This is a genomic window from Acidomonas methanolica (assembly GCF_004346035.1).
Taxonomy (GTDB): Bacteria; Pseudomonadota; Alphaproteobacteria; order Acetobacterales; family Acetobacteraceae; genus Acidomonas; species Acidomonas methanolica.
Genome location: NZ_SLZN01000007.1, coordinates 1 through 55,377, shown reverse-complemented (window position 1 = coordinate 55,377; position 55,377 = coordinate 1). Strand labels below are relative to the sequence as shown.

Here is a 55,377-nt window from a genome sequence, read left to right as displayed (position 1 = left end):
TCGAGATAGGCGGCGCCCGGTTTCTCGTCGATGCCGACGGTGCGGTCGCCCTGCACGTTCGAATGTCCGCGGATCGGCGCGATGCCCGCGCCCGGCTTGCCGAAATTGCCGCGCAGCATGAGCAGGGCCGCGAGTTGCTGGATCATCCGCGCGCCGTTCTGGTGCTGGGTGATGCCCATGCCGAAGCAGAGCACCGTCGCATTCGAGCGGACATAGATGTCGGCGGCGCGGCGGATCTGCTCCTCGCCGACGCCGGAGACGCGGGTGATGTCCTCCCAGTCCAGGGCGAGGATCTCGTCGCGCCATGCCTCCATGCCGTGCGTGTGCTCCGCGAGGAAGGCGCGGTCCAGCACGTCCTCTCCGGCGGCGGCGCGCTCGAAGATGGCCTTTACCATGCCCTTGACGAAGGCGAGGTCGCCGCCGATGCGGACATGGACGAATTCGCTGGCGATGGCCGTGGAGCCGAACGTCGCCATCTGGACCGGGTCCTGCGGCTCGGCGAAGCGGATCAGCGCGCGCTCGGGCATCGGATTGACGATGACGACCGGCACGCCGCGTTTGCGGGCGTCGACGAGATTCGTCATCATGCGCGGCGAGTTGGTGCCGGTGTTCTGGCCGAAGATGAAGATCGCCTCGGCATGGTCGAAATCCGCCATGACGATCGTGCCCTTGCCGACCCCGATCGCATGCGGCAGGCCGCGCGAGGTGGGTTCGTGGCACATGTTCGAGCAGTCGGGGAAGTTGTTCGTCCCGTACTGCCGCACGAAGATGGAATAGAGGAAGGCGGCCTCGTTCGACGTGCGGCCGGAGGTGTAGAACTCCGCCTCGTCGGGGTGGTCCAGCGCGCGGAGATGGGCGCCGATCATGGCGTAGGCGTCGTCCCAGGAGATGGGGACGTATCTGTCCGTCTCCGGCTCGTAGCGCATCGGCTCGGTCAGACGGCCCTGTTCCTCCAGCCAGTAATCGCTTTGCGCCATGAGCGCGGTGACGGTGTGCTGCGCGAAAAAGGCGCGGGTGACGCGCTTCTTCGTCGCCTCGACGGCCAGGGCCTTGGCGCCGTTCTCGCAGAATTCGAGCGTCTTTTCACGGTCCGGGTCCGGGAAGGCGCAGCTGGGGCATTTGAAGCCGCCCGGCTTGTTCATGGCCAGCAGGGCGCGCGACCCCTTGCCGACGACGCTTTGCTCCAGCAGAACCTTGGCGGTCGCCTTGGCCGCCCCCCAGCCGCCCGCGGGGTAGGCATAGGGCTTGTAGCGGGGTTCGGCGCGCGGTTCGGTGTCGGGTGTGGTGTCCTTGGTCTCGCTCATGATCGGGCCTCCCTGGGGCGCGTCCTGAGGGCGCGTCGCCGCGCGCTCAGACGGGTCGCGACGCCGGGTCCTGATTGGAGATGGGCGCGCTGCGATAGGTGGCATAGAGTGCCGCGCCCGTAAAAACGAATCCGCCGACGAGATTGCCCAGCGTGACGGGGATTTCATTCCAGATCCACCAGTCGGCGAGGGAGACGTTCGCGCCCAGCATCATCCCGGCGGGAATGGCGAACATGTTCACGACGCTATGCTCGTAGCCCTGCGCCACGAAGATCATGATGGGCAGCCAGCATCCCACGATCTTGCCGATGGTGGAGGTCGAGGCGAGGCCGACGACGGAGCCGAGGCTGACCATCCAGTTACAGAGGATGGCCTTGGTGAAGACGGTGACCATTCCGGCCGCGCCGAGGGCTGCGTAGGCGGTGGTCTTGCTCACGGCGAGGGCGCGCAGCTTGTCGCCCAGCGGGCCGCCGGAGACGTGGCCGCAATCGGTGATGGCGATCCAGAACAGCCCGGCATAGATCAGGCTGCCGAGCAGGTTGCCGATGAACACCAGCACCCAGTTCCGGAACACGTCGCGCGGGCCGATGAGCCCGGCGAAGGCGGCGAGCGGCATCATGCCGAAATTGCCGGTCAGCAGTTCCATCCCGAGCAGCACGATCAGCGCGAACCCGGCGGGGAAGAGGAGCGCGCCGACGATGAACTGTCCGGTCTGGGCGGCGACGAGGAAGGCCAGCGTGGTGACGAAGGCGAGGTAGGCCCCCGCGAGCATGGCGCGGATCAGCACGTCCCGGGTGGGGAGGGCTGCCTTGAGCGTCGCGGCTTCGACCATGTTGCTGACGATGAGGGCGGGTTTGACGTAATCGGCCAAGGCTGTCACGGCTCCGACGGGTGGATTGCGGTCGGCGGTCGTATGGCCGGTCGCGCTTTTGGCGACTATAGGGGCGGAGTCGGAGAAATGGCGAGATATGTGGTGGGCATCTCACGACATTGCGTTCATGGCGGGATGTGCGGCAACACGGGCGGCAGATGGCGTGTTAGTGCGGGCTGACAGGCAGAGTATAACGGAGTCGGAATGAGCGCGGCCGGGACGAGTGTGGACAGGACGAGTGGGGGCAAGGGCGGCGGAAAATCCGTTTTCGGAGGGGCGCTGGGGGCGCTGGGGATCGTGTTCGGCGATATCGGCACGAGCCCGCTCTACACCTATCAGACGCTGATCGCCGATTCCGGCGTCGGCCATGCCGGCGGGACGGACGCCGAGACGCTGCTGGGCGGATTCTCGCTGCTGGTCTGGACCATGATGCTGGTCGTGGCGGTGAAATACGCCATCGTCGTCATGCGGGCGGACAACAGGGGCGAGGGCGGGATTCTCGCCCTGCTGTCGCTGGTGGGGGCGCGCTTCGGGCGGAGCTGGTACGGGAGCCGGACGCTGCTCTGCGCGGCGGGGCTGTTCGGCGCGGCGCTGCTCTATGGCGACGGGGCGATCACGCCCGCGATCTCGGTGCTCAGCGCCGTCGAGGGGATGCAGGTCGTCACCAGTTCCTTCCAGCCTTATGTCCTGCCCATCGCGGCGGCGATCCTGCTGGGAATCTTTCTGATCCAGCCGCTCGGCACGGCGCATATCGGCAAGGTGTTCGGGCCGGTCATGCTGCTGTGGTTCCTGACGATCGGCGGAATCGGGCTGGCGGCGCTGCTGCGCGATCCGGCGGCGCTGGCGGGGCTCAACCCTCTGCTGGGGCTGGAGTTCCTGCGCGCGCATCTCTCGCGCAGCCTCGTGATTCTCGGCGCGGTATTCCTGTCCGTGACGGGGGCCGAGGCGCTTTACGCCGATATGAGCCATGTCGGGCGCGACAGCGTGCGGCTCGCCCTGGCGGTCGTGGTGCTGCCCTGTCTCATCCTGTCCTATGGCGGGCAGACGGCGTTCCTGCTGGCGCATCAGGGGGCGAAGGGCAATCCGTTCTTCGCGACGCTGCCGCATGGCATGGTGCTGCCGATGGTGCTGCTGGCCACGCTTGCGACGATCATCGCCAGCCAGGCGACGATCACCGGCGTCTTCACCCTGACGCGTCAGGCGATCCAGCTCGGCTGGTTTCCCGGTCTCGCGATCCGGCAGACCTCGGATACGGAATACGGCCAGATCTATGTGCCGGTGGTGAACTGGACGGTCATGATGGTCACGCTCTCCATCGCGCTGGCCTTCGGCTCGTCGAATGCGCTGTCCGGCGCGTACGGGACGGCGGTGTCCACGACGATGTTCATGACGACGCTGCTGATCTTCGATGTGATGCGGCGGCGCTGGCACTGGGCGCTCTGGCAGGCCGTGCCCGTGGCGCTGTTCTTCGCGCTGGTGGATGGCGTGTTCTTCGCCGCCAACCTGCTGAAGATCAAGGCGGGCGGCTATGTGCCGCTGCTCATCGGGATCTCGATCTATGCCATCATGACGACCTGGCGGCGGGGCGTGCAGCTTCTGCATGCCGGGCTGACGGGCAAGGGGGAGCGGGGGGCGAAGGTGCTCGGCGATCTGCGCGAGGGGAAGGTGCCGCGCACCGGCGGGACGATGGTGTTCCTGTCACCCTCCGACCTGCCGGTGCCGCCGATCGTGGCCCGTCATGTCGCGGCCTTCCGGTCCCTGCCGGCCGAAACCGTGGTGCTGACGGTGATTTTCGAGGAAACGCCGCGCGTGGACGAGGCGGAGCGCGTGCGGAGCGAGCGCGTGGCGGACGGCGTGTGGCATGTGCGGGTGCGGTTCGGCTTCATCGAGATTCCCAATCTTTTCGCGGTGCTGGGACGGGCGCAGATGGCGGGATGCGAGATCGACCTGGACAAGGTGATCTTCATGGCGGGGGATGACGACATCGTGGGCGCGCGCTCCAGGCCGCGCATGGCCCCGCTCCGGCGGCTGCTCTTCGCCTTTCTCTACCGCAACGCCGTGCGGGCGTCGGACCGCTTCACCCTGCCCCGCGAGCGGCTGATCGAGATCGGCCATAACGTGCCGATGTGAGGGGCGCGGGCGCGTCGTCGGGGTTTTGTGACGGTGCCGGGGTCATCCCCGCGGCGAGAGCTTTTCCGCCTTCGTCGCGAACAGGGCGGGCATGTATTTCGACCGTCCCTGCGCGCGACCTTCTCGTCCTGCGCCAGTTGGCTGGTTGATGCATCCAGCACCCTCACCCGCGCTCCGGCGGCGGCGAAAATCGGCCCCTGTTGTCCGCCACCCCCGGCGAGGCAGAGGATATCCTTCCCGGCGACATCCCCGAGCCACTCGCGCGGGACAGGGCGATTCGGGGTCAGGAGGACGGACCAGTCGCCCTGACGGGCGGTCATTGCCGCTCGACACGAACATATGGCGATGACGTTGCCTGTTAACGATCCTGCGGTCTCGAACGGCGGGCATTTTCCGGAAATCGGGCGACCGGCTGGTCCCCGTTGCACCCTGACTCCCGATCCCGTAAATGGCTGCCGATGAGAGTTACGCCTGCGCGGGGTGGGGCGCGCGGCGCGACATGAGCAGGGCGATGCCGAGGCTGAGACCGTAACCCCAGAGCAGCCACGCCGCGCCGAAATGGAGAACGCGTTCGTCCGTCGCATAGAGATGGGGCATCCAGCGCAGGACGGCGCCGTCCAGCATCATGGCGGCGGTGCCGACGAGACAGACGCCCGGAAGGAGCTGGGCGGGAGTCAGTTGCGCCGCCATGCGGATGATGACGATGCTCAGCCAGGCGACGGGGATGGTCGTGACATAGGCGAGGGCGCCGGAGAGCGGGTTGACGATCCGGCTCGGAAGGAAATGGAGATAGGCTGTGGCGACAACCCAGAGAAGAAGCGTCACGGCAAGGAGTCTGGCGGTTTGAGACGGGGTCGGCATGGGCGGTTCTCCGTGATGTAGCGACCGTTACATGGAAGCATGGAGACCGATGGGGCGCAAGGGAAATGTTATGGCCGTTACATCATGACGGAGTCGAAGGCGGCCGGGGCCGAAACGACGGAGTTCCTTGCCCGCCGCGAGGCGCTTGCGGGCAGGCTGGCCGAAGTCGTGCAACGCGAAGGCGTCTCGGTGCTGAGCTTCCGGCGCGCGGCGGAACTGCTGGGCACCAGCGGGCGGATGGTGGTCTATTATTTCCGCACGAGGGACGATCTGGTCCGGCTGGTTCTGGCGCGTGTCGGGGCCGAGGCGGACGGGGTGTTCGCGGGGGCGTTTCGCAAGGGGATGGACGAGGCCGAGATCCTGCGTGTCTGGGTCCGCCTCGCGCAGGACGAGCGGCATGGCGGGATCATGCGGCTCTGGACGGAGATCCTGTCTCTCGGCGCCAGGGGGGAGGCGCCGTATGACGAGATCGCGGGCGCCATCGTCGCGAAATGGACGGCATGGCTGAGCCACATTCTGGACGATCCGGACCCGGCTGCCGGCCGCGCGGAGGCGTTGCTGGCCATGGCCGAGGGGCTGAGTCTGCTGGACCTCGTCCGGCCGGGCCTGTTGGGGCGGGCCGGGGAGATGTTGGCGAAACGGTTTTCGCAGGGACCGGGATGCGGTCGCGGCCCGGAGTCGTGACGGCGATGTAAAGGGAAGGCACCATGGTGGAGCTGAGGGGAATCGAACCCCTGACCTCCTCATTGCGAACGAGGCGCTCTCCCATCTGAGCTACAGCCCCACGGTGCGGGGCGATACATATACGGCTGGACGGCGGTGTCAATGGGGATTTGCGGGGTGCCGGGGATTATGCGGGCCCGGAAACGGATCTGGTTGTGAGGGGGGCGGCGGGGCGGTAGAGTCGCTGTCTCGTTCGTGTTGCCGAGGGGCTGGAGCTTGCTGATTTTCACCGTTTATCGTGTGCTGATGCTGGTCATCAACCTGTTCACCTGGGCGTTGATCCTCGCCTGCCTGATGAGCATGCTGCTGGCGTTCGGCGTGCTCGATCCGCGCAACCGTGTGGTTTATGCCGTCGCGGATTTCCTCAACCGGGTGACGGAGCCGGTGCTGGCGCCGGTGCGCAACCTGCTGCCGCAGATGGGGGCCATGGATTTCAGCCCGCTGGTCGTGCTGCTGGCCTTGCAGTTCATCGTCGTTCCGGCGCTGCGGACCCTCTTCGTCAGCCTCGCGATGCATGGCGTCTAGCATTCCCGATGCGGATCGCGGTACTGATTCCATGCTACAACGAGGCGATGGCCATCGGCGAGGTGGTGCGCGCGTTCCGCTCGGCGCTGCCCGAGGCGCTGATCCATGTCTATGACAATAATTCCACGGACGGGACGGCGGAAATCGCCGCGGCGGCGGGCGCGATCGTCCGCCGGGAACCCCTGCAGGGCAAGGGGTATGTGGTGCGGCGCATGTTCGCCGACATCGAGGCGGATTTCTACGTTCTGACGGATGGCGACGCCACTTATGACGCGGCGGCGGCCCCGGCGCTGCTGGCGCGCGCGGTGGCCGACCAGCTGGACATGGTCAACGCCGCGCGGGTGACGGAGGAGCGCGGGGCGTATCGTCCGGGCCATCGCCTCGGCAACAGGGTGCTGACGGGGATGGTGACGTTGCTCTTCGGGCGGCGTCTGACGGACATGCTCTCCGGCTACCGGGTCTTTTCCCGCCGGTTCGTCAAGTCCTTTCCGGCCATGTCGGCGGGATTCGAGATCGAGACCGAGCTGACGGTCCACGCGCTGCAACTCGATCTGCCGATCGCGGAGATGCGGACGGTCTATCGCCAGCGCCTGCCCGGCTCCTTCTCCGCCTTGCGGACCTATCGCGACGGCGTGCGGATTCTGGGATGCATCCTGCGCCTGATCAAGCACGAGCGTCCGCACCTCTTCTTCGGGATGCTGGCGCTGTGCCTTTGCGTCGCGGGGCTCGGCTTCGGCCTGCCGGTGATCGGCGATTACTGGCGCACGGGGCTGGTGCCGCGCCTGCCCACGGCGGTTCTGGCGACGGGGCTGATGATTCTCGCCGCGCTGTCCTTCTTCAGCGGGCTGATCCTGGACACGGTCGCGGCAGCGCGGCTGGAGGCGCGCCGTCTCGCCTATCTGCGGTTCGGCGCGCCGGAGGGCGACGGCCTCGGCGTGGAGACGGGCGCTCAGGCCGCCGTGACGGGATCGTAGCCGAGGGCGCGACCGACCTCCGCGGCGGTTTGCAGCAGGAGCGGGGCGAGCGCCTCGACGCGGCTGAGGGAGAGGAAAGCCGGCGCGCTCGACAGGGCGATGGCGCCCGCGATGGCGCCTGTTGCGTCCCGCACCGGCAGGGCGATGGCGCGGGTGTCATGCCCGTTCGCGTCGCGTTCGAGCACGTAGCCGCGCGCGCGGGACAGTGTCATGTCCTGGAGCCAGAGGGCGAGGGTGGCGTCCGACCCGCCGGCATCGTAATGAAAATGCGCAAGCGTCGATTCCTCCTCATGCAGGAGGAGCGCCTGGCCGAGCCCGTTGGCCGCCAGGGGAGACATCTCGCCGACCGCCGGGTGCATCGGCAGGCCGCGCCGGCTTTCGATGCCGTCGAGACACAGGACGCGGTCCTCGGAGCGGACGCCTGTCACTACCGCGTCCCGCGTCCGCTCGGCCAGCGTTTCGAGAATGGGACGGCTGAGGACGGCGATGTTCAGCCCCGGGCGGGCCTGAGCCGCAAGCCGCGTCAGTTGCGGCCCGAGCCCGAAGCGCCCCGAGGGCATGATCTGGAGCCAGCCGCGGCGCAGCAGGGCGGAGGTGAGCCGCTGGGTCGTGCTGCGCGAGCAGCCGATGGCGGGGGCGAGTTCGGACAACGTGCGCGCGCCGTTGCTGACGGCGTGGACGATAGACAGGCCGCGCCCCAGAGTCTGGGTGCCCGGGGGCCAGGCATCGCTGGCTCTCTCATGGCTCCAATGCGGCGCGTGTGAAGTGGCGAGGCTGTTCATGACGGGACTGCTCTGGACGGGACTGCTCTGGGTTGCGGAACTGTCTGCCATCGACATACGGAGCGTGATGTCTCCGGCGATCGGTTCACCCATCCTATCACGCGTGACGGGTGAGTTATCGCAATATGAACGTTATGTCACGAAGTTGTTATATAGCCCTACGGATGCGTGTTCGTCCCGCCTTTGCGGCGGTGCGCGGGAGCGGCGATCGCCGCCAGGCAGTCGTCGCGCTGATACATGTCCGTCAGCCCATGTTCGGCGGCGAGGGGCGCGCGGAGCGCGGCCTTCCAGGCGGGGGAGCCGCCCGCGCAGACATTCATGCCGCTGAATCGCGCGACCCGCACCGGATCGAGCAGGGCGAGCCCGTCATGGGGATTGGCGGCGAGGCGGACGCGCAACGCCGCCTGCAGGCGCGCGGTCTGCGAGGCGGGGACGGCGTGCAGCAATGCCGCGATCTTCTCCGGAGACAGGGAGCGGTCGCCCCGGGCGATGGCGTGCGCGGTCCGGGACCAGTCCGTCGACGAGGCGGGCGCCTCCGTCGGAGTCGTATAGGTCTCGAGCTGGTAGCCGTCAGATTTGACGGTGTGCTCGAACATGCCTTCGAGATAGGTCCAGAAAGGCACAACCAGCGCCAGCATCGGCGTTTTCCCCTCCACAGGTTCTCGATGGCGTCAAGATGGCAGGCGATCACGGCAAGAACGAGGCAAATCGGCGGTGGGAAAGCGGTTTGCCCCGGCGTTCCGATGGTCTACACAACTCCGCCGCATTCCCTCGGTTGCGTGCGGAGGGCGGTTCCCTTCTTCCGTCCGGGGGCGCCGCGTGTTTCTCCCTCTCTCAAGGAAAGCCTGTCTTCATGGCCTCGATCTCGTCCTCGGAAATCGCCCGACTCCAGACAACGCTGCGACGCCTGCTGGGATCGCCGAATCTCAAGGTCAACGCGCCGCCGCGCGCCGGTCTCTCGGTCGAACTCGCGGTGAATGACGAGGTGATCGGCACGATCCATCGCGACGAGGAAGAGGGCGAAATCTCCTACGCCGTCAACATCATCGTGCTGGAGGAAGATCTTCCCGCGAAGTAAGGCGCTACGGCGCGGGAAGATCTTCAGGCGACGCCCGGCAGGTCGACCCGCGTCACCTGCCAGTGCCAGTGCTCGAATTTGAGATGGACGATCGCCTGCGTCCTGCCGTCCGGCGCGTCCACCTCCGCCTTGAAGCGGGTGACGCCCTCGAAACGGGCGGAGAACCGCGTGAACAGCGTGGCCCAGCCGATGGGCTCGCCGTCTTTCGGCATGAGTTGGGTCGCCATGCCGAGGAGCGCGCTGGGCGTCAGCCGCGTGTCGATGGCATGAGAAATGGCGGTGGTGGCGAAGGCTGAGCCGAAATCGGGCAGGTCGTCCGCCTCGGGGGGCGGGCCGAGAATCGCATCGATCGTCTGCTGCTTGAGATTCGTGTTCAGGGCGCTCCAGTCGATATGGGTCGAGAGGAGGTGGGCGTCGTGCGTGCGGACCGCGCCGTTGATCGTCCACAGCGCCAGGAAGGGGGACAGCAGGTAGGTCGCCAGAACGGCGACGGCCCCGGCCAGCATCAGATGGCTCGAGCGCGGCGTGTAGGATCCGGGCATGGCCCGGCCCGCCAGGCCGAGGCCGGCGGCGGGAAGAAGACGAAGGCGGGCGAGGCGTCTCATATGTCCAAATCCCTGCACATTGGGCAAACCGCGCCTGACTCCTCCGGCGAGACGAGGAAGGCGGCGCGAACGGCTCGACTCGATTGCCACGACTATGACACCGCCGGAGCGCGGAATTCAACGTAAACCTTAGGGGCAGTTCATTTTCGTGCAAGATTTCGACGCGCCGGCACGGGCGGGTTTTGGACGCGAGGGGGATTCGCGTCCTATCATGTGGGCATGACGACAGACGGACCTGATCTGAGCTTTTCCCGCGCCGAGATCGAACGCTACTCGCGCAACATCCTGCTGCCGGAGATCGGGGCGATCGGGCAGGCGCGGCTGCGGGCCGCGTCCGTCCTGGTGATCGGCGTCGGAGGGCTGGGCGCGCCGGTGGCGCTCTATCTCGCGGCGGCGGGGATCGGGCGCATCGGGCTCGTGGATGACGACACGGTCGATCTGTCCAATCTCCAGCGTCAGATCCTGTTCGACACGGCCGCCGTCGGTCGGCCGAAGGTAGAGGCGGCGGCGGCCCGGCTGCGCGCGCTGAATCCGGAGATCGTCGTCGAGACCCACCGGATACGGGCGGAGGCGGCGATGCTGGACGCGCTGGTCGGCGCGTATGATCTCGTCTGCGACGGTTCCGACAATTTCGCGACGCGGCAGGCGGTGTCGGATGCCACGGTGCGGCGGGGGCGGACGCTGGTCTCCGGCGCGGTGCAGCGGTTTGAGGGGCAGATCTCCACCTTTCGCCCGCAGAAGGGCGGGCCGTGCTATCGTTGCCTTTATCCCGATGCGACGGAGGACGACGCGCCGCGCTGTGGCGATGCGGGGATTCTGGGGTCCGTGACGGGGGTGATCGGCGCGATGATGGCGACGGAGGCGGTGAAGGAGCAGTTGGACATCGGGGAGAGCCTTCAGGGGCGGCTGCTCTGCTGGGACGCGCTGGCGGCGCAATTCCGCTCCTTCGCGCTGGCGCGCGATCCGCATTGTCCCGGTTGCGGGCCAGGTTGCGGTTCCGATTGCGACGACAGATCGTGAGGCGGCTGGCGATCATGATCTGCGGGCCGGACTGGTGTCGCGCGCATCAGGCGATGGTGACGGCGGCGGGCGCGCTCTCGCTCGGGCGGGAGGTGCTGGTGTTCGCGGGCGGGTCCGGCGTGCTGGCGCTGGCGCGGGACTGGGAGCGTCTCGACGGGGCGGAGGCGGATTCGGGCGCGCGGGCGCGCGGCGTGGCGGGATATGCGGTCTTGCGCGAGGCGGTGAGCGGCCTCGGCGCGCGCCTGCTCGCCTGCGAGAGCGGGCTGCGCATGGCCGGGCTCGCGCCGGAGGATCTCGCGCCCGGCGTGGAGGTCGCAGGCGTCGTGCGCTTTCTCGAAGAGGCCGCCGACGGCCCTTTCATGACATTCTGAACATTCTGAAGCCGCCCCCTGAGGCCGCCCCTTGCCCTCCGCCGCACAACTTGGCACCCATGCAGCCATGACGACCCATCATGACGGTTCCGTATCGGGGCCGCGCTTCGCGCTGATCGCCTGTTCCGTCGCCTTGTTCGGGGCGCTCGCGGGGGGCTCGTGCCCCGCGCGCGGAGAGACGACGCCCGCGCATCACAAGCATCATCATGGCAGTGCCGCCGCCTCAAAGGGCACTTCGGGGGCGGCTTCGGGCGGCGCGGGAAAGAAGACGCATCACGCCCATGCGGCGAAGAGCGGCGGCGCGGCGCATCATCATGCCCACAAGGCGCACAAGGGGGCAGGGACGACGGCGCACGGGAAGACGCATGCCGCCGCCCGGCATGCGGCGCCCGCCGCGGCCGCCGCGGTGGCTCCGGCTCCGGCCGTCCCGGCCGCGCCCCCGCCGCCGGCTCCGGAGGACAAGGGCACGAATACCGGCCTGCCCCTGCCGCGTTTCGCCGCGATGCGGGCGGACAAGGTGTATGTCCGGCGCGGGCCGGGCCAGCGCTATCCGATCGACTGGGTCTATCATCGGCGCGGCATGCCGGTGAAGATCGAGCGGGAATTCGACATCTGGCGGCTCGTCGAGATGGCGGACGGCACCAAGGGATGGGTTCATCAGGCGACGCTGGTCGGCCAGCGGACCTTCGTGATTCCGGGCGAGGCCGAGCCCGAGTCCGGACCCGACCCCAAGACGGACCCCAAGCCCGACGCGGAGTCGCCGGGCGGCGCGGGCGCCGGGGCCGCCCGGCACGGCGGCGACCAGCCGGGGCGGGCGGATGCGCGGGTCATCGGCCATGTCGGCACCGGGCAGGAGGCGCGGGCGATGCGGGGCGTGGTGCTGCTGCATGCGCAGCCGGATGACGGCAGCGCGATCACGGCGGTACTCGAACCCGGTACTGTCGGTAACATTAAGGAATGTCCAGCCGGTTCGGGGTGGTGTCGCGTGTTCGTGAAGGGCTATAGCGGATGGCTCGAGAAGCGTCTGTTCTGGGGGCTCTTACCGGGTGAGGTCATTCAGCCGACCTGACCCGGGTATCGACCGGGGCAGGCGGGAACAGGAATGGAGCGAGAAATGTCCATGGCTGAGCGCCCGATGACGGGCGAGGCGACCCGCAGAACCAAGATTGTGGCGACGCTCGGACCGGCGTCGTCGAGCGCGGAGATGATTCGCGCCCTGGCGGTGAACGGGGCCGATGTGTTCCGGTTCAATTTTTCGCATGGCAGCCATGAGGATCATGCGGCGCGCTATGCCGTCGTGCGCGATATCGAGGCCGAGCTGGGCCGTCCCCTGGCGATTCTCGCGGATCTCCAGGGGCCGAAGCTGCGTGTGGGGCGATTCGCCGAGGGGCGGGTGACTCTGATGCCCGGCGCCGCCTTCCGCCTCGATCTCGACCCGGCGCCGGGCACGGTCGAGCGTGTCATGCTGCCGCATCCGGAGATCATCGAGGCCGTGGAGGCGGGAAGCGTCCTTCTGCTCGATGACGGCAAGCTGCGTCTGAAGGTGACGGCCTGCGGCGCCGACTATCTGGACACGGAAGTCGTCGTCGGGGGTGTCCTGTCCGACCGCAAGGGCGTCAACGTGCCGGACGTGGTGCTGCCCATTCCGGCCCTGACGGAAAAGGACCGGGTGGATTTCGCCTTCGCGTTGCAGCTCGGCGTGGATTACGTCGCGCTGTCCTTCGTGCAGCGTCCGGACGACGTGCGGGAAGCGCGGCGCATCGCGAACGGCGCGGCGGCGATTCTCGTCAAGATCGAGAAGCCGCAGGCGATGCAGGATCTCGAGGAGATCGTGGCGCTGTCGGACGCGGTGATGGTGGCGCGCGGCGATCTGGGCGTCGAGCTGCCGAGCGAGGAGGTGCCGATCGCGCAGAAGCGCGTGATCCGCGAGGCGCGGCGGCAGGGCAGGCCGGTGGTCGTGGCCACGCAGATGCTGGAGAGCATGATCACCTTGCCGACGCCGACGCGCGCCGAGGTGTCGGACGTCTCGACCGCGATCTTCGACGGGGCGGATGCGGTAATGCTCTCGGCCGAGAGCGCGGCGGGCGCGTATCCGCGCGAGGCGGTCGAGATGCTGGCGCGTGTGGCGCGGCGGATCGAGAGTGACGCCGAGTGGCGCGCGGGTCTGCATCAGGTCGCGCTGGAGCATGACGGTTCGACGGGTGCGGCGATCGCCGAGGCGGCCTGGACCGTCGCGCAGGCGGTCTCGGCCTCGGCCGTCGTGACCTATACCCAGACTGGGCAGGGGGCGTTGCGCCTGTCCCGCGAGCGTCCGTACAGCCCGATTCTCGCCCTCACGCCGGATGATTTCGTGGCGCGGCGGCTGTGTCTCGCCTGGGGCGTGCGCGCGCAGTCGGTCGGGCAGGAGATGCCGGTCTTCGGGGTGGAGGGATTGGTGGATCAGGCCAGCGAGATCGCCCAGGCCGAGGGGTTCGCCTACAAGGGCGGGCGCATCGTGCTCATGGCGGGGCTGCCGTTCGGCCAGCGCGGATCGACCAACACGCTGCGGGTCGTGTCGATTCCCTGAGAGGCTGTTTCAGACGTCGCGACCCACGCCGATGCAGGGCTCTGCCCTGCACCCGGAAGGGGCAAAAGCCCCGTCAACCCTTGAATTTAATTAAGGGGTTTCCAAAGGGCGACCGCCCTTTGGCGGGGTTCGGGGCGGAGCCCCGGGAGCGTCGCCCCCATGACACGACGACTTTCGAGACAGCCTCCAAGGGCGCGGGTCTCCGGAGGACTCTCAGGCCTGGCGATTTTCGATCAGGCTGCGGCGGATGCGGCGGCCGCGCTCGATGCTGGCGACGATGGTCGCCTCATCGCCTTCGCTGATGGCCTGGGCGAGGGTTTCCGCGTCGCTGCGGAAGCGGTCGAGCATTTCCAGCACTGCCTCGCGGTTATGCAGGAAGATGTCCCGCCACATGGTGGGGTCCGATGCGGCGATGCGCGTGAAGTCGCGGAAGCCGGAGGCGGCGAAATCCAGCACTTCCGAGCGCAGGTCGGTGGCGAGGGAGTCGGCCGTCTGGCAGATCGAGAAGGCGAGGAGATGCGGCACATGGCTCACGATCGCGCAGATCTTGTCGTGATGGTCCACGTCCATGATCCGGGTGCGCGCGCCCATGGCGTGCCAGAGGGCTTCGATCGTCGCGACGGCCTCGGGGGTCGATGCGTCTTCGGGCGGGGTCAGGAGGCACCAGCGATCCTCGAAGAGCGTGGCGAATCCGGCGTCGGGGCCCGAATGCTCCGTGCCCGCCATGGGGTGGGCGGGCACGTAGGGGACATCCGGGCGCAGGAAGGGGCGCACGCCGTCGACCACGCTGCGGCGCGTGGAGCCGACATCGGTCAGGATCGCGCCCGGCTTCATCGCGGGAATGACCGCCGCCGCGACGGCGGGAATCGCGCCGACAGGGACGCAGATCATCACGATATCGGCCTCCGACGCCGCGCGGACGGCGTCTGTCGTCACCTCGTCGGCGAGGCCGAGTTCCCGCACGCGGGCGCAGACCGCCTCGTCACGGTCGGCGGCGATGAGGCGTGTGGCGAGGCCGGGTCTCTGCCGCGCGCGGCGCAGGACGGAGGAGCCGATCAGCCCGGGGCCGATGACGCAGAGGGTATGGCAGAGCGGTCCGGTCATGACGAGGCGCGGCTGGGAGGGGCGACGGAGCGGTCCTGCGCCGCCGGGTGCTGGAGGCGGCGCATTTCGAGCGCCTGCCAGACGAGCAGGACCGGGATGCCGATGGCCAGGTCGCGTCCCCGGCGCAGGAGGGAGATGCCCAGCGCCACGTCCGGCGCGATGCCGAAGATCACGCCGAGCGCGACATAGGCGCCTTCCTGCACGCCGAGGGAGGCGGGCACGAGGAATCCCGCGGACATGACGCCGCAGACGACGCCCTCGATGGCCACGGCGTCGAGATAGCTCAGCGACGCGCCGAGAAAGCGGAAGGCCATCAGCGTGAGGGCCGCGCTGGCCAGCCAGCCGAGCAGATGGACGAGGGTGCCGCGCGCCACCCGGCCGGGGCGGCTCCAGATCCTGTCCAGCTCGCTCTGGAACGCGTCGATGTTGTCCACCAGCGAATCGCGCCAGCTTTCGGCGATATGCTTGCCGAAGAACTGCGCCAGCCAGCGGATGGCGGCGCCGCCGCGATGCTGGGTGTAGACGAAGCCCGCGATGCCGAGGGACAGCAGCCCCATGCCGCCCAGGAGCGGCCAGGTGAAGCGGGCGCCGTCCTGATGGCCGATCAGGCAGAGCAGGGCGATGAGGATGAAGGCGATCTGGCCGATGACCTCGGCGGTGATGTCCGCGAGATTGGTGGCCACGGCCTCGGGCCATTCGATGACGCGGCGGCGGTGGCTGGTGAAGTCGAAGCAGGTCGCGCGAATGCCCGCGATCATGCCCCCGAGCTGCGAGAAGGGCAGGCAGTTCCCGGCGGCGTCGCGGATGAAGCGGGCGGCGATGGTGCGCCCCGCTCCGAGGAAGGGGCATGTCGCCCACCATGCGAGGCCGAGCAGGCAGTTCACCAGGGCCTGGCCGAGCACCAGCAGCGCGAATCCGTCATAGCCGATGCGGCGCATGGCGTTGAGGACATGTCCGACGCCGAGCCACGCCGTGATGGCGGTCAGGGCGGCGATGCCCAGAAGCGCGAAGAGAATGGTTATTTTTTTCAAGACGATAACAGCGATCTGCCTGGGACGGTCGGGCCATGGGAAGCAGGCGGCCGAACTGCCGGGCCGGATGCGTCTTGCAGGGCGCTTACACCAGCACGGCGGTTTCCGCTACTCCAGGCGGCGTCTGATGGCCGTTTTGTGACGGAACGTGACATTCATGTCAGAACGGATATGTCACCACCGGCATGTTTTCTTGCACGCGGCGTTTGCGCCCCGCGCGCGGGGCAGTATGGTGCGCGCCGATGACGGCTTGCGGAGGGAACGGCGCGATGGGCGGGATGACGCTCGTGACGGGGGCGACGGGGTTCGTCGGCTCGGCGGTGGCCCGGGTGTTGCAGGAGCGCGGGCACCGGCTGCGTCTCATGGTGCGGAAGGGGACGGACCGCGCCAATCTCGCCGGGCTGGACGCCGAGATCGTCGAGGGCGATCTCCTGTCGCCGGAGAGCTTCGCGCCCGCGCTGGCGGGATGCCGCCATCTCTTTCACGTCGCGGCCGACTACCGCCTCTGGGTGCCCGATCCGCCGCGCATGATGCGGGCGAATGTCGACGGCACGCGGCTGCTGATGCAGGCGGCGCTGGAGGCGGGATGCGAGCGGATCGTCTATTGCTCCTCCGTCGCCGCGCTGGGGCTGCGCAAGGACGGCGGCTCGGCGGATGAGGAGACGCCCGTCACCGAGCGGGAGGTCATCGGGGTCTACAAGCTCTCCAAATACCGCGCGGAGCAGGTCGTCCTGCGGATGATCGCGGAGCAAAACCTGCCCGCCGTGATCGTCAATCCCTCCACGCCCATCGGGCCGCGCGACATCAAGCCGACGCCGACGGGGCAGATGATCGTCGATTGCGCCTCGGGGCGGATGCCGGCCTATGTCGAGACCGGGCTGAACATCGTCCATGTCGATGACGTGGCGGAAGGTCATGTCCTGGCGCTGGAGCGCGGGCGGATCGGCCAGAAATACATTCTCGGCGGCGAGAATCACAGCCTCGGCGCGCTGTTCCGCATGGTGGCGGAGGTCGCGGGGGTACGGCCGCCGCGTGTCAAGCTGAGTCAGGACGTGCTCTATCCCGTGGCGGTCGTCTCGGAATGGCTGGCGCGCGGCTTCGGCATCGAGCCGCGCGTGACGCGGGAGACGCTCGCGATGTCGCGCAAGCTCATGTATTTCAGCTCGGCGAAGGCGGAGCGGGAGCTGGGCTATGCCCCGCGTCCGGCGCGGGCGGCGGTGACGGATGCCGTCGAGTGGTTCCGCGCCCATGGGCGGATTCCGCGCTGATGTGGCGTGATCTGCTCGGGCTGGCCGCGCTCGGGGCGTGGCTGAAGCTCGTTTTCGCCCATGGGCGGTTCTGGCGGTACGGGCCGGTGCTGACGCCGGCGGGGGCGCTGGCGCGCTCTCCGGAGGTGGCGATCGTCGTGCCCGCGCGGGACGAGGCGGAGACGATCGCGGCCTGCGTGGAGTCCCTGCTCGGGCAGGATTATGACGGGCCGGTCTCGGTCTTCGTCGTGGATGACCGGAGCGGCGACGGGACGGGCGCGATCGCGCGCGCGGTGCCGGACCCGCGGGCGCGGCTGACGGTCATCGAGGGGCGGGACCGCCCCGCGGGGTGGAGCGGCAAGCTCTGGGCCGTGCATCAGGGCGTTCAGGCGGCGCTGGAGCGGCTCGGGGCCGATGCGTTCATCCTGCTGACCGATGCCGACATCATCCACGATCCCGCGCATCTGCGCACGCTCGTCGGCAAGGCGCAGGCGGAGCGGCTCGATCTCGTCTCCGAGATGGTGCGGCTGAAATGCGAGAGCGCGGCGGAGCGGGCGCTGGTGCCGGCCTTCGTGTATTTCTTCGCCATGCTCTATCCCTTCGCGCGGATCAACGACCCGGCCTCGCCCGTGGCGGGAGCGGCGGGCGGCACGATGCTGGTCCGGCGGATGGCGCTGGAGCGGATCGGCGGGATCGAGGCGCTGCGCGGGGCGCTGATCGACGATTGCACGCTGGCGGCGCATGTGAAGCGGACGGGCGGCGCGCTCTATCTCGGCCATTCGGAACTTGCCTGGTCGAAGCGGCCCTATGAGGGGGCGGGGGATATCTGGCGGATGATCGCGCGCACGGCCTATGTGCAGTTGCGGTATTCGCCGCTGCTGCTGCTGGGGACCGTCCTCGGCCTGGCGCTGGTGTGGTTCGCGCCGATGGGGCTCGCGCTGTTCGGGCGCGGGCGGGCGCGGCTGTTCGGGGCGCTGGCCTGGGGGCTGAGCATGGCCTCCTTCGCGCCCACGCTCCGGCGCTTCGGGCAGCCGTTCTGGCGGGCGCTGCCCTTGCCGCTGGTGGCCGGATTCTACATGGCGGCGACGATCGGCTCGGCGGTCGATCATCATCGCGGCAAGGGCGTGCGGTGGAAGGACAGGGCCTATACCGAGCCGGTCCATGGTGGAGGGATGCAGGCATGAATGTCGTGACGGAATCGCCCGGAACGGAGAAGTCGGTCTGGGGCCGGGACGACGTCACCTCCGCCAAGGGGGCGGGGGACGAGAATTTCCCGGTCGGCTCCCTGCTGATTTCCCGCCGGAAGCGCCCCGCCGTGCGAATCTATTACAATTTCGCGCGCGTCGTCGATGACATGGTGGATACGACCCGCCTGACGCCGGCGCAGAAGATCGCGCGGCTGCGGGCCATGGCGGAGGTGGTGCGCGGGGAGCGGGAGGCGCCGGTCCGGGCGGATGCGCAGACGGCCGTCGCGGTGCGGCGGATGCTGCTGGCGACGGGCGTGCCGCTGGAGACGGCGACGGATCTGGTCGAGGCATTCTGCCGCGATGCGGTGAAGAACCGCTACGACTCGTGGGAGGAACTGCTCGATTATTGCCGCTATTCGGCCAATCCGGTCGGGCATTTCCTGCTGAAGCTGCATGGCGAGGACGCGGATTCGCTCGCGCCCTCCGACGCGCTGTGCTCGGCGTTGCAGGTGCTGAACCATATTCAGGACGCGGCGGACGATCTGCGGAGTCTCGACCGTTGCTATCTGCCCCTGCCGTGGCTGGCGGAGGAGGGCGTGGGGATCGAGGCGCTGCGTCTGGCGCGGAGCAAGCCGGGGCTGCGGCGCGTGTTCGACCGGCTGCTGGATCATGTGGACGAGCTGAACCGGGAGGCGCGGCGTCTGCCCGATCTGGTGCGCGACCGGCGGATGCGGCTGGAATCGGCGGTGATCGTGGAGATCGCGCACCGGCTCGCCGCCCGGCTGCGGCGGGCCGATCCGGTGGCGGAGCGTGTCGAACCGGGCAGGATCGACGGTCTGGTAGCGTTGGGCGCGAGTCTGCGGCATCTGATCTGAGAGACTGTTTCAGACGTCGTGATTCACGCCGATGCGGGGCCCTGCCCCGCACCCGGAAGGGGCAAAAGCCCCGGGAGCGTCGCCTCCATGACACGACGCCTTTCGAGACAGCCTCCGAGTCCCGGCATGGACAAGGATCGGGCGCGCGGTCGCGGAATGCGGCGATCGCGATTGCGTCCGCTCCGCCGAGTCCTGTAGTCTTGAGCAATCATGTCCAGCGCCGTCGAAACCGTGGCTCCCGCGCGGGGGTCCGTCCCATTGTTGCATCCTGTCGATCTCGGGGGCGTGGTCATCGAGACGCCGGTGATTCTCGCGCCGATGTCGGGCGTGACGGATCTGCCGTTCCGGCAGTTGTCGCGCGAGCTGGGGGCGGGGCTGGTGGTCTCGGAGATGATCGCGTCCTGGGCCATGGTGCGCGAGAACGAGACCACGCTGCGCATGGCCCGCAATGCCGAGAACGGGCCGAACGCGGTGCAGCTCGCCGGGTGCGAGCCGGAGGCCATGGCGCGGGCGGCGCAAATCGCCGTCGATCGTGGCGCGGACATCATCGACATCAATTTCGGCTGTCCGGTGAAGAAGGTGGCGGTCGGGCAGTCGGCGGGCTCGGCGCTGATGCGCGACGAGCGGCAGGCGGCGGCGATTCTCGAAGCCACGGTGAAGGCCGTGCCGGTCCCGGTGACGCTGAAGATGCGCATGGGGTGGGACCACACCACGCTCAATGCGCCGCGACTCGCGCGGATCGCGGAGGAGAGCGGCATCCGCATGGTCACGGTGCATGGGCGGACGCGGCAGATGTTCTATAACGGCCGGGCGGACTGGGCGTTCGTGCGGCAGGTCAAGGAGAGCGTGTCGCTGCCGGTGATCGTCAACGGCGACATCGTCTCCGTCGCCGATGCGCGGCGGGCGCTGGCCGCCTCGGGCGCGGACGGGGTGATGATCGGGCGCGGCTGCTACGGGCGGCCGTGGTTCCCGGCGCAGGTGGCGCAGGCGCTCGTCTCGGGGCGGGAGGTGCCGGACCCCGATCTGGCGACCGAGAAGGCGATCGTGCTGAAGCACTATCACATGATGCAGGCGCATTTCGGCGAGCGGCCGGGGCTGCGTCTCGCGCGCAAGCATGTGTCCTGGTATTCGGCGGGGCTTCCGGGTTCGGCGGCGTTCCGGGCGGAGGTGAACCGGCTGGACGACGCGGCGGCGGTGATCGCGCTCATCACGTCATTCTATGACGAGCGGATCGCCGCCGGGGTGGTGCGCGAGCGCGAGGGTGCGTGTCCGGCGGATTATTCCGATGCGGCGTGAGGGAGCGAGCCGGCTGAAGGCGTGACGGGCCGAGGGGCGAGTGGATCGGATCATGAGCATCAACGCAGGCATCGGCACGTCGTCCTCTCCCGAAACCGATGCGCTGCGGTCGTGGTTGCCGGGGGAATCGGCGGCGATGCGGGGGTTTCGCGCGCAGTTCGCCCTCTGCCTGGCCGAGAACGGGCCGGTCCTGCTGCTGGGCGAGGTGGGAGTCGGCAAGGCGCGCGCCGGATGGCTGCTGCATCGGCTGGGATCGCGCGCGGACGGGCCGTTTCTCGTTCTCGATCCCGCGGGCGATCTCGGCGCGCAGATCGCGGCGGCGCGGCGCGGGACGGTGCTGGCCAGCGGCTGGGGGCTGGAAGGCGGGGTGGTGGATGTGCTGCTGGGACGGACCGGCGCGGACGGGCCGCGCGTCCTGCTGACGGCGGAGGGCGAGGCGAAGGAGGAATATTGCGCGCGCTTCGGCCTCTACCGTCTGAAGCTGCCCTGTCTGGCGGAGCGGGCGGAGGATCTGCCCGTCCTGTGCGCCCATCTTCTGGCCGATCTCTCTGCCGAGCCGCCTGTCCTGACCGCCGGGGCGCTGGACTGGATCGCGTCGCGCGCCTGGCCGGGGAATGTGCGGCAACTGCGCGATTGCGTGCAGCGTGCGGCGCTTCTCGGCGGCGGGCGCGCGATCGATGTGGCGCTGCTGGCCGATGCAGGTGGTCCCGCCACCATGCCCGTCCCGCCGCAGGGGATGGCGGCGGAGGCCGGGGAGAACTTCGCGGAGGCGCTGGCGCGGTGGCTGGATGTGATGCTGGCGGGCGGGGCGGCGTGCGTGCCCGAGCTTCACGCCAGGGTGATCGCGGCGGTGGAGCGGCCGCTGATCGAGCGGGTTCTGGCGCTGACCGACGGGAATCAGTCGCGGGCGGCGGGGCTGCTCGGGCTCAACCGCAACACGCTGCGCAAGCGGATGAGCGAACTCGGCATCGACTCCGGCCGGAAGGGGGCGCGTCGTTGAGGCTGCGTCTGCCCCGGCGGGACAGTGTGATGCGGATCGCGACCATGAACACCGCGGTGGTTCTGGCCATCGCGGCGCTCGCGCTCTGCTTCGTGACCTTCGTGATCCTTGCGGGGGGCATGTCGTTCGCGCATCGCCCGCAATTCGAGGCCGCGATCTTCCTGCTGGATTTCGTCGTGCTGTCGCTGCTGGCGACGGTCGTCATCTCGCGGGTCGGGCGGATGCTGGCGGAGCGGCGCTCCGGCCTCGCGGGGGCGCGGCTGCATGTGCGGCTGGTGACGCTCTTCGCCGTGATCGCCGTCGCGCCGACCGTCGTGGTCGGCGCGCTGGCCGCGCTGTTCTTCCATTACGGCATCCAGATCTGGTTTTCCAACCGGGTGCATACGGCGCTGACCGAGGCGCGCGAGGTGGCTGCGGGGTATCTGCGCGAACATAACGACAATATCCGCACCGAGGCCTACGCCATCGCCAATCAGCTCATCATGGCGGCGAATGACGAGATGTATCAGGCGCAGGGGACCGGGGATCTCCTGCACGATCCCGAGCGGCTGGCGGTCATCCTCGACGCGGAGGCGACGGAGCGCGGGCTGAACGAGGCTGTCGTGCTCGACGCGGCGACGGAGAAGGTGGTCGCCGTGGGCGGGCTGACGGCGCGGCGCGTGGGGCTGGAAGGGATCATCCTGCCCAGCCGGGCGACGCTGGACCTGGCGCGCAGCAGCGACATGGCGATCGTGGACAGCCCGGATCGGGGAACGGTGCGGGCGGTGGTGAGTCTGGGGCAGAATTCCGGGCAGATCCTGGTCATCACCCGGCCGGTCGATCCCAAGATCGTCGAGCATATGCGGGTGACGGATGCGGTGGTGGCGGAATATGAGCGGCTGAACGCCCGGCGATCGACCATCCAGTACACGCTGGTGCTGATTTTCGGCCTGCTGGCCTTGCTGGTGCTGGCCGTGGGGATGCTGACGGGGCTGATTCTGGCCAATCAGATCGCCCGTCCGCTCGGCTTGCTGATCCTCGCGGCGCGGCGGGTGAGCGAGGGGGATCTGAGCGTGCGCGTGCCCGTCCCCGCTTCCGCCTCCGGCGACGGGGGGAGGGACGAGGTCTCGGCGCTCTCGCGCGCGTTCAACCGCATGACGGACCAGCTGGACGGGCAGCGTTCGGAGCTGATGCGGGCCTATGGGCAGATCGACGAGCGGCGGCGCTTCACGGAGACGGTGCTGTCCGGCGTTTCGGCCGGGGTCATCGGGCTGGACGCCGAGGCGGGGATCGAATTGCCGAACCGCGCGGCCTCGCGGCTGCTGAACCGCGATCTGGCGGCGGCGGTCGGGCAGGGGCTGGATGTCGCCATTCCGGAATTCGCGCCGCTGCTGGACGCCGCGCGTCAGGCGCCGAACCACGTCCGCACGGCGGAGATCCAGATCGACGCCGGACAGCCCGGCGCGGTGCTGGGCGACGGGCCGTCCGTCGGGGCGAGCGGGCGCACGCTGCTGGTGCGAATCGCCGCCGAGCAGCAGGGCGACGTGGTGGCGGGTTATGTCGTGACGTTCGACGACATCACGGCGCTGCTCTCCGCCCAGCGCAAGGCGGCCTGGGCGGATGTGGCGCGGCGCATCGCCCATGAGATCAAGAATCCGCTCACGCCGATCCAGCTTGCCGCCGAGCGGCTGAAGCGGCGCTTCCAGCGCGAGATCGGCACCGATCCGGAGACGTTCGGGCTCTGCGTGGATACGATCGTGCGGCATGTGGGCGATATCCGCCGCATGGTGGACGAGTTCTCCGCCTTCGCGCGGATGCCCCAGCCGGTCCTGCGGGACGAGGATTTCGCGCGTATCGTGCGGGAGGCGCTGGTGTTGCAGCGCAGCGCCCATCACGACATCCTCTTCGACACGCGGGGCGTGCCGGCCTCGGGGCCGGTGGTGCGGTGCGACCGGCGGCTGGTGGGGCAGGCGATCACGAATCTGCTCCAGAACGCGGCGGACGCCATCGCCATGGCCCCGCGCGAGGAGGGGGAGACCGTGGAGGCGGGGGGTGACGTCGCGCTCGCGGGAGGCCATATCGTGCGGGGGCACATCGTGGTGTCTCTGACGGTCGAGGGGACGAACGCGGTGTTGAGCGTGGAGGATGACGGCGTGGGGCTGCCGGCCTCGGACAGGCATCGTCTCACCGAGCCCTATGTCACGCACAAGGCCAAGGGCACCGGGTTGGGTCTTGCCATTGTCAAGAAGATCATGGAGGACCATGGAGGAAGTGTGCGGCTGGGAGACCGGGCCGCCGGGAGAGGGGCCGTGTCGGAGCTGACGCTGCCGCTGGCTTCGGCCGCCGGGCCGGCGGCGTCCGAGGGGGTTCCTTCGGGGGCGCCCGAGGGGATGGCTGACAGGAATGGGAGTGGCGCGGCCGTTGGGACAGGCGATGCAGCATGAAATTCTGATCGTCGATGATGAGCCGGACATCCGGCTCCTCGTCGAAGGGATTCTGGCCGATGAGGGGTATGAGACCCGCGCGGCGGCGACGTCGGATCAGGCTCTGGCCGCGTTCCGGGAGCGGCGTCCCTCGCTGGTGATCCTCGATATCTGGCTCCAGGGCTCGCGGTTGGACGGGATCGAACTGCTCAAGGCGATGAAGGCGGAGGACGCCGACGTGCCGGTGGTGATGATTTCCGGCCATGGCACGATCGAGACGGCCGTGGCGAGCCTTCAGCACGGCGCGTACGACTTCATCGAGAAGCCGTTCCAGGCCGACCGGCTGGTCGTGGTGACGCAGCGGGCGCTGGAGGCGGCGCGGCTGGCGCGCGAGAACGCGGAGCTGCGTCTGCGGTCGGGCATGGAGACGACGCTCTTCGGCAAGAGCGCGGTCATCGCCGCCCTGCGCGCGCAGATCGAGCGCGTGGCGCCGACGGGCTCGCGCGTGCTGATCACCGGCGCGGCGGGGGTGGGCAAGGAGGTCGCGGCGCGGATGCTGCATGCGCGGTCCCGCCGGGCGGCCGGGCCGTTCGTGGCGCTGAACTGCGCGACGCTGGCGCCGGGGCGCTTCGAGGAGGAGCTGTTCGGCGTCGAGGGGCAGGCGGACGGCGTGCTGCGCCGTGTCGGCGTGCTGGAGCGCGCGCATCGCGGCACGCTGCTGCTCGACGAGGTGGCGGACATGCCGCTGGAGACGCAGGGCAAGATCGTGCGGGTGTTGCAGGATCAGACCTTCGAGCGGCTCGGCGGCAATACGCGCGTCAAGGTGGACATGCGTGTCCTGGCCTCCACCAATCGCGACTTGCAGGCGGAGATCGCCCATGGGCGGTTCCGCGAGGATCTCTATTACCGTCTGGCGGTGGTGCCGCTGCGGATTCCGGGATTGCGGGAGCGGCGGGAGGATATTCCGGGCCTCGCCCAGCATTTCCTCGAACGCTATGCCGAGCATACCGGAATGGCGGCGCGGGAACTGTCCGTCGATGCGCTGGCCGCATTACAGGCATATGAATGGCCGGGTAATGCGCGCGAGCTGCGCAACCTCATGGAGCGGCTGCTGATCCTGATGCCCGGCAGCGGCGGCGAGCCGATCCGCGCCGACATGCTGCCGCCCGATCTCAGCCAGGGCGCGCCCTCCATGACGCGGCTGGATGCGAGCGCGGATGTGATGAGCCTGCCGCTGCGCGAGGCGCGGGACCTGTTCGAGACGCAATACCTCCAGGTGCAGCTTCTGCGTTTCGGCGGGAACATCAGCCGCACGGCGAATTTCGTCGGCATGGAGCGCTCGGCCTTGCATCGCAAGCTCAAGCAGCTTGGCGTGACGCATGACGAGCGCAATACCGTGGGATGACAAAATTTTGACCTTTGCGCGCGCCATCGGCCTTTGCGTTCCGATGCGTTGACGATTAAGCCGGGTTTCAGGGCGCATTGTGCGTAATGGGCTGTAGATCGAGAGAGCGCCTTGCATAAGGACTTCAGACCAATCGAGGACAGATTCCCCCCCGAGGGCCCGGCTTCCGAGGGCCCGGCTGGGGGGGGGCCGGAGCATGTCTCCATTCAGGACCAGTTTCTCGATTATCTCCGGCAGAACCAGGCCGCCGTGACGATCTTCCTGGTGAACGGTGTGAAGCTTCAGGGCGTCGTGCCCGCCTTCGACGGCGAGGTGCTGGTGCTGCGGCGCGACGGCCATGCGCAGCTCGTCTACAAGCACGCCATCAGCACGATCATGCCGCTTTCTCCGGTGCCCGGTTTCGGCGTCGGGCAGGACAGCGGGACGGCGGCGGGTTGACGCGCGCGGCGGAACGGAAAATTCTCCGCTTCTTCCCCTTTCAGGGCATCAGGCAGGGATTTTCACGATTTGGCCAGCAATGTCACCACCCCTCCCGCGACGCGGGCGGCCGTCATCCTCCCATGGGAGCGGCCGACCCCCAGTGACGAGTTCCGCGCCGCCGAGGCGCGGCTGGAAGAGGCGGTAGGGCTCTCGGCCTCCATCGGGCTCGTGGTGGTGCGGCAGGCGATTCTGGCGCTCCGCGCGCGGCGGCCCGCGACGCTGTTCGGCAGCGGGCAGGTCGAGCAGCTTGCCGAGATGGTGCGGCAGGATGAAGTGGCGGTGCTGATCGTCGATTCGAAGCTGTCTCCCGGTCAGCAGCGGAATCTGGAGCGCGCGCTCGACTGCAAGGTGGTGGATCGCACGGGGCTGATTCTCGATATTTTCGGCGCGCGGGCGGCGACGCGCGAAGGCGTGCTTCAGGTCGAACTCGCGCATCTGGAATACCAGCGCTCGCGCCTCGTGCGGCTCTGGACCCATCTGGAGCGGCAGCGCGGCGGCTTCGGCTTTCTCGGCGGTCCCGGCGAGACGCAGATGGAGGCGGACCGGCGCATGCTGGACGAGCGGCTCGTGCGTCTGCGCAAGGATCTGGAGCAGGTGCGGCGGACGCGCGGGCTGCACCGGACCGCGCGGCGGAAGGTGCCGTTTCCCGTCGTGGCGCTGGTGGGCTACACCAATGCGGGAAAATCCACGCTGTTCAACGCGTTGACCGGCGCGTCCGTCCATGCGCAGGACCAGCTTTTCGCGACGCTGGACCCCACGATGCGCGGGGTGACGCTGCCTTCCGGGCGGCGGATCATCCTCTCGGACACGGTGGGGTTCATCTCCGATCTGCCGACGGAACTCGTCGCGGCGTTCCGCGCGACGCTGGAGGAGGTGGCGGAGGCGGACATCATCCTGCATGTGCGCGACATCGCCCATCCCGATACGGCGGCCCAGCGGGCGGATGTCATCAACGTGCTGAGCGGCATGACGCGGGATGGAATGCTGGACGCGCACTGGCCCGATCGCTGCATCGAGGTGCTGAACAAGATCGATCTGCTCGGCGCGGAGGAGGCGCCGCGCGCGCCGGGAACGGTGGCGATCTCGGCGATCACGGGGCAGGGGCTTGCCAATCTCTTCTCGGCGCTGGACGGGAAAATGACGGCGGCGATGCGACTGGCGCATGCCGAACTCGCCGTGACCGACGGCGCGGCGCTGGCCTGGCTGTACGAGCATGGCGAGGTGCTGGAGCGGCTGGACCGGGAGAGCGGGATTTCGCTCGACGTGCGGCTTTTCGAGCAGGATCGCCTGCGCTTCGGGCAGCTCTATCCGGAATGCGCGATCCGGATCGACTGACGCGGGGCGTTCTTTTTTGAAAAAAAGAACCAGAAAACTTTTTCGACCTGGGTGGGGAGTCTCTTCGTGAGGTTAACTTAATTCCGCCATTCTGCGCGCGTCCCTTATATTGGTCTGGTTGGACGGGGAGGGATGCGGCATGGCGGAGGTGACGAGGGCGGAGCTGGCGCGGCTGGTGGCGATCGCGCGGGAAGCGGCGCGGGTGGAGATTCTGCCGCGCTTCCGCTCGCTTGCGCCGGACGAGGTGCAGAGCAAGAGCGGCCCTTACGATCTCGTCACCATCGCCGACGAGCGTGCCGAGCGTCTGGTGACGGCGCGGCTTCTGGAGATGTGGCCGGAGGCGCTGGTCATCGGCGAGGAAGCGGCGGCGCGGCGGCCCGACCTGCGCATGGAGGTGGCCTCGGCGCCTTTGGCCGTGACGGTCGATCCGATCGACGGGACCGCCAATTACGTGGCGGGGGTGCCGCTCTTCGGCGTCATGATGGCGGTGCTGTCCTATGGCGAGGTGCTGGCGAGCGTGATTCTCGATCCGATGACGATGGAGGCGGGGGTGGCCTTGCGGGGCGAAGGCGCGTGGATCGATCGCGACGGCATCGAACTGCGCCGGCTGCGCATGGCGGAGGCCGCGCCGTTGCAGCGCATGACGGGGAAGGCGGCGTGGCGTCATCTGTCGTCGCGCGATCCGGCGCGGGCGGACAGGACGTTCCGCTCTGTCGCGGCGATGTGGGATTTCCGCTGCGCCGCGCACGAATATCTGCTGACCGCCGACGGGCGGGCGCATTTCCTGCTTTATACGCTGAGCCTGCCCTGGGACCATCTGCCCGGCTGGCTGCTCCTGCATGAGGCGGGAGGGTATGGCGCGCGCTTCGACGGACGGCCCTACGATCCCCGCGACGCGCGGGGAGGGCTGATGTACGCGCCGGACCGGGCGAGCTGGGAAATGTTCGCGGAGGCGCTCGCGATCGGCCCGGAATGCAACGATCTTGCGTCCAGAAGCATTGAGGCTCATGTCCGGTAAAGGTCGCTCCGTCGACCTGCCGTGTCGCCCCGTCCGGGGCGTCGGATAGAATTAGGAAGAGTGCATCATGGCCATTCAGGAACCCGTCCTCTATGCGATCTGCGACGGGGAAAAGGCGCGTTTTCTGCGGTTCGACGGCAAGGAGCTGCGAACCGCGCGGAGTTTCACCGCCCATGGCGCGGAGACGGACGCGGCCGGGGAAATCGGTTCGATCAAGGACCCCAAAACGGACCCGCATGTGCAGCTGAAGGAGCGTTTCGCGCGGGAGATGGCGGGGGAAATCAATGCCGCGTTCAGCGGGACCGATGCGTTGCGCGGGCTTGTTCTCGCGGCGCCGGCGCATACGTTGCATGACATCCGCGCGCATCTGCACAAGACCGTCGCCGAGAAGATTCTCGCCGCCGAGAGCAAGGATCTGACCAACACGCCGGATCACGACATGCTCGCGCATTTCAACCGCCCGGCGACGGGATGGGTTCTGGCCTGAGGTTTCCGGTCGAGGGATCGGGGGGCGGTCGTCCCTCGATCCTTTCATCGTCTCTTCGCGTGGCGATGCGCTGCTATTTGCAGGGCCAGGCCAGGAAGGGCGCGGTCGCCTCCGCCCGTTCCGAAAAAGCCGCGAGACGCGGGAAGTTTTCCGGCGCGGCGAGAGGGGGCAGCATTTCACGGGTAAAACGGAAGGCGACGGCGAGCGTGATGTCCGCCTGTGTGGGTGCGGCGCCGAAGATCCATGGATGTGCGGGCCCGATTTCCTCGTCGAGCAGGCGATAGGCCTGTTTCAACTGGTCCGTCACACGGTCCAGCCATGGCTGATACTGTTTTTCGGGCGGCCGGAGCTTGTGTTCATAGACGATCTGCACGGTCTTTTCGCAGGCGGTCAGTGCGAGGCCGGTCAGGCGGGCGGCTTTCGCAAGGTCCGGTCCCGCGTCCGGCTGCAAGCGCCCGTCACGTCGCGCGATGTGACCGATATAGTCGAGGATCACTCCGGATTCCATCAGGACGATGCCGTCATCCGTCACCAGGGTGGGCGCCTTCACCACCGGATTGATCGCCCGGAAGGCGTCGAACTCCGCGAATACGGAGAGGGGCTCGTGAGTGAAGGGAATATCGAGTGCGTGCAGTGAGATCGCGACCCGCCGCACATAGGGCGAGTTGAGCATTCCAATCAGTTTCATCGGTCGGACCGTCCTCATCGGCTTTCGAGTGATCACATCGCCAGCAGGGGTTCGTCGGAGAGATCGTCGATCAGCCCGTGTTGCTCCCGGTGCAGCCCTTCAACCTGCACGTCGATCCCGCGATCGCGCAACTTTGCGACGATCTTTTCCAGCATGCCGACGGCGGTGACGTCCCAGAAGCGGGCGTCATGCACCGCGATGGCGACGATTTTCGAGGTCGTATGGAAGTCGACGGCGTCGTAGAGCAGTTCCGCCGAGGCGAAGAACACCTGTCCGCGCACGATGTAGAGATCGGCTCTGCCGCTGGTGTGTTTCTCCACATGCAGCAGCCCCATGACGCGCCAGGCGAAGAACACGCCGGAGAGCAGCACTCCCACGCCCACGCCGGCGGCGAGATCGTGCGTCGCCACCACCACGGCCACGGTGACGAGCATGGTGAGGCTGGAGAGGCGCGGGTGGCGCAGGAGGTCGCGCAGGGAGGACCAGGAGAAGGTGGAGATCGAGACCATGATCATGATCGCCACCAGAGCCGCCATCGGCACCTGCGCGACGTAGCGATGCAGCACGGTCGTCAGCAGCAGGAGAAACGCGCCCGCCGTGAAGGTGGAGAGGCGGCCGCGCCCGCCATAGCGGAGATTGCCGACGGTCTGGCCGATCATGCCGCATCCCGCGATGCCGCCGAACAGCCCGGCGAGAATGTTGGAGACGCCCAGCCCGGTGCTTTCCATCCGCGGGTCGCCATGCGTGTCGGTCGTGTCGTCGACGACCCTGGCGGTCATCAGCGATTCGAGCAGCCCGACCGCCGCCATGGCCAGGGCGTAGGGGAAGACGAGGCCCAGCGTCTCCCACGTCATCGGCACATGGGGCAGGGCGAGGGTCGGCAGGCCGTCGGGCAGTGCGCCGAGATCGGCGACGGTGCGGACGGGCATCGGATGCCAGAGGGTGAGGGCCGTCAGCGCCACGATGCAGATGAGGGGGGACGGGATGGCGGTGCCGAGCCTCGGCAGGAGATAGATGATCGCCAGTCCCAGCGCGACGAGCGCGCAGCCCTGCCAGTTCACATGCGTCATCTGCGGAATCTGGGCGGAGAAAATGAGGATCGCCAGCGCGTTGACGAAGCCGGTGCGGACCTCGCGCGAGACGAAGCGCATCAGCACCTGCAACCGGCAGAGGCCGAAGATCACCTGGAGCGCGCCCGCCATCAGCGTGGCGGCCAGCATGTACTGCGCTCCGTGCCGATGCACCAGCGCGGCGGCGACGAGCGCGACGGAACCCGCCGCGCCGGAGATCATGCCGGGCCGTCCGCCGGTGACGGCGATGGCGACGCCGAGGACGAACGAGGCGTAAAGCGCGGTGGCGGGCGTGATGCCCGCGACGTAGGAGAAGGCGATCACCTCCGGGATGAGGGCGAAGGTGCCGACCATGCCGGCCAGCACCTCGCGCAGCGGGTTGCAGGCCCACTGCGCGCGATAGGTCGCGAATGTCATGAAGAACCTTTCCTGCTCTGGGTCGCGAAAACGGGCGGTGGGATTTCGCCGTATTCGGGCCCGGCGCGGCGATGGCCTCGGGACTGTAGAAAGCGGGCGCCGGTTCCGCAAGGAACGGGGGGTGGATTTTTCGCGGGAGGCATGAAAAGGGACTGGACGGGGGCGGGTTCTTTCTCTAAATCGGCCCTCGCTGTGTGGCGGACGTAGCTCAGCTGGTAGAGCGCCGGTTTGTGGTACCGGTGGTCGTGGGTTCGAGCCCCATCGTTCGCCCCAGCAAATCCCTCCCGCGAAAAAATCCGAGCGTTCTCTGTTTGAAAAAGAACCGGAAATCGTCTTCGACCGCGGCCGCGTTGCGCCTGACGCCGGCGGCTCTTGCGGCCCCTGGAGGGTTACGGACGCATGACCATCTGCCCCATAGACGTCTGTCGCATTCGCGGGGTAAGGATGGGCGCATGTTTCAGGAAACATGGTGCCGACACTCGGAATTGAACCGAGGACCTACTGATTACGAATCAGTTGCTCTACCCCTGAGCTATGTCGGCGCTCTCTGGCGCGGTCCTATAGCGGAGCCGGCGCGGCGCTGCAACAGGGGCGAGCCTGTCTCCGGTCGATTTCCTCCTTCGAACGGGCCGCGATGAGCGAGCGGTTCAATTCCCGGATCTGGCGGGAGGCGGTTCGTCTGCCGCGCCTGCGTCCGATGCCGCGGCCATCGCTGACGGTGGTGGAGGGGCTGCGGGAATGCCCGTCCTGCGGCCTTTTCCAGCATCTGCCGCCGCTCGCGCCGGGCCGGGCGGCGGAGTGCGCGCGCTGCGGCCAGCAACTCGCCCGGCGGCGGCGCACCTCTCCGATCGGGACGCCGGCCGCTTTCTGCATCGCCTCCGCGGCGCTCTATCTGTCGCTGCTCATCAGCACGCTGATGCTGCTCGACGTGAGCGGCCGGGAGAACACGGTCTCGCTCTTCACCGGCCCGATGCAGCTCTTCCATGAAGGATATGGCGAGGTGGGGATGCTCGTCGGCTGGGTGACGATCGTGACCCCCGGCCTGGTCATCGCGATGATGGGGGCGATTCTCTACGGCGCGAGCCGGCCCGCCATGCCCGACTGGACGCCGCGCGTGATGCGCTGGTACGAGGCCACGCGGGAATGGTCGATGATCGAGGTCTATATTCTCGGCGTGTTCGTGGCCTACAGCAAGCTGGTCGATCTCGCGACGGTCGATCTCATGCCCGGCGTGTTTCTCGTCAGCGCGCTGATGTTCACCATGGCGGCCACCGATTCGACCTTCGACGAGGAGCTGGTCTGGCGCAATCGCGACATTGCCGAGGAGACGACGGACGCCGCGGGGCGCACCCTGAATGTCGCCCATATTCATGTGCGCCGCGACAGGACGCCCCCTTTCGCCCATATGGTGTCCTGCCCGGCCTGTGCGCTGGTGCTGGATTTCGGCCGTGAGGTGCCGCCGACGGAGGTGGTGGGCGTCTGCCCGCGCTGCCAGCACGAGCTGCGGCGGCGCAAGCCGTTCAGCCAGTCCAACACCGTTTCCTTCCTGATCGCGGCGTTGATCTTCTACATTCCCGCCAATCTCTATCCGGTCATGACGTATTCGAAGCTCGGCATGCCCGATGCCAGCACGATCATCCATGGCGCCATCGAATTGTGGGAGTCTCAGCTCTATCCCCTCGCCCTGCTCGTGATCTTCGCCAGCATCATCGTGCCGGTCGCCAAGATCTTCTCGCTGGCCTATATGGTCGAGGCGACGTGGCGGGGCCAGAGACGGGGGCTGGTGCTGCTGACCAAGGTCTACCGAATCGTCGATTTCATCGGGCGCTGGTCGATGATCGACGTGTTCATGATCTCGATTCTGGTCGCCGTGGTGCGGTTCAGCTATCTTGCGAACGTTACGGCGAATTTCGGTTGTGTCTGCTTCGCGGCCGTCGTGATTCTCACTATCTTCGCCGCGCATATGTTCGATCCACGCTCGATGTGGGATGCCGCCGGGATGAACGGCGGTGCCCGCGCGAACGGCGAGGATGAACAGAAGCGGTTTTCGGACGGCGCCTCCTCCACGGTTTCCGCCTCCGCCAGCATGGAGTCCCCGCGCGCGTGAGCGAGTCCGCCCCACCCCCCGCACCGTCCCCGCCCGCGGCGCGCAGCCACACCACGAAATTCTCCATCATCTGGCTGATTCCGATCATCGCCATCGGGATCGCGGCATGGCTCGGCTATCGCAACTGGGTCAATCGCGGCCCCATGATCTCGGTGACGTTCGACACCGCCGCGGGGCTGACCGCGGGGCAGACCCAGGTCCAGCACAAGGCGGTGGCGCTGGGCACGGTGCATGACATCACGCTGTCGCCGGACATGCGGCGCGTGATCGTCCATATCCAGATGCATGCCGACGCGGAGAAGATCCTCACCAACCATACGCGGTTCTGGGTCGTGCGCCCGCGCATCAACGGCGCCAGCATCACCGGGCTGGAGACGCTGCTTTCCGGCGCGTATATCGGGATCGATCCCGGCGCGCCGGGGGGCACCTACCAGGAGGATTTCACGGGGCTGGAGAGTGCGCCGGGCGTGCGGTCCGACCAGCCGGGCACGACCTACATGCTGGTGACGGATTCGGTGGGGTCGCTGGGCGAGGGCGCGCCGGTCTATTTCCGCGACATGCAGGTGGGCGAGGTGCTGGGCTACACCATGCCGCCGGGCGGGGAGGGGCCGATTCTCGTGCAGGTCTTCATCCGCTCGCCGTATGACGGCTATCTGCGCACGGATTCGCGCTTCTGGAACGTATCTGGCGTTCAGGTGGGGCTCGGGGCGGGGGGGCTGAAGGTGCAGCTGGCCTCGCTTCAGGCCCTGCTCTCCGGTGGCGTCGCCTTCGGCCTGCCCGAGCGCCGCCAGAGCATCGCCGCGCCGTCCGCGCCGGCGAACGCCGTGTTCAAGCTCTATTCCAGCAAGAGCGAGGCCGACAATGCGCGGTATCGCCAGCATTATCACGTGGCGACCTATCTCGACAGCTCGGTCAAGGGGCTGGTCACGGGGGCGCAGGTCACGATGTACGGCCTCCAGGTTGGCACCGTCACCGGCGTGCGCCTGCTGATCGACCAGAAGACGGCTCAGGCGCGGGTGCGCGTCGATATGGAGCTCGAGCCCGAGCGCGTGAGGGTGTCGGACAGTGACAAGACGGCGTTGCTCGAACGGATGGTGGCGGCGGACGGCATGCGCGCCTCGGTGGAGAGTGCGAGCTTCCTGACCGGCGAGGCGCTGATTGCGCTGGAATTCGTCAGGAACGCCAAGTCCGCCAGTGTGACCTATGAGGATGGCGTTCCCATCATCCCGAGCAAGCCGGGCGGATTCGACGGCATCATGGCCTCCGCCTCGACGCTGATGGACAAGGTCGCCGCCATGCCGCTGACCCAGATCGGCGAGCATGTCGACGGGTTGCTCGCCCATACGGACCGGCGTCTCAACAGCCCGGACATGACGGCGGCGCTGCGGGCCCTGCGCGATTCGCTGCGGCATGTTTCCGAGTTGACGGCGCATGCGGACCAGGGGATGCAGCCGCTCCTCAAGCGTCTTCCGGCGATGAGCGCCGCCTTGCAATCCACGTTGCAGAGCGCGCAGGCGGTGCTCGGCAGCTATGGCGGCGACACGGATTTCCATCGCGATCTTCAGGGCATGATCGTCCAGCTTACGGATGCGGCGCGTTCGATCCGGTTTCTGACGGATTATCTCAACCGTCATCCCTCTTCTCTCATCACGGGGCGTCAGTGAATGTTGCCGGAGTTTTCCAAGGGACGTCTGTCGCTCGCCCTGATCGCCATGGGCTGCGGTCTTGCCGGGTGCAACGCCGATCCGACTCTCTATGATCTGGCGCCGGTGGCCGGATCGGCGCAGGCGGGCGGTCCCGCCGTGGTGGAGGTGCGGACACCGGTGGTCGCCCAGAGTCTCGACCGTGACGAGATCGTGCGGCAGAACAGGGATTACAGGCTGAAGATCGCCAAGGGAGATGCGTGGAGCGCGCCGTTGGGCGCGCTGCTGGGGCGCACTCTGGCGATCGACCTCGCCGGGCGTCTGCCGGGCAGCACCGTGTTCGCGCAGAACGACGCCGTGGCGGCCACGCCGATGGCCTATGTCGAGGTGACGGTGACGGCTTTCAATGAGGATCAGCAGGGCAATGCCCGTCTGGAGGGGATGCTCTCGGTGCATCGCGCCGGAGGGGAGATGCCGGTCGTCGCCACGCCGGTCCAGCTTCGCACGACGCTGGATACGCGGGATACGGCCCATCTGGTGGCGGCGTTGAGCGCGATGACGGGCACGCTGGCCGATCAGGCGGCGTCGAAAATCCGGTCCCTGCCGACGACGCCGTAGGGACGGAGCCGCCGCGGGCCCTCACGGGCGGAGCCCTGCGAGGCGGCGGCGACGTTCAGACGGGGGCCATGCCCCGGCTCTTCAGAGCTTCTCGACCTGGTTGTAGTCCAGATCGACCGGGGTGGAGCGCCCGAAGATCGAGACGGAGACCTTGAGGCGCGACCGCTCCTCGTCCACTTCCTCGACGACGCCGTTGAAGGAGGTGAAGGGGCCGTCCGCCACGCGCACCTGCTCGCCGATCTCGAAGATGATGTTGGCGCGGGGGCGATCCACGCCCTCCTGCGCCTGACGGAGGATACGGTCCGCCTCGGCTTCGGAGATGGGCGAGGGGCGGTTGCGGCTGCCGAGGAAGCCCGTGACCTTGGGCGTATCCTTGACGAGATGCCAGGCGTCGTCGGTCAGTTCCATTTTCACCAGCACGTAGCCGGGGAAGAACTTGCGCTCCGCATTCACTTTCCGGCCGCGACGGACCTCGGTGATCTCCTCGGACGGGACGAGAATCTCGTCGAAATGATCGGCCAGACCCTTCTGTGCGGCCTGCTCCCGGATATGATCCGCGATCTTCTTCTCGAAACCGGAATAGACGTGCACGACGTACCAACGCTTAGCCATGATCCTGCTGCCTCAGCCTCCAACGCCGAAAAGCTCGCGAACGCCAAGGCCGATCACCTGGTCCACGATGAAGAAGAAAACGGAGGTCAGCGCGGCCATGACCAGCACGGCGCCGGTCATGACCATCGTGTTCCGCCGCGAGGGCCACGCGACCTTGCCGGCTTCCGCGCGCACTTCCCGAAGGTAGCGGAGCAGGCTGAAACGGGCGCCGGGCGCGGGCCGGGGCGTTCCGGTCTTTCCCGCCGTCCGGGGGGGCTTCTGCGAGCCTGTGCTGGGGGAGATGGCCGACACCGTGATCCTCTGAATTCAGTCGAAATCCGCGCATATCAGGAAAAGGGGGGCGGGTGAAAGAGGGAGAGCGATCATCCGCCGCGACCTTTGACCCTGTCGCGCATGGCAGGGGTGGAGGGTCTCGAACCCCCAACCTCCGGTTTTGGAGACCGGCGCTCTAGCCAATTGAGCTACACCCCTTCCGGTCCCGACCCTGTTCCGCATGGCCGCCCGAAGGCCGCACCGGAGCCGGAGGTCCGGACCGCTGGGGCGGTAATGGCCGCGAACACGGAGGAAAGTCAAGAGGGCGCGGGCGTCGCGTATGGGCCGCATGCGGGGGGCCGTTCAGGACGATCCTCGTCTTCGCCTCATACCCCACTTGCAAAGACCCCCAATCGGCGTTAGGTCGGGCGGCAGGCGGAACGCCGGTCCCGTTGGTGCGACCGGGCGGGTGTAGCATAGTGGTAATGCAGTAGCCTTCCAAGCTTCTGATGAGGGTTCGATTCCCTTCACCCGCTCCAGTCCCGCGCGTCGCCGCCGTGCCGGCCGAGTCGGCGGGATGCTTTTCTTGTGACGTCGATATGAATCTGCTGGGGAAAGCGCGTCGCGGGATGCCGGAGGGCGGGCGCGACGCTTATGAGCGTGACAAAATCCGCAAAAGTAACATTCAAACGCGCATTCCCTCTGTTGCGCGCCGTTGCGACAGCATGCTAGATGCGCCGCCAGACAGGCTGCTCCGCCGCGGCGGGTGACATTGTCACAAGAACGAATCCGCTGTTTCCGGCGCGTCGCCGTGCTTTCAGGGCCTATGGCTTCCAGAGTATGGTAACGTTTCGGGATCAGTTCAAGAAAACGGGGTGGGGACGCCAGACGTGTCAGTGGTCGATACAGCGGTCGGAAACTCGCGCGCGCCTCTCGATGCGGCGGCATCTGCCGCCGATCCTCTGGCCAGTCGCTACGCCAGGGCGTTCTATGAGTATGTGGACGAGCGCGGCGCGCTGCCCGAGGTGATGGGCGAGGTGCGCGCGCTCCTCGCCCTGATCGGCGAAAGCGCCGCCCTGCGCGCGTTCCTCTCTGACCGGACGCTGGATATGCGCCAGTCCACCGAGGGGCTGGAGGCCGTGCTGGCGGCGCAGGGGTTCGGGGATGCGCTCCGCCGCTTCGCCGGGGTGGTCGCCGCCAATCGCCGTCTGGTCCGCCTCGCCGATTTCCTGGCCGCCGTGCTGGCGTTCGACGCCTCCCGCCGGGGCGAGCTGGTGGTCGAGGTGCGCTCCGCCCAGACGCTGACCCCCGCCCAGCGCGCCACGCTCCAGGCCCGTCTCGCCGAGGCGGGTTATGCCCGTGTCTCGATCGCCGAGTACGTGGCGCCTGAACTTATCGGCGGTCTCGTCGTCCGTATCGGCGCGAGTCTGTTCGACACCTCCATTCGCGGGCGTCTGTCCCGCATTCAGAACGTCATGAAGGGAGCCGCGTGATGGATATCCGTCCCGCCGAGATTTCGGACATCCTCAAGCAGCAGATCGCCGGGTTCGGCGACGAGGCGCAGGTTTCCGAGACCGGCACCGTCCTGTCGATCGGCGACGGCATTGCCCGCGTCTACGGCCTGTCCAACGTCATGGCCGGCGAGATGGTGGAGTTCGAGGGCACGGGCGCGCGCGGCATGGCGCTGAACCTCGAGCCCGACAATGTCGGCGTGGTGATCTTCGGCGACGGCAACGGCATCCGCGAGGGTGACACCGTCCTGCGCACCAAGACGATCGTCGAGGTGCCGACGGGCAAGGGGCTGCTCGGCCGCGTGGTCGACGCGCTCGGCACCCCGATCGACGGCAAGGGACCGCTCGCCGACGTGGTGTACAAGCCCGTCGAGGTGAAGGCGCCGGGCATCATGCCGCGCCAGTCGGTCAACGAACCGATGCAGACCGGCATCAAGGCGATCGACGCGCTGGTGCCGATCGGGCGCGGCCAGCGCGAGCTGATCATCGGCGACCGTCAGACGGGCAAGACGGCCATTCTGGTCGACACCATCGTCGCGCAGCGGCCGGTCAACGCCTCGGGCGACGAGAAGCAGAAGCTCTACTGCATCTATGTCGCGGTCGGGCAGAAGCGCTCCACCGTCGCCAATCTCGTCCGCACGCTGACGGAGAACGGCGCGATGGAGTATTCCATCGTCGTCGCCGCCACGGCGTCGGACGCCGCGCCGATGCAGTATCTCGCGCCGTACACCGGCTGCACGATGGGCGAGTTCTTCCGCGACAACGGCATGCACGCCCTGGTGTGCTATGACGACCTGACCAAGCAGGCCGTCGCCTATCGCCAGATGTCCCTGCTGCTGCGCCGTCCGCCCGCCCGTGAGGCCTTCCCGGGCGACGTGTTCTACCTGCATTCGCGCCTGCTCGAACGCGCGGCGAAGATGTCCGACGCGATGGGCGGCGGCTCGCTCACCGCGCTGCCGGTCATCGAGACGCAGGCGGGCGACGTGGCGGCCTATATTCCGACCAACGTCATCTCCATCACCGACGGGCAGATCTTCCTCGAGACCGACCTGTTCTACAAGGGCATCCGCCCGGCGGTGAATGTCGGCGGCTCGGTCTCGCGCGTTGGCTCCGCCGCGCAGATCAAGGCGATGAAGCAGGTCGCGGGCAAGATCAAGCTGGAGCTGGCGCAGTATCGCGAGATGGCGGCCTTCTCCCAGTTCGCCTCCGATCTCGACCCGGCGACCCGCAAGCAGCTCGAGCGCGGCGCGCGCCTCGTCGAGCTGCTGAAGCAGCCCGAGACCTCGCCGCTGCCGGTCGAGGAGCAGGTCTGCGTGATCTTCGCGGGCACGCGCGGCTTCGTGGATGCCGTGCCGGTCGCCGAGGTGACGCGCTACGAGGCTGCCCTGCTGGCCGAGCTGCGCGGTCCCGGCAAGGAGATTCTGGAGGCGATCCGCGCCGACAAGCAGATCAAGCCCGAAACCGAGACGAAGCTGTCCGATCTTCTCGCGACGTTCGGCAAGCGTTACGCCGCGTAAAGGATAAGCGATGCCCTCGCTGAAGGAACTGCGCGCCCGTATCCAGGGCGTGAAATCGCAGCGCAAGATCACCAGCGCCATGAAGATGGTCGCGGCCTCCAAGCTGCGTCGTTTCCAGATGCGCGCCGAGGCGTCGCGCCCCTATGCGGAGGCGATGCGCCGGATGATCGCCGAACTCGCCGCCACCGTGCGCAGCGACGGATCGCAGCCGCTGCTCATGCGGGGCGGCCCCGGCAAGACGCATCTGCTGGTGATGCTCACCAGCGATCTCGGGCTTGCGGGCGGCTTCAACGCCAATCTGGCGCGTCTCATGGCCAGCCTGGTGCAGGATCTGGAGTCCGAGGGCGAGCGCGTGCTCATCCTGCCGCTCGGGCGCAAGGGCGGCGACGCGATGAGCCGCGCCTTTCCGGACAAGGTGATCGAGCGCGTGGCCGGAACGGCGGGACGCGAGGTGCCCTTCGCGACCGCGCAGTCGCTGGGCGGGACGATCGAGACTCTGCTCGCGGACGGCAAGGTCGATCGCGTGACGCTGGTGTTCAACCGCTTCGTCAACGCGATGACGCAGACGCCGCTGGCGCTGCCGCTCGTGCCGCTGGCCGTGCCGGACAATGACAACAGGGCCGACGACGCCCCGCAATACGAGTTCGAGCCGGAAGAGGACGAACTGCTCGCCAGCCTCCTGCCGCGCAATCTCCAGGTGCAGCTCTATGCCGCGCTGCTGGAAAGCGCCGCGGGCGAGCAGGGCGCGCGCATGACGGCCATGGACAACGCGACGCGCAATGCGGGCAAGGCGATCGACACCCTGACCCAGCGCTACAACCGCTCGCGTCAGGCCAACATCACCACCGAACTCATCGAGATCATCTCCGGCGCCGAAGCCGTTTGAGACCCCCGACCCAGGAGCCGAACACGATGTCCGAAACCCTTTCCCCCGAAATTCCCGCGAGCAGCCTCGGGAGCAGCAACGTCGTCGGGCGCATCACCCAGATTCGCGGCCCGGTCGTGGACGTGCAGTTCGAAGGGACGCTGCCGCATATCCTCAACGCGCTGCACGTGCAGAAGGGCGACCAGACGCTGGTGCTCGAAGTCGCGCAGGAGATCGGCGAGCGTGAAGTGCGCTGCATCGCCATGGACAGCACGGACGGGCTGAGCCGCGGCCAGGAGGTCAGGGACACCGGCACGCAGATCACGGTGCCGGTCGGCCCCGCGACGCTCGGGCGCATCCTGAACGTGGTCGGCGAGGCGATCGACGATCGCGGTCCGGTGAACGCCGACACGTATTACCCGATCCATCGTCCGGCTCCCGCTTTCGACGAGCAGGCGGCGGCGTCCGAGATCCTCGTCACCGGCATCAAGGTGGTGGACCTCCTCTGCCCCTATCTGAAGGGCGGCAAGATCGGCCTGTTCGGCGGCGCGGGCGTCGGCAAGACCGTCATCATCCAGGAACTCATCAACAACATCGCCAAGGCCCATGGCGGCGTGTCGGTCTTCGCCGGCGTCGGCGAGCGGACCCGCGAGGGGAACGACCTGTATTTCGAGATGCAGGACGCGGGCGTCATCAAGATCAACGAGGACGGCTCGACCAAGGGCTCCAAGGTGGCGCTGGTCTATGGCCAGATGAACGAGCCGCCGGGCGCCCGCGCGCGCATCGCGCTGACCGGCCTGTCCCTCGCCGAGTATTTCCGCGACGAGGAAGGGCAGGACGTGCTGTTCTTCGTGGACAACATCTTCCGCTTCACCCAGGCGGGCTCGGAAGTCTCGGCCCTGCTCGGGCGCATTCCCTCGGCGGTGGGCTACCAGCCGACCCTCGCCACGGAGATGGGCGCGTTGCAGGAGCGCATCACCTCCACGAAGAAGGGGTCGATCACCTCGGTGCAGGCCGTCTACGTCCCCGCCGACGACCTGACCGATCCGGCTCCGGCCGCGACCTTCGCGCATCTCGACGCCACGACGGTTCTGAACCGCTCGATCGCGGAAATGGGCATCTACCCCGCCGTGGACCCGCTGGATTCGACGTCGCGTTCGCTCGATCCGAAGATCGTCGGCGAGGAGCATTACCAGGTCGCGCGGTCGGTGCAGGTGATTCTCCAGACCTACAAGGGTCTGCAGGACATCATCGCCATTCTCGGCATGGACGAGCTGTCGGACGACGACAAGAAGATCGTCGCCCGCGCGCGCCGCATCCAGCGTTTCCTGTCCCAGCCCTTCCATGTGGCTGAGGTGTTCACGGGCGCGCCGGGCAAGCTGGTCTCGCTGGACGACACGGTCCGCAGCTTCAAGGAAGTGGTCGAGGGCAAGCATGACGACCTGCCGGAAGGCGCGTTCTACATGGTCGGCGGGATCGACGAGGTGATCGCGAAGGCCGCCAAGATGCGCGAGCAGGGCTGATCCCATGTCTGTGCAGCTCGAAATCATCAGCCCCGAGAAGCTTCTTCTCCGCAAGGACGTGCAGATGGCGGTGATCCCGGGCGCCGAGGGCGACATCGCGGCCATGCCGGGCCATGCGCCGATCATGATGATGCTGCGCGGCGGCCTCGTCTCCCTCTATGAGGGCGGCCAGATCGTCGAGCAGTATTTCATCAGTGGCGGTTTCGCCGACATGACGGCGGAACGCTGCACGGTCCTGGCGGACGAGGTGAAGATGCTCTCCGAAATCTCCATCGAGAACGCCCGCACCCGTCTCGCGGGGCTGGAATCGTCCTTTGCCAACGTGGCGGCCGAGGACATCTCCACCCAGGACACGATCGCCCGCCATATCCAGGCCGTCCGCGCCGAGATCGAGGCGGCCGAGTTGCTGCTGAACGCGACCCGTCACTGAACGGGGTCGTCTCGACGCCCGGGCGCGTCTCATGACCTTGCCCTGCGTCGGCCCCGTCAACCCGGCGTTGGAATTCGGACCCGGACACGACCGGCTTTCTTTCGGGGCTGGCCCTTTGTTGCAAAACAGGGCCAGATAGGGGCCGGGACTTTCCGGACGCACCCGCTCTCGAAAGCCCCGTATCGCAATACGGGCTGAGGATGTCCTTCATGAATGCTGCCGGCCGTGCCGGGGGAGAGCTATCCTGGCGCGGGATCGTGCTGGGGGCGCTCATCACGCTGGTTTTCACCGCGTCCAATGTCTATCTCGGGCTCAAGATCGGCCTGACCATCGCGTCCTCCATTCCGGCGGCGGTGATTTCCATGGCGGTGCTTCGGATGCTGGGGCGTTCGACCGTGCTGGAGAACAACATGGTGCAGACGCAGGCCTCCGCGGCGGGGACGCTGAGCTGCGTCTTCGCCGCCGTGCCCGCGCTGGTCATGGTCGGATACTGGCGGAATTTCCCCTACTGGCAGACCATGCTGATCTCGCTGGCAGGCGGCATGACGGGCGTGCTGTTCACCATTCCGCTGCGTCGCGCGCTGGTGACGCGGAGCGCGCTGCCCTATCCGGAAGGCGTGGCCTGCGCCGAAATCCTTCATGCGTCCTCGCCCGAGGGAGATGCGGCGTCGGTGCGTGCGCTGGCGTCGGGCGGGGTGATCGCCGCGCTCATGACGCTGGCCGGCGGCGGCCTGCGGCTGTTTTCCGACGGGGTCGGCGCGGTGGCGTCGCTGGGCAATGCGGTGTTCCGCATCCATGGCTCGTTTTCGCTGGCGCTGTTCGGCACCGGCTATCTCGTGGGAATCGGTGGCGGGCTGGCGATGCTGTTCGGCGTCGCGATCGGCTGGGGGGTGGCCGTGCCGTGGCTGACGGCGCTCACCGATCATGCGGGCGCCACGCCCCAGGCGCTGGCGACGGCAATCTGGCTGCACAAGGTGCGTTTCCTGGGCGCGGGGACGATCGCGGTCGCGGCGGTCGCGACGCTGCTCAGCCTGATGGGGCCGGTCGCGAGCGGATTGAAGGAGGCGCTCTCCGCGCGTCATCGCGCGACGGCGGGCGATTCGGACCGTGATCTGCCGCCCGTCGCGATTCTGGCGATCGGCGTGGTTCTGACGCTGACGCTCGCCGCGCTCTTCGCGCTGTTCCTGCATCCGGCGCTGCCGTTCGGCGCGGGGATGGCGGTTCCCGTGCTGCTCGGACTGGCCGCCTGTGTGGTGCTCGGCTTTCTGGTCGCGGCGGCCTGCGGCTACATGGCGGGGATCGTGGGGTCGTCCTCCTCGCCCATCTCGGGCATCGGCATCATCGCCATCGTCCTGCTCAGCCTCGCCATGCTGGGGCTGGAGGCGCTGCATCTCCTGCCGCCCGCCTTCGCCGCGCAGGACCAGAAGCTGGCCATCGCCTTCGGGCTGTTCGTCCTGACGGCGCTGACCGCCTCGGCGGCGATCTCGAACGACAATCTCCAGGATCTCAAGACGGGCCAGCTCGTGGGGGCAAGTCCCTGGCGTCAGGAACTCGCGCTGCTGATCGGCTGCGTCGTGGGGGCGGTGGTGATTCCGCCCGTGTTGAACGTGCTCTATCAGGCCTATGGCTTCGTGGGCACGCTGCCGCGCCCGGGCATGGATGCGACCCGCGCCCTCGCGGCCCCGCAGCCGGCGCTGATGGCGGCGATCGCCGAAGGGATTCTCCTGGGCGGGCTGGACTGGCCGATGATCCTGATCGGCGCGGCGCTGGGTCTGGGTCTGGTGGCGCTGGACCGGATCGCGCGGCGCTTCGGGTTCGCCGTGCCGCCGCTGGCGGTGGGGATGGGGATCTATCTGCCGTCGGATATATCCGTGACGATCGCGTTCGGGGCGGTCGTCAGCTGGCTGGTGCTGCGCGGGCGCAAGCAGGGCGAGGGAGGAATCGGCACCATGCTGGCCTCGGGCTTCATCGTGGGCGAGAGCCTGATGGGCGTGGCGCTGGCGGCGGTGAGCGGAGCCGCCGGACGGAGCGACGCGCTGGCCCTGCCGGTCGCGCCGGGGCTGGCGACGCTGCTGGGGGGCGCGGCGTTTCTCGGCGTGGCGCTCTGGTTCGCGCGGATGTTGCGCCAGTCCCGGAGGGACGATTTCGGGGGGCAGGAAAACCACCTCCAGCGGTGCGACGTTTGACTGTCTCCGAGGGGGTGTCATGAAGCTGAAGCGGCGGAAGGACGCCTCGTGCCGTGAAGATTCGAACCCATTTTTTCAGAAAAAGAAGAAATACCCTGCGAGCGACCGGAACAGGCCGCTCGTGTGGTCCATGACCTTTCCACGACTTTGTGACCGCAACCGCAGAAGGATGACCCCATGACGGATCGCACCCGCGCCGAGACCTCCCTGCCCGCCCGTACGACGCCGATCCGTGGCGTCGTTTTCGACATGGACGGTTTGCTGCTCGACAGCGAAACCCTCGCCATGGACGCGCTGGAGGAGGCGGCCCGCGATCTGGGTCATGACATGCCGCTGAGCTTCTGCCGCCGCATGATCGGCGTTCCGGCGGATGGGTGCCGCAAGCTGGTGCGGGAGGAATACGGCGCGGATTTCCCGATGGAGCGGTTCTTCCAGCTTCAGGAGGAGCATCTGCGCCGCTATGTCGATACGGGGCGGCTCGTGCTCAAGGAGGGCGTCGAGCCGCTGCTGGAACTGCTCGACGAATTGCAGTTGCCGCGCGCCATCGCGACGTCGTCGAGCCGGTATCGCGCGGAGCATCATCTGAAGCTGGCCGGGCTGGACGGGCGTTTTGACGCCGTGGTGACGCGTGACGACGTCATCCGGGGCAAGCCCGATCCGGAGCCCTATCTGAAGGCGGCGGAACGGATCGGCGTCGCGCCCGAGGACGGGCTGGCGCTGGAGGATTCCCATAGCGGCGCGCTGGCGGCGTATGCGGCGGGATTCCGCGTCGTGGTGGTGCCGGACCTGCTTGCGCCCTCGGAGGATGTGCGCGGAAAGGCCTTCGCCGTGGTGGAGAGCCTTCTCCATGTCCGCGACTGGCTGCGGCGCGTGGATATGTGAGGGAGGCGCCGGCGTCTAGGGTTGGTTGCGGAGATATGCGGCCAATATGAGGGCGTGATGAGGCGCGGCGTGGAGCAACGTGACCGGCCCGTGTTTCAGAAGCGCTTCAGAGGTGTCGGATAGCCTCGTCATGGTCGGTGTCCGTCAGTTCGGCGCGGTATCGGCAGCCGAACTCGGTCCATCGCGCGGGGGCGTGGCCGAACCGCTCGCGCAAGGCGGGATTCGGTGCGATCTCTTTCAGCCATAAGGTCAGCGCGGCCTTTCGCGGAAGAGCAGCCGATTGACGGTGCGCGGCTGGAGTGGCCGCAGTTTGTCGAGAAAATCCCGGTTCATCAATCTTTCAGGAAAGAGGGGCGGCTTTCTCCTGAGGGACGGGTGGAGGGGTGTGGGTGGGGTCTTCTTTTTCTGAAGAAAAAGAAGCAAAAAGACTTTTGATGGTCTGGCTGCGGTGTCTCATCGGGAGGTTTCGTGGTCAGGTCGGAAAGAGCGACGGCTCTTCGTTTTGCGGCATCCGGGTTCCACTGCATGACCAACCCTCTCATTCTTTCCTTCGGCAGCATCAATATTGACGTGACCGCGCGGACGCGGCGTTTGCCGCGCCCGGGAGAGACCGTGCATGGTGAGAGCTATGCCATCGGGCTGGGCGGCAAGGGGGCGAACCAGGCCGCCGCCGCGGCGCGGCTCGGGGCGGGGGTCGGGGTGAGCGCCGCTCTGGTGGGGCGGATCGGGCGTGACGCGTTCGGCGCGCGGGCGCGCGAGGCGCTCGGGGCGTTCGGGGTGGAACTGGAGGCCATGCGCGAGGATGCGGCGCATCCGACCGGGCTGGCGCTGATCGGGATCGAGGAATCGGGTGAGAACTGCATCACCGTGGTGGGCGGGGCGAACATGGCTGTCGGCGTCGCCGATGTGGCCGAGGCGGAGGCGGTGTTCGCCCGAGCCGCGGTCGTGCTGCTGCAACTGGAAGTACCGCTCGCGGCGGTGAGCGCGGCGGCGGAGCGCGGCAGGGCGGCGGGCGCGCGGGTTGTGCTCGATCCCGCTCCCGCGCCGTCCGGTCCCTTGCCCGCGGCGCTCTGGTCCCTGGTGGACGTGGTGACGCCCAATGAGAGCGAGACGGAGGCGCTGACGGGGATTCGCCCCGAAGGGCCGGAGGATGCGGCGCGGGCCGCGCGGGCGTTGCTGGCGCTTGGTGCGCGGGCGGCGGCCGTGAAGATGGGCGGGCGCGGCGTGTGGTGGCAGCAGGGGGAATCCGGCGGGTTCGTTCCGCCCTTGCCGGTGCGTGTCGTGGATACGGTCGCGGCGGGCGATTGCTTCAATGCCGGTCTGGCGGTGGGGTTGGCGGCTGGGCGCGATCTGGCCGAGGCGGTGCGGATGGCGGCGATCTGCGGCGCTCTTGCCGTGACGCGGCCCGGCGCGGCGGAGGCGGCGCCGGACTGGGAGGAGGTTCGCGCGCTGCTGGCGTGAGAGGCCGTTTCGTCGGCCCCATTGCCGGGGGCTCCGGGAACGGAGTCCGGGACGATCAGCCTTTGCTTTCGCGCACGGCTTTCACGTTGGCCTGCATGTTTTGCAGCGAAATCGCGCCGGGAATGACGCTGCTGTTGCCGAAGATGAAGGTCGGCGTGCCGTCGAGCCCGATGGCGCGGGCCAGGGCGAGGTTGTCGTTGAGTTCCCGGGCGATGCCGGGGTCCTTGATATCCGCGACCAGCTTGTCCGCATCCAGCCCGTTGGCCGAGGCAACGGCACGGACGCGGTCGAGACTTGGCTCCTGCTTGTCGAGCATCAGGGCGCGTTTCATCTTGTCGTATCCGCCCTGACGCGCGGCGGCGAGGATTGCCTGCGCGTCCAGCACGCTTTTCTCGCCCAGCACGGGGATGACTTTCTCCACCAGCCTGACATGGGAATCGGCGGCGAGCAGCTTGTCCACCACCGGAACCATGGCGCGGCAATAGCCGCAGCGCGGGTCGAGGAACTCGACGACCGTCACATCGCCGGAGGGATTGCCGCGCAGCGTATAGGCGGGGCCGGTCTCCAGCGCGGCGCGGTTGTCGCGGAGGGCGGTCAGCGCGCTGCTGCGGGCGTTCTTTTCCGCATCCCTTCGCAGGGCGATGATGGCGTCGCCAAGGATCGTGGGGTCGGTCTTCAGGGCGTCCCGCAGGATCGAGACGATTTCCTGACGCTGCGCCGGGGTAAAGCCGGAGGGCGGCTCGGCTCGTGCGGCGGGTGCGGCAAGGCCGAGCGCGGCAATGGCGGCGAAGAGATGCGGGCGAAGCGTCATGGGCGATCATTCCGGTCGGTCCGGGGGCGGGATCAGGGTTGCATAGGCTATTGCGGCGGATCGCGCAAAGGTGCGGGTGGGCGGGAGACGGTTTCAGGATTCTGATGTTGAAGCGGGAGCGGTCCGTCGGCGGCGGGGCGCATGAAACAGTCCCGGAGAGGCGGCACGGCCCGGAGGCATGTTGCCGCGCGCGGGGATCGCGGTTAGATGCGTGAGGGACGTGGTTGCCGTGCGGGATTCGGCAGGGCTTCGCACGCCTGCGGATTGGTCGCGGATTATATTCGGCCCGGACGGGCCTGGGGAGAGATCGCACGTGGTGCAACGCCGGCAGGACGCTCGACAGAAATTTCGCCGTTCCCGTCTCATCGCCGGCGCGCTTGCCTCGACAGTATTGTTCCTGTCCGGATGCGGTGGCGTGCCGCAGGGCGTCGCCATCATCGGGCACGACCTGTTCGGGCATACCAGCAATCTGCTGACTGGCTATGTCGGCGCCGTGGTGGCGGACGAGCCTCAGGCCGCGTTGGCCGGGCAGGACGTGCTGGCGCGCGGCGGCAACGCGGCGGATGCGGCGGCGACGGTCGCCATGGCGCTGGCGGTGACGTTGCCGTCGCGCGCCTCGCTGGGCGGCGGCGGGGCCTGCATCGCCTCGCGTCCGAAGGAAGCGCCGCACTCCTTTCTCTTTCTTCCCGTGGCTCCCTCCGGCGCGGGCGCGTCGAAGCAGGGCGATCGTCCGGCGGCGGTGCCGATGACGCCGCGCGGCATCTTCCTCATGCAGTTGCGCTACGGCAGCGTGGATTTCGCCGACACGCTGCGTCCAGCGATCCGTCTGGCGCGGGCCGGCATAACCGTCAGCCGGGCCCTGAGCAGCGATATCGCGGCTGTGCACAATGCGTTGTTTGCCGATGAGGTGGCGCGGTCGATCTTCTCCCGGGTCGACGGCACGCCCTTGCAGAGCGGCGACGAGCTCCAGCAGCCGGAACTGGCCAATTTCATCGAGCGCCTCGCGCGGATGGGCGTGGGCGATCTTTATAATGGCGCGTTGAGCGGGATTTTCGCCGAGGCGGCCACGCAGGCGGGCGGGGATCTCTCCCCGGAGGCGATGCGTGCGGCCTTGCCCGTCGAGGGGCCGTCCCTGCGGGTCGCGCAGGGCGAGACGGTGGCCTATTTCCTTCCGCCTCCGGCGGATGGCGGCTTCGGAGCGGCCGCGATGCTGCGCGGGGCGTCCGCCAACGGCGCGGTCGCGGCCTGGCGCGCGGCGCATGGCGCGCAGGGGGGCGATCTGGTCGCCCAGGCGCAGGCCATGCTGGATGGCGGCGAAATACGGAGCGGCGGCTCGTTGCCCGCCCTGCCGGCCTCAACCTCGTTTCTCGTGACCGATCGGCAGGGGAATGCCGTGGCCTGCGCCCTGACCGACAACAATCTCTTCGGCACGGGGCGCGTGACGGACGGAATGGGGGTCGTGCTGGCCGCTTCCCCGGCGCGGGTGGTGACGCCGCTGCTGGGGGCGTCGATCGTCGAATCGCGCGGCGCGCTGCGGGGCGTTGCCGCGAGTTCCGGCCAGAACGACGCGGCGGAGGCGCTCGGGGCCGCCGTTGGCGCCATCCTGAATGGCAGGCCGGTTCCGCATCGGGGGAGCGGTCGCGTGAATGCCGCGATCTGCGGGACGGACGGCGAATGTGTGGGGGAGACCGATCCGCGCGGATCGGGCCTCGCGGTCGGCACGCGGACGAACGGACGTCCCGGGAACTGACTTCATCCCATTCCGAAGCTGCGGACGAGGCTGCCTGAGACCAGTTGCCAGCCATCCACCAGGACGAAGAAGATGAGCTTGAAGGGCAGCGAGACGGTCGCCGGCGGCAGCATCATCATGCCGAGGCTCATCAGGATGCTTGAAACGACCAGGTCGATGACCAGAAACGGCAGATAGAGCAGGAAGCCCATCTCGAACCCGCGACTCAGTTCGCCGACCATGAAAGCGGGCATGAGCGCGCGCCAGGGGGCGTCCGTCGGATGGATCGGCTGGGGCAGATGGGCGAGGTTGAGGAAGGTCGCCAGATCCGTGCCCCGGACATGGGCCAGCATGAAGGCGCGGAAGGGTTCGGCGGCGGCCTTCAGCCCCTCCAGCTCGCCGATCTTTCCATTCATCATGGGCATGAGTCCCTCCGTCCATGAGCGGTCGAGCACGGGTTGCATCACGAAGAGCGTCAGGAAGAGCGCGAGCCCGATCAGCACGGTGTTCGGCGGTGTGCCCTGCGTGCCCAGCGCGTTCCGGAGCAGGGAGAGCACGATGATGATGCGCGTGAAGGCCGTGACCATCACCAGCAGGCTGGGGGCGAGGGAAAGCACTGTGATCAGCGCGGTGAGCTGCACCAGTCGACTCGTGGTTCCCGCGCCGCTCTGGCCGAGATCTATGTTGAGGGACTGGGCGAAGGCGTGAGCCGGCAGGAGGAGCAGGCCGAGGGCGATGATGAGGTGAAGGGAGCGTCTCACGGACCGGCCTCCGTCCCGCCTGTTCCGGGCCAGGGCAAGATGATGTCCTGGCTGCCGCCGGTCAGGACGACGAGGCGCGCGCCGTCGCACTCCACGAGCAGAAGCCGTCGGCTGCGATCCAGCATATGGCTGGCGCGCAGGGAGATCAGGGCGTCCGGCGGCGCGGCGAGGCGATGCTGCCAGCGCCTGAGCAGCGGGCGGCTCGCGAGCAGAAGCGCCAGAAGCGTGGCGAGAACGCTGATCGGATAGGCGAGATCGGAAACACTCATGTTGGGCCTGCGGGTCGATGTTCGTCCCGAGCCTAGAGTGGGAATCCATAACGGATGGTTAACGGGCGAGGGGGAAGAGCGCGAAAAATTTTCGCGTCGATTTTCCGGCCGAATCTTTGGTGTGGAAACGAAGCATTAACTTTTCGCCGCCATGCTCGGCTCCGCATCGAATCGATTCCTGACGAGTCGATTCCCGGAACGGCGAGAGGTGACAGAGAGCCATGCTGAACGCGGACAGGATCGCGCCGGAAACCGGCGGTCAGGGAACGGATCTGCTCGCTCTCGGAGCGCGGCGTCTGTCCTGGCTGTCCGCCCGTCAGGAGGTGTTGGCGGGGAATGTCGCCAATGCCGATACGCCCGACTTTGCGCCGAAGGACGTGACGCCGTTTCAGGCGGCCGTCGATGAATTCGATGTCGAGCCGGTGCGGACGAACGAGGCGCATTTCGGTGTTTCCGCGGACCCGGTGCGGGTGACGGCACGCCCGGCTTCGGAGCGATCTCTCGATGGCAACCAGGTGTCGCTGGAGCATGAACTGGAACAGGTCGCCGATGTGCAGGATCAGCAGCATCTCGCGACCAATCTCTATACGAAATACATGAGCATGTTTCAGACGGTGCTCGACAAATAAAGGGACAGGCAGGACAGGTCGTCATGGACTTTTCGAGCACTATCGGCGTTTCCACGAGCGGTATGGACGCGCAGAGCCAGCGTCTGCGGGTGATTGCCGAGAATCTCGCCAATGCGGATACGACCGGCTCGACGCCCGGCGCGGACCCCTATCGCCGGAAGACCATCACCTTCGGCGAGGCGATCGACGACGAGACGGGCGAAAGTTCCGTCGAGGTGCGGGAGATCGGGCGGGATCAGTCGGACTTCCAGCTTCGCTACGATCCGTCGCATCCCGCGGCGGATGCGCGGGGATATGTGAAGATCGCCAATGTGGACACCATGGTGGAGACGATGGACATGCGCGAGGCGCAACGCTCCTATGAAGCCAATCTCAACACGATGCAGGCAACGCGCACCATGCTCTCGCGCACGCTGGATATTCTGAAATGATCGGCAATGTGACGCAGGCCTTCAACGCCTATGCCGAGACCATGCGTCAGGCGGCGACGGCGCAGGGGGATCGGACGGGCGGCACGGAAGCCCCGGCGTTTTCAGCATCGTCGTCCGGAGCTGAATTCGGCAGCGTTCTCGGAAGTGCCGTCAGCTCCGCGATCCAGACCGGACATGGGGCGGAGGCCCTTGCCGCGCAGGGATTGTCCGGTCATGGTGACGTGACGGGCATCGTGACGGCGGTCGCCAACGCCCAGCTTGCCTTGCAGACGACGACGGTGCTGCGCGATCGATTCGTGCAGGCCTATCAGGACGTCATGCGGATGTCGATCTGAACGGCCATGCAAGCAGTCGATCTCCGCGCCATTCTGCATGAGACTCTGATGATCGCGCTCAAGCTGAGTGCGCCCTCGCTTATCGTCGCGCTGGGGGTTGGGCTGGTGATCGCGGTGTTCCAGGCCGTGACGCAGATCAACGAAGCGACACTGGCTTTCGTGCCCAAGGTGATCGCGATCGGGGTGGTGATGATGGTGACAGGCTCGTTCATGACCGGCACGCTCATCGCCTTCGGGCGCTTCCTGTTCGATCAGATGATTCTGGTGGGTGGCACATGACGCCGGAAGACGCGTTTCTGCGGGCGTTGCCGGTTCTGGCTCTGACGTTCGGGCTGGTGTTGTGCCGCGTCGGCATGGTGGTCATGCTCATGCCGGGGCTGGGAGAAAGCAGTTCGCCCGTGATGGTACGGGCGGGAATCGCGGCCTGCCTCACCCTTCTCGTCGTGCCGCTGGCGCAGGCGGGGTTCGGGCCGCAAGAGGTGGCCGGAGTGACGCCGCTGCGGCTGGCGGGCATGGGGGGCGTCGAGTTGCTGGTGGGGGGGCTCATCGGCTGGCTGGCGCGCCTGTCCGCCCTCATTCTGCCGGTAGCGGGACAACTCGTCTCGCTTCTGACCGGATTGTCCAGCGTGTTGCAGCCCGATCCCGAACTGGGCGCCTCGGCCGCCGTGCTCGGGCGGTTTTTCTCCCTTGCGGCGCCAGTGATGCTGCTGCTGTCGGGGGCATATGTCCTGCCGTTGCGTGCGTTGACCGGAAGTTACGTGCTTGTGCCGCTGGGCTGGGGCCCCGGCGGCCTGGCGCATATGCCTCTGCTGATGGATGCGACGAAGAGTGTGGTCTTGCTGACGAGCCGGATGTTCCTGTTGTCCATGCAGCTTGTCGCGCCGTTTCTGTTGTTTTCCCTGCTCTGGCAGGGCGCGCTGGCGATCCTGAGCCGGATCGTGCCGAATTTGCAGGTCTATTCCCTTGCCATGCCGCTCGGGATTTTCGGAGGCGTTGCGCTGACGGCCCTGATGGTGGAGCGCATTCTGACGGTCTGGATCGAGAATGCGTCCACGATCCTTTCCGGCCTGCCGGGACTGTAAGCCTTGGCGGAATCGGAAGACCGCACACAGGAACCATCGTCCCGGCGGCTTCAGAAAGCGCGGGGGGAAGGCAATGTTCTCCAGTCTCGGGAGGTGTTGACGCTGGGAGGGATGGGCGCCGGTCTGGTCATGCTGCTCTTCTACTTGCCGGGGCAATACGCGTCCTTCATGCGTGCCATGGCTGTATTGATGTTTCATGCCGGCGACGACGGCCTCTCCCTTGCCGCGCTCGGCCGGATCGCGATGAGGCACGGGCTGGCGCTTGTCGTTCCCGTCGGCGGATTCGCGGCGGTGGCGACGGTTGGGCTCGGGCTGTTCCAGACGGGATTTCTCCTGCGTCCGGAGGGGATCATGCCGGATATGGGCAGGATTTCTCCCGTGAAGGGGCTGACACGGGTTTTCGGGACCGGCGGGCTGATGGAGGGAGGGAAGGCCCTGCTCAAGATCGGCCTGCTCGGCGCGCTCGTCTATGGTGTGGCGCGTCGCAGCCTTCTGGAGGGGCTCTCCCTTGTCGGAGTCGGGCCTGTGCCGCTTTGCGGGACGTTGCTGCATGCGTTCGCTCGCCTCTCCATGACGCTGCTGGCGGGCTATGTCGTGATCGCGGGGCTGGATGTGTTCTGGCGATTCCGTCATCGCTTGTCGAAGCTGCGGATGAGCCGGCAGGAGCTCAAGGACGAATATCGCGAGACGGAGGGCGATCCGCATATCAAGGGGAGGATTCGCCAGCTCCGGACGCGGATGGCGCGTCAGCAGATGATGAAGGCGGTGAAGCAGGCGACGGTGGTGGTCACGAACCCTACCCATTACGCCGTGGCGCTCGTCTATGAGCGTGGAGCGCAGGCCGCGCCGAAAATCGTGGCGAGGGGCGTGGACGAGATGGCGGCGCGGATTCGCGAGGTGGCCATGGCCAACCATGTGCCGATCGTGCCGAATCCGCCTTTGGCGCGGGCCCTGTATCCCCTGCCGCTGGATACGGAAGTGCCTGTCGAGCATTTCCGTGTGGTGGCTGCGATCATCGCGTATGTCTGGCGGATCAGGAAAGGGCAGGGCGTCCAGGCGGGGAGGTGATCTTTTTTCACGAATCTGCAAGGAAAGTCTTGCCTTGTCATGGCAGAATCATGATATGTTCTCAAAAGAACAAATGCGAACGAATGGTTAATGGCGCACATGACGCATTGCCGTTGGTCGTGACATGGATGAGAGTGTGGAAAGCGGGGACGGGGAATGACCATGGACAAGACCAAGGCTCTGGAAGGTGCGCTCAGCCAGATCGAACGCGCGTTCGGCAAGGGCTCGATCATGCGGATGGGCCAGAGGCCCAAGGAGCAGGCCGATGTGATTTCCAGCGGCTCGCTGGGGCTGGATATCGCGTTGGGGATCGGCGGGCTGCCGCGCGGGCGCATCATCGAGATTTACGGCCCGGAAAGCTCGGGCAAGACGACTCTGGCCCTGCATGCGATCGCGGAAGCGCAGAAGAAGGGCGGCACCTGCGCCTTCATCGACGCGGAACATGCGCTGGACCCCGGTTACGCGCGCAAGCTGGGCGTGGATGTGGACAATCTGCTGCTCAGCCAGCCGGATGCGGGCGAACAGGCGCTGGAAATCGCCGATACGCTGGTGCGGTCGGGCGCGATCGACGTGTTGGTGGTGGACAGCGTTGCGGCGCTCGTGCCGCGGGCCGAGCTTGAGGGAGATATGGGGGACAGCCATGTCGGGCTTCATGCGCGGCTGATGAGTCAGGCGCTGCGGAAGCTGACGGGCACGGTGTCGCGCTCGAACACCATGGTCATTTTCCTCAACCAGATCCGCATGAAGATCGGCGTGATGTTCGGCAGTCCGGAGACGACGACGGGCGGCAATGCGCTGAAATTCTATGCGTCAGTCCGCCTGGATATTCGCCGCATCGGCTCGATCAAGGATCGGGACGAGGTGGTGGGCAACCAGACGCGGGTGAAGGTGGTCAAGAACAAGATGGCACCGCCGTTCCGGCAGGTCGAGTTTGACATCATGTATGGCGAGGGCGTCAGCAAGATGGGCGAACTGATCGATCTCGGCGTCAAGGCGAATATCGTCGATAAATCCGGCTCATGGTTTTCCTTTGACAGTCAACGCATCGGGCAGGGGCGTGAAAACGCGAAACAGTTCCTGCGTGAGCATGCGGAGGTGGCGAACGAGATCGAGCGGCGTGTCCGCGAGCAGGCCGGAGTTGTGGCGGAGGCGATGCTGACGGCGCCGGATGAAACGGAAGCGGCGGAGGCCGAACTCGACGTGTGAAATGGCCTGATGTCTTTCCGGCGAAGCGGTCATTGTCGACGCAAGGCATGAGGGTTCTTTTTTGAAAAAAAGAACCAAAAAACTTTTCCGACCTGGCGGCGGAGGTCCCTGATGAAACTCCGCGGCTAACCCCAATGCTGTTCACTTAATGATATAGATTGCGATGCGGATGTCGATCGGGGCTGGCGGGGACTGTGCCTTTGGTCTGATCGGGTAACCGGACATCTTGCATTTCGCGCCGCGTGGATTGCGCCGGCCGATGCGTGGTGTCAGGCGCTCCTGAAGGAGTTCGGCGAGAACCATCTTATGGAAGACCGTCCGGCTCCGAGGGGGAAAGGGCGACGGCTGCGGCTGCGGCCATCTTGCGACGCACGAGCCTGACGGCATGGAGAAAGGAGAGCCTGTCCGGGTCCTCGTTTGCGTTGAGGGCGGCCTCATGGATCAGGGCGCGGATTGCGAAGTGAGCCATGATCAGCCCGTGAAACTCCTGCCGTACCAGGTCTCCGTCGTCGAAAGATTTGGGAGTTTGGATGGTGTGAGATAACGGAGGAACTGGCCCCTCTGGTTATGCTGTTTAGGCGGCACGCTGCTGATGAA

55 protein-coding genes, 5 tRNA genes and 1 pseudogene (1 of these 61 only partly in view) are annotated in these 55,377 nt (G+C 67.4%); 41 read left to right on the top strand and 20 right to left on the bottom strand.

What is annotated here, in order from left to right; all coding sequences use genetic code 11:
* Both EDC31_RS07645 and EDC31_RS07640 read right to left on the bottom strand, forming a co-directional pair.
* Positions 1 to 1,304, bottom strand: partial view of an FdhF/YdeP family oxidoreductase gene (locus EDC31_RS07645; protein ID WP_042056187.1) — the 5' portion only. The gene continues 1,039 nt to the left of window position 1, outside the view; only the first 1,304 of its 2,343 coding nucleotides appear in the window; its start codon is at positions 1,302 to 1,304; the stop codon falls past the left edge of the window.
* A gap of 46 nt (positions 1,305 to 1,350) precedes the next feature.
* On the bottom strand, positions 1,351 to 2,184 hold the full coding sequence (locus EDC31_RS07640) for a formate/nitrite transporter family protein (RefSeq protein ID WP_239641534.1): 834 nt from the start codon (positions 2,182 to 2,184) through the stop codon (positions 1,351 to 1,353).
* A gap of 195 nt (positions 2,185 to 2,379) precedes the next feature.
* Between EDC31_RS07640 and EDC31_RS07635 the strand changes: the two genes are divergently transcribed.
* Complete coding sequence (locus tag EDC31_RS07635; RefSeq protein WP_052511618.1) at positions 2,380 to 4,305, top strand: potassium transporter Kup; 1,926 nt, start codon at positions 2,380 to 2,382, stop codon at positions 4,303 to 4,305.
* Between the two features lie 465 nt (positions 4,306 to 4,770).
* Here the strand turns inward: EDC31_RS07635 and EDC31_RS07625 are convergent, their stop codons facing one another.
* Positions 4,771 to 5,166, bottom strand: coding sequence for a DUF5367 family protein (locus EDC31_RS07625; RefSeq protein WP_052511621.1), 396 nt, complete (start codon positions 5,164 to 5,166; stop codon positions 4,771 to 4,773).
* Positions 5,167 to 5,250: 84 nt separating this feature from the next.
* Between EDC31_RS07625 and EDC31_RS07620 the strand changes: the two genes are divergently transcribed.
* On the top strand, positions 5,251 to 5,850 hold the full coding sequence (locus EDC31_RS07620; RefSeq protein WP_132126978.1) for a TetR/AcrR family transcriptional regulator: 600 nt from the start codon (positions 5,251 to 5,253) through the stop codon (positions 5,848 to 5,850).
* Between the two features lie 24 nt (positions 5,851 to 5,874).
* Here the strand turns inward: EDC31_RS07620 and EDC31_RS07615 are convergent.
* Positions 5,875 to 5,950 (bottom strand) — tRNA-Ala (locus EDC31_RS07615).
* 155 nt (positions 5,951 to 6,105) lie between these two features.
* On the opposite strand from EDC31_RS07615, the gene EDC31_RS07610 reads away from it, so the two are divergent.
* Positions 6,106 to 6,414 (top strand): YggT family protein, encoded by a 309-nt coding sequence (locus tag EDC31_RS07610; RefSeq protein WP_239641535.1) that lies wholly within the window; start codon positions 6,106 to 6,108, stop codon positions 6,412 to 6,414.
* Positions 6,415 to 6,422: 8 nt separating this feature from the next.
* Positions 6,423 to 7,388 (top strand): glycosyltransferase family 2 protein, encoded by a 966-nt coding sequence (locus tag EDC31_RS07605; protein ID WP_042056194.1) that lies wholly within the window; start codon positions 6,423 to 6,425, stop codon positions 7,386 to 7,388.
* Here the strand turns inward: EDC31_RS07605 and EDC31_RS07600 are convergent.
* Together EDC31_RS07600 and EDC31_RS07595 are read right to left on the bottom strand one after the other, a co-directional pair.
* Complete coding sequence (locus EDC31_RS07600; protein ID WP_052511624.1) at positions 7,364 to 8,263, bottom strand: IclR family transcriptional regulator; 900 nt, start codon at positions 8,261 to 8,263, stop codon at positions 7,364 to 7,366. The genes EDC31_RS07605 and EDC31_RS07600 overlap by 25 nt on opposite strands.
* 65 nt (positions 8,264 to 8,328) lie before the next feature.
* On the bottom strand, positions 8,329 to 8,808 hold the full coding sequence (locus tag EDC31_RS07595) for a hypothetical protein (protein ID WP_042056197.1): 480 nt from the start codon (positions 8,806 to 8,808) through the stop codon (positions 8,329 to 8,331).
* A gap of 215 nt (positions 8,809 to 9,023) precedes the next feature.
* On the opposite strand from EDC31_RS07595, the gene EDC31_RS07590 reads away from it, so the two are divergent.
* A complete protein-coding gene (locus tag EDC31_RS07590) occupies positions 9,024 to 9,248 on the top strand; it encodes a DUF3126 family protein (protein WP_042056199.1) in 225 nt (74 codons plus the stop codon).
* A gap of 23 nt (positions 9,249 to 9,271) precedes the next feature.
* Here the strand turns inward: EDC31_RS07590 and EDC31_RS07585 are convergent, their stop codons facing one another.
* On the bottom strand, positions 9,272 to 9,853 hold the full coding sequence (locus tag EDC31_RS07585) for a DUF2939 domain-containing protein (protein ID WP_081797414.1): 582 nt from the start codon (positions 9,851 to 9,853) through the stop codon (positions 9,272 to 9,274).
* A 219-nt stretch (positions 9,854 to 10,072) separates the two neighbouring features.
* Between EDC31_RS07585 and EDC31_RS07580 the strand changes: the two genes are divergently transcribed.
* From EDC31_RS07580 to pyk, 4 genes are all read left to right on the top strand, one after another.
* Positions 10,073 to 10,873, top strand: a complete 801-nt coding sequence (locus EDC31_RS07580) for a HesA/MoeB/ThiF family protein (RefSeq protein WP_042056201.1) — start codon at positions 10,073 to 10,075, stop codon at positions 10,871 to 10,873.
* Positions 10,870 to 11,244, top strand: coding sequence for a DsrE family protein (locus EDC31_RS07575; protein WP_239641536.1), 375 nt, complete (start codon positions 10,870 to 10,872; stop codon positions 11,242 to 11,244). Before EDC31_RS07580 ends, EDC31_RS07575 begins: the two co-directional genes overlap by 4 nt.
* Positions 11,245 to 11,311: 67 nt before the next feature.
* Positions 11,312 to 12,313, top strand: coding sequence for an SH3 domain-containing protein (locus EDC31_RS07570; protein ID WP_132126977.1), 1,002 nt, complete (start codon positions 11,312 to 11,314; stop codon positions 12,311 to 12,313).
* 51 nt (positions 12,314 to 12,364) lie between these two features.
* On the top strand, positions 12,365 to 13,810 hold the full coding sequence (pyk, locus tag EDC31_RS07565; RefSeq protein WP_239641729.1) for a pyruvate kinase: 1,446 nt from the start codon (positions 12,365 to 12,367) through the stop codon (positions 13,808 to 13,810).
* 213 nt (positions 13,811 to 14,023) lie between these two features.
* On the opposite strand, the gene EDC31_RS07560 is transcribed toward pyk, so the two are convergent.
* Positions 14,024 to 14,914, bottom strand: coding sequence for a prephenate dehydrogenase/arogenate dehydrogenase family protein (locus EDC31_RS07560; RefSeq protein ID WP_042058123.1), 891 nt, complete (start codon positions 14,912 to 14,914; stop codon positions 14,024 to 14,026).
* The gene (locus EDC31_RS07555) at positions 14,911 to 15,945 is read right to left on the bottom strand and encodes a lysylphosphatidylglycerol synthase domain-containing protein (RefSeq protein ID WP_042058125.1); all 1,035 of its coding nucleotides are present in this window, start codon (positions 15,943 to 15,945) and stop codon (positions 14,911 to 14,913) included. The genes EDC31_RS07560 and EDC31_RS07555 overlap by 4 nt, the downstream gene beginning before the upstream one ends.
* 269 nt (positions 15,946 to 16,214) lie before the next feature.
* Here EDC31_RS07555 and hpnA point away from each other — a divergent pair, with 269 nt between their 5' ends.
* The 11 genes from hpnA (at position 16,215) to EDC31_RS07500 (ending at position 28,677) form a co-directional block, all read left to right on the top strand.
* Positions 16,215 to 17,213 (top strand): hopanoid-associated sugar epimerase, encoded by a 999-nt coding sequence (gene hpnA, locus EDC31_RS07550; RefSeq protein ID WP_042058127.1) that lies wholly within the window; start codon positions 16,215 to 16,217, stop codon positions 17,211 to 17,213.
* Positions 17,213 to 18,376 carry a glycosyltransferase gene (locus EDC31_RS07545; RefSeq protein WP_042058194.1) on the top strand — a complete coding sequence of 388 codons (1,164 nt, stop codon included), beginning with the start codon at positions 17,213 to 17,215 and terminating at the stop codon, positions 18,374 to 18,376. The genes hpnA and EDC31_RS07545 overlap by 1 nt, the downstream gene beginning before the upstream one ends.
* Positions 18,373 to 19,254, top strand: coding sequence for a squalene/phytoene synthase family protein (locus EDC31_RS07540; RefSeq protein WP_042058129.1), 882 nt, complete (start codon positions 18,373 to 18,375; stop codon positions 19,252 to 19,254). Before EDC31_RS07545 ends, EDC31_RS07540 begins: the two co-directional genes overlap by 4 nt.
* Positions 19,255 to 19,464: 210 nt before the next feature.
* A complete protein-coding gene (dusB, locus tag EDC31_RS07535; protein WP_042058131.1) occupies positions 19,465 to 20,550 on the top strand; it encodes a tRNA dihydrouridine synthase DusB in 1,086 nt (361 codons plus the stop codon).
* 52 nt (positions 20,551 to 20,602) lie between these two features.
* Positions 20,603 to 21,550, top strand: a complete 948-nt coding sequence (locus EDC31_RS07530) for a helix-turn-helix domain-containing protein (RefSeq protein ID WP_132126975.1) — start codon at positions 20,603 to 20,605, stop codon at positions 21,548 to 21,550.
* Between the two features lie 44 nt (positions 21,551 to 21,594).
* Positions 21,595 to 23,973, top strand: a complete 2,379-nt coding sequence (locus EDC31_RS07525) for a sensor histidine kinase NtrY-like (RefSeq protein WP_239641631.1) — start codon at positions 21,595 to 21,597, stop codon at positions 23,971 to 23,973.
* Complete coding sequence (ntrX, locus tag EDC31_RS07520; RefSeq protein ID WP_042058204.1) at positions 23,963 to 25,357, top strand: nitrogen assimilation response regulator NtrX; 1,395 nt, start codon at positions 23,963 to 23,965, stop codon at positions 25,355 to 25,357. Before EDC31_RS07525 ends, ntrX begins: the two co-directional genes overlap by 11 nt.
* A 204-nt stretch (positions 25,358 to 25,561) precedes the next feature.
* Complete coding sequence (gene hfq, locus EDC31_RS07515) at positions 25,562 to 25,795, top strand: RNA chaperone Hfq (RefSeq protein WP_042058206.1); 234 nt, start codon at positions 25,562 to 25,564, stop codon at positions 25,793 to 25,795.
* Positions 25,796 to 25,864: 69 nt separating this feature from the next.
* Positions 25,865 to 27,172: a GTPase HflX gene (hflX, locus tag EDC31_RS07510; RefSeq protein ID WP_042058134.1), complete on the top strand. Its 1,308-nt coding sequence runs from the start codon at positions 25,865 to 25,867 to the stop codon at positions 27,170 to 27,172.
* A gap of 139 nt (positions 27,173 to 27,311) precedes the next feature.
* Positions 27,312 to 28,190, top strand: a complete 879-nt coding sequence (locus EDC31_RS07505; protein WP_042058136.1) for an inositol monophosphatase family protein — start codon at positions 27,312 to 27,314, stop codon at positions 28,188 to 28,190.
* Positions 28,191 to 28,257: 67 nt separating this feature from the next.
* The gene (locus EDC31_RS07500) at positions 28,258 to 28,677 is read left to right on the top strand and encodes a host attachment protein (protein WP_042058139.1); all 420 of its coding nucleotides are present in this window, start codon (positions 28,258 to 28,260) and stop codon (positions 28,675 to 28,677) included.
* Positions 28,678 to 28,750: 73 nt separating this feature from the next.
* On the opposite strand, the gene EDC31_RS07495 is transcribed toward EDC31_RS07500, so the two are convergent.
* Both EDC31_RS07495 and EDC31_RS07490 read right to left on the bottom strand, forming a co-directional pair.
* A complete protein-coding gene (locus tag EDC31_RS07495; protein WP_042058140.1) occupies positions 28,751 to 29,365 on the bottom strand; it encodes a glutathione S-transferase family protein in 615 nt (204 codons plus the stop codon).
* Between the two features lie 32 nt (positions 29,366 to 29,397).
* Complete coding sequence (locus EDC31_RS07490) at positions 29,398 to 30,852, bottom strand: SulP family inorganic anion transporter (protein ID WP_042058142.1); 1,455 nt, start codon at positions 30,850 to 30,852, stop codon at positions 29,398 to 29,400.
* Positions 30,853 to 31,049: 197 nt separating this feature from the next.
* Here EDC31_RS07490 and EDC31_RS07485 point away from each other — a divergent pair.
* Positions 31,050 to 31,125: transfer RNA gene (locus tag EDC31_RS07485), tRNA-His, on the top strand.
* A gap of 194 nt (positions 31,126 to 31,319) precedes the next feature.
* Here EDC31_RS07485 and EDC31_RS07480 read toward each other — a convergent pair.
* Positions 31,320 to 31,394: transfer RNA gene (locus tag EDC31_RS07480), tRNA-Thr, on the bottom strand.
* 92 nt (positions 31,395 to 31,486) lie between these two features.
* Between EDC31_RS07480 and EDC31_RS07475 the strand changes: the two genes are divergently transcribed.
* Genes EDC31_RS07475 through EDC31_RS07465 form a run of 3 tightly spaced genes read left to right on the top strand, consistent with a single transcriptional unit; the run spans position 31,487 to position 35,220 of the window.
* On the top strand, positions 31,487 to 32,959 hold the full coding sequence (locus EDC31_RS07475; RefSeq protein ID WP_052511852.1) for a paraquat-inducible protein A: 1,473 nt from the start codon (positions 31,487 to 31,489) through the stop codon (positions 32,957 to 32,959).
* A complete protein-coding gene (locus EDC31_RS07470; protein WP_042058144.1) occupies positions 32,956 to 34,623 on the top strand; it encodes a PqiB family protein in 1,668 nt (555 codons plus the stop codon). The genes EDC31_RS07475 and EDC31_RS07470 overlap by 4 nt, the downstream gene beginning before the upstream one ends.
* Complete coding sequence (locus tag EDC31_RS07465) at positions 34,624 to 35,220, top strand: PqiC family protein (protein WP_042058146.1); 597 nt, start codon at positions 34,624 to 34,626, stop codon at positions 35,218 to 35,220.
* Positions 35,221 to 35,301: 81 nt separating this feature from the next.
* Here the strand turns inward: EDC31_RS07465 and nusG are convergent, their stop codons facing one another.
* The 3 genes from nusG to EDC31_RS07450 all read right to left on the bottom strand — a co-directional run bounded on the left by nusG (position 35,302) and on the right by EDC31_RS07450 (position 36,303).
* Complete coding sequence (gene nusG / locus EDC31_RS07460) at positions 35,302 to 35,832, bottom strand: transcription termination/antitermination protein NusG (protein WP_042058148.1); 531 nt, start codon at positions 35,830 to 35,832, stop codon at positions 35,302 to 35,304.
* A gap of 12 nt (positions 35,833 to 35,844) precedes the next feature.
* Entirely contained in the window at positions 35,845 to 36,123 is a 279-nt protein-coding gene (secE, locus tag EDC31_RS07455) for a preprotein translocase subunit SecE (RefSeq protein WP_370648357.1), read from the bottom strand.
* Positions 36,124 to 36,226: 103 nt separating this feature from the next.
* Positions 36,227 to 36,303 (bottom strand) — tRNA-Trp (locus tag EDC31_RS07450).
* A 246-nt stretch (positions 36,304 to 36,549) separates the two neighbouring features.
* Between EDC31_RS07450 and EDC31_RS07445 the strand changes: the two genes are divergently transcribed.
* From EDC31_RS07445 to EDC31_RS07410, 8 genes are all read left to right on the top strand, one after another.
* Positions 36,550 to 36,623 (top strand) — tRNA-Gly (locus EDC31_RS07445).
* A gap of 357 nt (positions 36,624 to 36,980) precedes the next feature.
* The gene (atpH, locus tag EDC31_RS07440) at positions 36,981 to 37,577 is read left to right on the top strand and encodes an ATP synthase F1 subunit delta (RefSeq protein WP_042058150.1); all 597 of its coding nucleotides are present in this window, start codon (positions 36,981 to 36,983) and stop codon (positions 37,575 to 37,577) included.
* Positions 37,577 to 39,112: a F0F1 ATP synthase subunit alpha gene (gene atpA / locus EDC31_RS07435; RefSeq protein WP_042058153.1), complete on the top strand. Its 1,536-nt coding sequence runs from the start codon at positions 37,577 to 37,579 to the stop codon at positions 39,110 to 39,112. Before atpH ends, atpA begins: the two co-directional genes overlap by 1 nt.
* Before the next feature lie 10 nt (positions 39,113 to 39,122).
* Entirely contained in the window at positions 39,123 to 39,998 is an 876-nt protein-coding gene (locus EDC31_RS07430) for a F0F1 ATP synthase subunit gamma (RefSeq protein WP_042058155.1), read from the top strand.
* A 26-nt stretch (positions 39,999 to 40,024) separates the two neighbouring features.
* On the top strand, positions 40,025 to 41,500 hold the full coding sequence (atpD, locus tag EDC31_RS07425) for a F0F1 ATP synthase subunit beta (protein ID WP_042058157.1): 1,476 nt from the start codon (positions 40,025 to 40,027) through the stop codon (positions 41,498 to 41,500).
* Positions 41,501 to 41,504: 4 nt separating this feature from the next.
* On the top strand, positions 41,505 to 41,930 hold the full coding sequence (atpC, locus tag EDC31_RS07420) for an ATP synthase F1 subunit epsilon (protein WP_042058159.1): 426 nt from the start codon (positions 41,505 to 41,507) through the stop codon (positions 41,928 to 41,930).
* Between the two features lie 200 nt (positions 41,931 to 42,130).
* Entirely contained in the window at positions 42,131 to 44,116 is a 1,986-nt protein-coding gene (locus EDC31_RS07415; protein ID WP_042058162.1) for an OPT family oligopeptide transporter, read from the top strand.
* Positions 44,117 to 44,293: 177 nt separating this feature from the next.
* On the top strand, positions 44,294 to 44,998 hold the full coding sequence (locus EDC31_RS07410; protein ID WP_042058165.1) for an HAD family hydrolase: 705 nt from the start codon (positions 44,294 to 44,296) through the stop codon (positions 44,996 to 44,998).
* A 106-nt stretch (positions 44,999 to 45,104) separates the two neighbouring features.
* On the opposite strand, the gene EDC31_RS18500 is transcribed toward EDC31_RS07410, so the two are convergent.
* A complete protein-coding gene (locus tag EDC31_RS18500; RefSeq protein WP_081797544.1) occupies positions 45,105 to 45,335 on the bottom strand; it encodes a DUF488 family protein, N3 subclade in 231 nt (76 codons plus the stop codon).
* Positions 45,336 to 45,523: 188 nt separating this feature from the next.
* On the opposite strand from EDC31_RS18500, the gene rbsK reads away from it, so the two are divergent.
* Positions 45,524 to 46,459 (top strand): ribokinase, encoded by a 936-nt coding sequence (rbsK, locus tag EDC31_RS07400; protein ID WP_042058167.1) that lies wholly within the window; start codon positions 45,524 to 45,526, stop codon positions 46,457 to 46,459.
* Positions 46,460 to 46,514: 55 nt separating this feature from the next.
* Here rbsK and EDC31_RS07395 read toward each other — a convergent pair whose 3' ends face one another.
* Positions 46,515 to 47,270 (bottom strand): DsbA family protein, encoded by a 756-nt coding sequence (locus EDC31_RS07395; RefSeq protein ID WP_042058170.1) that lies wholly within the window; start codon positions 47,268 to 47,270, stop codon positions 46,515 to 46,517.
* Between the two features lie 313 nt (positions 47,271 to 47,583).
* Here EDC31_RS07395 and EDC31_RS07390 point away from each other — a divergent pair, with 313 nt between their 5' ends.
* The gene (locus EDC31_RS07390) at positions 47,584 to 49,020 is read left to right on the top strand and encodes a gamma-glutamyltransferase (protein WP_042058173.1); all 1,437 of its coding nucleotides are present in this window, start codon (positions 47,584 to 47,586) and stop codon (positions 49,018 to 49,020) included.
* Between the two features lie 2 nt (positions 49,021 to 49,022).
* Here EDC31_RS07390 and fliP read toward each other — a convergent pair whose 3' ends face one another.
* On the bottom strand, positions 49,023 to 49,760 hold the full coding sequence (gene fliP, locus EDC31_RS07385) for a flagellar type III secretion system pore protein FliP (protein WP_042058175.1): 738 nt from the start codon (positions 49,758 to 49,760) through the stop codon (positions 49,023 to 49,025).
* Positions 49,757 to 50,029, bottom strand: coding sequence for a hypothetical protein (locus tag EDC31_RS17915; protein WP_042058177.1), 273 nt, complete (start codon positions 50,027 to 50,029; stop codon positions 49,757 to 49,759). Before EDC31_RS17915 ends, fliP begins: the two co-directional genes overlap by 4 nt.
* Positions 50,030 to 50,250: 221 nt before the next feature.
* On the opposite strand from EDC31_RS17915, the gene EDC31_RS07380 reads away from it, so the two are divergent.
* The 7 genes from EDC31_RS07380 to recA all read left to right on the top strand — a co-directional run bounded on the left by EDC31_RS07380 (position 50,251) and on the right by recA (position 54,780).
* Positions 50,251 to 50,658, top strand: coding sequence for a flagellar basal body rod protein FlgB (locus EDC31_RS07380; protein WP_042058179.1), 408 nt, complete (start codon positions 50,251 to 50,253; stop codon positions 50,656 to 50,658).
* A gap of 23 nt (positions 50,659 to 50,681) precedes the next feature.
* Positions 50,682 to 51,089: a flagellar basal body rod protein FlgC gene (flgC, locus tag EDC31_RS07375; protein ID WP_042058181.1), complete on the top strand. Its 408-nt coding sequence runs from the start codon at positions 50,682 to 50,684 to the stop codon at positions 51,087 to 51,089.
* Complete coding sequence (locus tag EDC31_RS07370) at positions 51,086 to 51,424, top strand: flagellar hook-basal body complex protein FliE (RefSeq protein WP_042058184.1); 339 nt, start codon at positions 51,086 to 51,088, stop codon at positions 51,422 to 51,424. Before flgC ends, EDC31_RS07370 begins: the two co-directional genes overlap by 4 nt.
* 6 nt (positions 51,425 to 51,430) lie before the next feature.
* Positions 51,431 to 51,703 (top strand): flagellar biosynthetic protein FliQ, encoded by a 273-nt coding sequence (locus EDC31_RS07365; protein WP_042058187.1) that lies wholly within the window; start codon positions 51,431 to 51,433, stop codon positions 51,701 to 51,703.
* Positions 51,700 to 52,506 (top strand): flagellar biosynthetic protein FliR, encoded by an 807-nt coding sequence (locus EDC31_RS07360; protein ID WP_042058189.1) that lies wholly within the window; start codon positions 51,700 to 51,702, stop codon positions 52,504 to 52,506. Before EDC31_RS07365 ends, EDC31_RS07360 begins: the two co-directional genes overlap by 4 nt.
* Before the next feature lie 3 nt (positions 52,507 to 52,509).
* Complete coding sequence (locus tag EDC31_RS07355; protein WP_042058190.1) at positions 52,510 to 53,574, top strand: EscU/YscU/HrcU family type III secretion system export apparatus switch protein; 1,065 nt, start codon at positions 52,510 to 52,512, stop codon at positions 53,572 to 53,574.
* Positions 53,575 to 53,736: 162 nt separating this feature from the next.
* Complete coding sequence (gene recA / locus EDC31_RS07350; protein ID WP_186819997.1) at positions 53,737 to 54,780, top strand: recombinase RecA; 1,044 nt, start codon at positions 53,737 to 53,739, stop codon at positions 54,778 to 54,780.
* Positions 54,781 to 55,084: 304 nt separating this feature from the next.
* On the opposite strand, the pseudogene EDC31_RS17680 reads toward recA, so the two are convergent.
* Positions 55,085 to 55,282: pseudogene (locus EDC31_RS17680) on the bottom strand (hypothetical protein); the annotation flags it as partial.
* Positions 55,283 to 55,377: the final 95 nt, after the last annotated feature.

Coding starts and splice junctions, on each gene's coding strand:
- EDC31_RS07360 (WP_042058189.1), top strand. CDS start 51,700: ATGACGCCGGAAGACGCGTTTCTGCGGGCGTTGCCGGTTCTGGCTCTG.
- EDC31_RS07570 (WP_132126977.1), top strand. CDS start 11,312: ATGACGACCCATCATGACGGTTCCGTATCGGGGCCGCGCTTCGCGCTG.
- EDC31_RS07560 (WP_042058123.1), bottom strand. CDS start 14,914: ATGACCGGACCGCTCTGCCATACCCTCTGCGTCATCGGCCCCGGGCTG.
- EDC31_RS07635 (WP_052511618.1), top strand. CDS start 2,380: ATGAGCGCGGCCGGGACGAGTGTGGACAGGACGAGTGGGGGCAAGGGC.
- EDC31_RS07605 (WP_042056194.1), top strand. CDS start 6,423: ATGCGGATCGCGGTACTGATTCCATGCTACAACGAGGCGATGGCCATC.
- hpnA (WP_042058127.1), top strand. CDS start 16,215: ATGGGCGGGATGACGCTCGTGACGGGGGCGACGGGGTTCGTCGGCTCG.
- EDC31_RS07590 (WP_042056199.1), top strand. CDS start 9,024: ATGGCCTCGATCTCGTCCTCGGAAATCGCCCGACTCCAGACAACGCTG.
- EDC31_RS07505 (WP_042058136.1), top strand. CDS start 27,312: ATGGCGGAGGTGACGAGGGCGGAGCTGGCGCGGCTGGTGGCGATCGCG.
- EDC31_RS07585 (WP_081797414.1), bottom strand. CDS start 9,853: ATGAGACGCCTCGCCCGCCTTCGTCTTCTTCCCGCCGCCGGCCTCGGC.
- nusG (WP_042058148.1), bottom strand. CDS start 35,832: ATGGCTAAGCGTTGGTACGTCGTGCACGTCTATTCCGGTTTCGAGAAG.
- EDC31_RS07625 (WP_052511621.1), bottom strand. CDS start 5,166: ATGCCGACCCCGTCTCAAACCGCCAGACTCCTTGCCGTGACGCTTCTT.
- EDC31_RS07490 (WP_042058142.1), bottom strand. CDS start 30,852: ATGACATTCGCGACCTATCGCGCGCAGTGGGCCTGCAACCCGCTGCGC.
- EDC31_RS07600 (WP_052511624.1), bottom strand. CDS start 8,263: ATGGGTGAACCGATCGCCGGAGACATCACGCTCCGTATGTCGATGGCA.
- EDC31_RS07580 (WP_042056201.1), top strand. CDS start 10,073: ATGACGACAGACGGACCTGATCTGAGCTTTTCCCGCGCCGAGATCGAA.
- EDC31_RS07415 (WP_042058162.1), top strand. CDS start 42,131: ATGTCCTTCATGAATGCTGCCGGCCGTGCCGGGGGAGAGCTATCCTGG.
- EDC31_RS07595 (WP_042056197.1), bottom strand. CDS start 8,808: ATGCTGGCGCTGGTTGTGCCTTTCTGGACCTATCTCGAAGGCATGTTC.
- EDC31_RS07495 (WP_042058140.1), bottom strand. CDS start 29,365: ATGAAACTGATTGGAATGCTCAACTCGCCCTATGTGCGGCGGGTCGCG.
- EDC31_RS07525 (WP_239641631.1), top strand. CDS start 21,595: ATGAACACCGCGGTGGTTCTGGCCATCGCGGCGCTCGCGCTCTGCTTC.
- EDC31_RS07410 (WP_042058165.1), top strand. CDS start 44,294: ATGACGGATCGCACCCGCGCCGAGACCTCCCTGCCCGCCCGTACGACG.
- EDC31_RS07540 (WP_042058129.1), top strand. CDS start 18,373: ATGAATGTCGTGACGGAATCGCCCGGAACGGAGAAGTCGGTCTGGGGC.
- atpC (WP_042058159.1), top strand. CDS start 41,505: ATGTCTGTGCAGCTCGAAATCATCAGCCCCGAGAAGCTTCTTCTCCGC.
- EDC31_RS07530 (WP_132126975.1), top strand. CDS start 20,603: ATGAGCATCAACGCAGGCATCGGCACGTCGTCCTCTCCCGAAACCGAT.
- EDC31_RS07395 (WP_042058170.1), bottom strand. CDS start 47,270: ATGACGCTTCGCCCGCATCTCTTCGCCGCCATTGCCGCGCTCGGCCTT.
- EDC31_RS07545 (WP_042058194.1), top strand. CDS start 17,213: ATGTGGCGTGATCTGCTCGGGCTGGCCGCGCTCGGGGCGTGGCTGAAG.
- pyk (WP_239641729.1), top strand. CDS start 12,365: ATGGCTGAGCGCCCGATGACGGGCGAGGCGACCCGCAGAACCAAGATT.
- EDC31_RS07465 (WP_042058146.1), top strand. CDS start 34,624: ATGTTGCCGGAGTTTTCCAAGGGACGTCTGTCGCTCGCCCTGATCGCC.
- flgC (WP_042058181.1), top strand. CDS start 50,682: ATGGACTTTTCGAGCACTATCGGCGTTTCCACGAGCGGTATGGACGCG.
- recA (WP_186819997.1), top strand. CDS start 53,737: ATGGACAAGACCAAGGCTCTGGAAGGTGCGCTCAGCCAGATCGAACGC.
- atpA (WP_042058153.1), top strand. CDS start 37,577: ATGGATATCCGTCCCGCCGAGATTTCGGACATCCTCAAGCAGCAGATC.
- EDC31_RS07500 (WP_042058139.1), top strand. CDS start 28,258: ATGGCCATTCAGGAACCCGTCCTCTATGCGATCTGCGACGGGGAAAAG.
- EDC31_RS07430 (WP_042058155.1), top strand. CDS start 39,123: ATGCCCTCGCTGAAGGAACTGCGCGCCCGTATCCAGGGCGTGAAATCG.
- EDC31_RS07370 (WP_042058184.1), top strand. CDS start 51,086: ATGATCGGCAATGTGACGCAGGCCTTCAACGCCTATGCCGAGACCATG.
- atpD (WP_042058157.1), top strand. CDS start 40,025: ATGTCCGAAACCCTTTCCCCCGAAATTCCCGCGAGCAGCCTCGGGAGC.
- rbsK (WP_042058167.1), top strand. CDS start 45,524: ATGACCAACCCTCTCATTCTTTCCTTCGGCAGCATCAATATTGACGTG.
- EDC31_RS07475 (WP_052511852.1), top strand. CDS start 31,487: ATGAGCGAGCGGTTCAATTCCCGGATCTGGCGGGAGGCGGTTCGTCTG.
- EDC31_RS17915 (WP_042058177.1), bottom strand. CDS start 50,029: ATGAGTGTTTCCGATCTCGCCTATCCGATCAGCGTTCTCGCCACGCTT.
- EDC31_RS07380 (WP_042058179.1), top strand. CDS start 50,251: ATGCTGAACGCGGACAGGATCGCGCCGGAAACCGGCGGTCAGGGAACG.
- EDC31_RS07620 (WP_132126978.1), top strand. CDS start 5,251: ATGACGGAGTCGAAGGCGGCCGGGGCCGAAACGACGGAGTTCCTTGCC.
- dusB (WP_042058131.1), top strand. CDS start 19,465: ATGTCCAGCGCCGTCGAAACCGTGGCTCCCGCGCGGGGGTCCGTCCCA.
- EDC31_RS07365 (WP_042058187.1), top strand. CDS start 51,431: ATGCAAGCAGTCGATCTCCGCGCCATTCTGCATGAGACTCTGATGATC.
- ntrX (WP_042058204.1), top strand. CDS start 23,963: ATGCAGCATGAAATTCTGATCGTCGATGATGAGCCGGACATCCGGCTC.